Source organism: Brevibacillus sp. FIR094 (assembly GCF_050477165.1).
Classification (GTDB): domain Bacteria; phylum Bacillota; class Bacilli; order Brevibacillales; family Brevibacillaceae; genus Brevibacillus.
In genome coordinates, this window is record NZ_JBEAES010000039.1 from 1 (window position 1) to 47,318 (window position 47,318).

Sequence of the window (47,318 nt, forward strand, 5' to 3'; positions counted from 1 at the left end):
CCTCCGCCTTGGCCTGCTCCTCCGCCCATACCTCCGCCTTGGCCTGCTCCTCCGCCCATGCCTCCGCCTTGGCCTGCTCCTCCGCCCATGCCGCCACCTTGGCCTGCTCCGCCACCGTGACCTTTGCCGCCACCTTGGCCTGCTCCACCACCGTGACCTTTACCGCCACCGTGACCTTTGCCGCCTCCATGGCCCGCGCCGCCACCTTGGCCGCGTTTGCCAGATTTGATGCCATCATAGGAATAAACAATGCTTTGGAACGTACGATTATCTACATTTCCTGTAACCGGCAACCCGTGTTTTTTCTGATAATGCTTTACACCTCGTACGGTAACATCATCGTAATAACCATTGATTTGACCCGAGTAACTACCTAATGATTTCAACATCCCCTGAATCACATAAATATCTGGCCCATGAGCACCTTTGCCCACAGCCTGTCCCGTATAAGGAAGAGAAAACATGAGTGTGGCAGACAAAAAAGCTGCACCGATGATTTTCTTAACCTTCCCTGTTTTCATAAGAGAGCCCAGGCTCCCCGTTCCTTTTTTCATATACAAGCACCTACCTTTACTTTTTTTGTAACCTCCCTTACTATTCCCTACTTTTCTTTCCTATTGCATGTGGCCATTCTCTCTTCCTCTTATTTTTTGCTGATCTATCAACGTTATTACGTCTTGCAAAAATAAGGAAGAACTCATATACTTTGGTTTAAATGATTAAGTTTATTAACGGAGTGTATAATGACGAATCCAACCTGCAATGAAAAAGCGATTCAATTATTTATGGAGTTAAGTCCATACTTCCAAGGCTTGGGTGATCCGATTCGGCAGCAAATCGTAGCTCTTCTCATCGACAAGGAAAGCATGAACGTAACACAAATCGCCGAGCATATTCCCATGTCTAGACCTACGGTGTCTCATCACTTGAAAATATTAAAACAAGCAGGCCTAGTAAACGTTCAAAAGAAAGGAACGGAGATGTTTTATCGGCTTGAAATTACAGAAGCGATCAGGCTTTTTAAGCAATTGGTGACTTTCGTCGAAGAAGAGTGCAACTGAATTTGAACCGTCACGAAAAGGGACAGTGTGTCCCTGTTTTTCACACCTATCCGTTAATAAACTTAAACGAATAAACATTTAATCAAAGGGGAAATCTTCATGAATCTCACCAAAGTTTTAATTGTCGGCGGCTACGGAACGGTTGGGAGCCAAATTGCCAAGATCCTGCACGATCGTCACCCTACTCTCGAATTATTTCTGGGAGGAAGGTCTGCGGGAAAATCTTTGCCTTTTGCGTCCACTAGGCTAAAGCCTTTCCTCCTGGACATCACCAAATCCGATCCTCTCGCCCATGCTCCAGATGATTTGACTTTGATTATTAGTGCAGTAAATGATCCTGATGACACTTTGCTACTTGCTGCAGTTCGCAGACAGATCCCGCTGATTGACGTCACGCGTTGGACAGAACGATTTACACGATCGATCGAACGCTTGAAGAATGAGCATATTGGTTCTCCAGTCATTCTCGCCTCTGGTTGGATGGGGGGAACTGTAGCCCTTCTCGCAAGCATACATACAGCTTCCCTGCTAGATGTCCAGATACATCTTCACGCCCTTTATTCCCTTCAAGACAAAGCAGGTCCAGATTCCACCGACTATATGGATCGAATGACGATCCCGTTTACTGTCACCACACCCACTGGCGTAAAAGAAGTGACACCCTTGTCAGATCCGTTACCCGTCACCTTTCCGAATGGATACCATACGAAATGCTATCGTCTTGACACACCGGATCACATGACGCTCGTGAAAGCCGAAAACGTAACCGCCGCTGATTTTCGCATCGCCTTCGACAATAAACTGTCTACTTTTGCCCTCGTTTCATTGGTTAAAAGCCGGATATGGAACCTGCTCAGCAAAAGCACACGTCAAAAGATACTGTACAATCCAGGCGCAGGGTCATCTCACCATGTTGTCATCCAAATAAATGGGCGCAATCAGCATGGCATAAACGTGAACCGCCAAGTCGAGATCACTGATCCGACAGGGCAGACTCACTTGACCGCTTTGGGAGCTGCCATTTTTGCACAACCAATCATTCGGCAAAGCGAAAACTCAACAGTTACGACCGGTATTCTTTTTCCAGAGGATTTCGGCCATTTCGAAATGACTGCCGAGGATATACTCCAGTTCTATCGATCCGAAGGGGTCCAGATTGTGATCCACGACGAAACAAAAAAGAGTAGGACGGTTTGACCGCCGCCTACTCTTCCTGATCCCTTCTTATTCAAAAAATGTACGCGGGGATTTCCGCCATTCTCCCAGTACCTTTTCCTGTTCACTTGTAATAACCCCTTGCTCTGAAGCTACTTCCAAAAGTGCTGTGTAATTCGATATGGTGGAGCACGGAACGCCTGCTTCCTCAAACAAGGCTTGGGCATCCGGAAATTGGTAGCTGAAAATGGCTACGACTCCCAGAACATCTCCACGCTCAGCCTGTACAGCTTGCGCTGCTTTCAAGGAGCTGCCTCCTGTGGAAATCAGGTCTTCAATCACGACGACCTTTTGACCAGCCGCCAATGCGCCTTCAATCTGATTTTGGCGACCGTGGCCTTTTGCCTTGTCCCGTACGTAGATCATAGGCAGATCAAGCAGCTCTGCTACCCATGCAGCATGTGGAATACCCGCAGTCGCTGTTCCAGCAACGACTTGCGCATCTGGGTACTGCTCCTTGATCAAATCGGCAAATGCTCTCGCAATGGCACGGCGCACATGTGGATAGGACATCGTGATCCGGTTGTCGCAGTAGATCGGGGACTTGATCCCGGACGTCCATGTAAAAGGTTGTTCCGGTCGCAAATGGACTGCTCCGATTTCGAGAAGATTCGCTGCAATATGTTTAGCGGTTGTCATTGTCGTCATTTCACTTATTCCCTCCAGCTGGCTACTTTACGAACGATCTTTTTCCACTGCTGCGACGATACTTTGCCAAACACCTACCGAATCTTTCGCACCTGTAATCGCGCGTCCGATCACGAGGTAATCACTGCCCAAGCGGAATGCCTGTTCCGGCGTCGTGATGCGTGTCTGATCGCCTTGATCTGCTCCCAGTGGACGAATTCCTGGTGTTACGGTTACAAATGCGTCTCCAGCAGCTTTTTTGATCATCGGCACTTCTAGTGGAGAAGCAACAACCCCATCCAAACCAGCTTGCTTGGTCATCCGTGCATAGTGCACCACGACATCTTCTACCGCACCTGGAATCGCCAGTTCTTGATTCATCGTTTGCAACCAGTGGATGTCAGCATCGTCACACCGATCAGGAGGGGACGAGCAGCACCTGCCGCTGTCCCTTGCTCCAAACCTTCTCTCGCTGCCGCCATCATGGCTACGCCGCCTGCTGCATGAACGTTTACCATGTCTGCTCCCAGACGCGCCAGGCTTCTCATAGCACCTTTAGCTGTATTGGGAATATCGTGAACCTTCAAGTCGAGGAACACTTTGAGTCCTTTTTCCTTCAAGAAGGAGACGATCGCTGGTCCTTCTGCGTAAGCGAGCTCCATCCCCACTTTTACATAGCGGATATGCCCCTCTAAGGGCTCGATGCACTTCTTGACTTCATCCAGAGTGGAAAAGTCGAGCGCAACAATCATGCGTTCGCGAATATCAGTAAGTTGTTGTTGCACGCTGCTCTCCCCTTTTTATACGGTTACTGCCACTTTGGCACCAGCACGCTGGGCTGGCATTGCTTCTGTAGAGAATGTGATCGTCTCCAGTACGTGCAGGAGAGCGGAAGCTGTATCCAGTGAAGTCAAGCAAACCGCGCCGTTTTCTACTGCTTCCCGACGAATGCGGAAGCCGTCGCGTTGTGGCGTTTTGCCTTTTGTCAGTGTATTGAGTACGATGTTCGCTTCGCCTGTATGGATGACATCCAACAGGTTTGGCGTGCCCTCGGACAATTTGCTTACGCGTGTTACTTGCAGTCCCGCTTGCTCCAAATAATCGGCTGTGCCTGCAGTCGCCATCAGCTTGAAGCCGAGGTGGCGGAAGCGTTTCACGATGTCTAGCGCTTCTTCCTTGTCTTTATCAGCAACTGTCACAAGCAAGGTGCCTCGTGTCGGGATATTCATGCCAGCTGCGACCAAGCCTTTGTACAATGCTTTTGCCAGTGTACTCTCGCGTCCCATGACTTCTCCGGTCGATTTCATTTCAGGGCCGAGCGTAATATCGACGCGACGCAGCTTTGCGAAGGAGAAGACTGGTACTTTGACAGAAACCATCGACTCCTCTGGATGGTATCCCGGTGTAAAGCCTTGTTCGATGATAGAGTGACCTAGGATCGCTTTCGTTGCGATGTTTGCCATTGGAATCCCCGTTACTTTGGAGAGGAATGGCACCGTACGGGACGAACGCGGATTGACCTCGATTACGTATGGGCGGTCTTTATAGATGACGAACTGGATGTTGAGCAAGCCTTTGATTTGCAGGGCACGCGCCAGCTTTGTCGTCATGTCGATCAGCTCATCCTTGATCGCTTGGGACAAGGATTGTGGAGGATATACAGCGATAGAGTCACCGGAGTGCACCCCTGCGCGTTCAATATGCTCCATAATGCCTGGGATCAAAACGTTTTCGCCATCGCAGATCGCATCGACTTCCGCTTCTACCCCAACCATGTAACGGTCTACCAGTACAGGGTGATCAGGATTTACCTTCACCGCTTTTTCCATGTACTCCAACAGTTCGGACTGGTTGTAGACGATTTCCATCGCACGTCCGCCAAGTACGTAGGAGGGGCGAACCAAGACTGGGAAGCCAAGACCGTCTGCTGCCACTACTGCCTGATCGACTGACGTAACCGTTTTGCCTGGTGGTTGGGCGATTTCCAGTTCGCGCAGTAGTGCTTCGAACTTCTCACGGTTTTCCGCTGCGTCGATGTTTTCCAGACTCGTACCCAAGATTTTGATGCCGCGTGCAGCCAGCTTGTCAGCCAGATTGATCGCGGTTTGTCCGCCGAATTGTACGATGACACCCTCCGGTTTTTCTACATCGAGAATGTTCATGACGTCTTCGATGTACAGCGGCTCGAAGTACAGGCGATCAGAAGTGTTGAAGTCTGTAGAAACGGTCTCTGGGTTGTTATTGATGATGACTGCCTCATAACCCGCTTCTCTCAGCGCCCATACAGCGTGGACAGTCGCATAGTCAAACTCGATTCCTTGACCGATGCGGATTGGTCCAGAACCCAGCACAACCACGCGCTTCTTGCCAGTCTCGATGCGCTCGTCTTCTACTTCATACGCGGAGTAATAGTACGGTGTTTGCGCTTCGAATTCTGCCGCGCAAGTATCTACCATTTTATATACAGGTACAAAGCCTTTTTCTTTGCGCATGGCGTGTACCGCTTCTTCCGTCTCACCGCACAGCTCGGCAATTTTGCGGTCCGTGAAGCCCATACGTTTTGCTTCGTATAGCTTCTCGCTCGTCAAGCCTTTTGCCAGTTCCGCTTCAAAAGCAATCATTTTATGGAACTTGTGCAGGAAGAACAAATCGATCTTGGTGAGGTTGTGCAGTTCTTCGATCGTCCAGCCACGGCGCAGGGCTTCTGCCAGCAGGAAGAGGCGTTCGTCATCCGCGTGCACCAGTCGAGCTTTCAACTCTTCCTGGCTGATTTCACCTGCTCCCTCGATCTCAATGTGATAACTGCCGATTTCCAAGGAACGGATGGCTTTCATGATCGATTCTTCAAAAGTCCGACCGATCGCCATGACTTCTCCAGTCGCTTTCATTTGCGTACCGAGCTTGCGGTTGGCGGATTGGAACTTATCAAACGGCCAGCGTGGGATTTTGCTGACGATGTAGTCCAGTGTTGGCTCAAAGCATGCGTACGTTTGACCTGTGACCGGGTTTTTCAGTTCATCCAACGTGTAGCCGATAGCGATTTTGGCTGCCATCTTTGCGATTGGGTAGCCTGTTGCCTTGGAAGCCAGTGCAGAAGAGCGGCTCACACGCGGGTTCACTTCGATCACGTAGTATTGGAAGCTGTGCGGGTCGAGTGCGTATTGTACGTTGCAACCACCCTCGATACCAAGTGCCCGGATGATGTTCAGTGCGGATGTACGCAGCATTTGATATTCGCGATCAGCCAGTGTTTGGCTAGGCGCTACTACGATGGAGTCACCTGTATGCACGCCGACTGGGTCGATGTTTTCCATGTTGCAGACTACGATGCAGTTGTCGTTGGCATCGCGCATCACTTCGTACTCGATTTCTTTCATGCCGGCAATGCTTTTCTCGATCAAGCATTGCGTGATCGGAGAGTATTTCAATCCGCTTGCAACGATCTCGCGGAGAGTTTCTTCATCATCACATATTCCGCCACCTGTACCACCCAAGGTGTAGGCAGGACGAACGATGATGGGATAACCGATTTCGTTTGCGAAATCGACAGCTTCTTCTACCGTGCTCACGATGACGGATTCAGGTACCGGCTCACCCAGTTCGTTCATGAGGGAACGGAACAGGTCGCGGTCTTCTGCTTGCTTGATCGACTCCAGCTTGGTTCCGAGCAGCTTTACATTTTCTTGCTCGAGAACGCCTGCTTCTGAGAGGGCAACAGCCATGTTCAAGCCTGTTTGTCCCCCAAGTGTAGGCAGTAGTCCATCCGGCTTTTCTTGACGAATGACGCGCGCTACGAATTCAAGTGTGATTGGCTCGATATATACTTTGTCAGCCATGTTTGTATCGGTCATGATGGTCGCCGGGTTGGAGTTGATCAGAACTACCTCCATGCCCTCTTCTTTTAACGCTTCGCATGCTTGCGTCCCTGCATAGTCAAATTCAGCAGCCTGCCCGATAACGATAGGTCCAGAGCCGATTACGAGGATTTTTTTCAGATTATCTTGTTTTGGCATGAGTTTTTTCCTCCTTAGCGGTTTCCATCATCGCAAGAAACTGGTCGAACAGGTAGCCGGAATCATACGGACCTGGAGCTGCTTCTGGATGGTACTGTACTGAGAATGCATTCTTCGCTGCATGACGTACGCCTTCGACGGTGCCATCATTGAGTGCGATATGTGTAACTTCCAGTTCCGTTCCTGCCAGTGAGTCTTCTTTGACTGCATAGCTATGGTTCTGGGATGTGATATATGTGCGTCCGGTTGGCAGCTCTTTTACTGGATGGTTTCCGCCACGGTGTCCGAATTTCATTTTCGTCGTGTCAGCGCCAGATGCTAGTGCGAACAGCTGGTGACCGAGGCAAATTCCGAACAGAGGATATTCACCCAAGATTTCACGAATCATCTCTACGGCTTGCGGTACGTCCTTCGGGTCCCCAGGGCCATTGGACAAGAGTATCCCGTCCGGCTGAATGCGGCGAATCTCTTCTGCTGTCACATTGTAAGGTACGACAACTACGTCGCAGTTACGCTTGGTCAGCTCGCGTAAAATCCCGTGCTTGGCTCCGAAGTCTACCAGTGCTACCCGATGACCTGTACCTGGGCAACTGAAGACGCTTTTCGTAGAAACGCGTGATACTTGGTCTGTCATCAATGTCGTGCCGTTCAGGGCAGCAACCAACTCAGCCAACGGGGCTTCACTGGTTGTAATCATGCCCTTCATCGTGCCGTGGTAACGAATTTTTCTCGTCAGCATCCGGGTGTCGACTCCAGCAATACCTGGGATGTCGTATGTTTTCAACAGTTCATCGAGTGTGTTCGTATTGCGCCAGTTGCTTGGTGCCTCGCAATGCTCGCGAACAACGAAGCCGTGAATGTATGGACGAACAGCTTCAAAGTCGTCTCGATTGATCCCATAATTTCCGATTAGCGGGTAGGTCATGGTGACGATCTGTCCGCAGTAGGATGGGTCGGACAAAACCTCCTGATAGCCAGTCAGCCCTGTATTGAAAACCACTTCCCCGTAGGACTCCTTTGTCGCTCCAAATGCCGTCCCGATAAATTCTGTTCCGTCTTCCAAGATCAATCTTGCGCGCATCTATGCTCCTCCTCCATTGTCGTGTAAAAACTTGTGTCTCGTCTGTAAGTCGTTTTTACACGTTTTGATATACGATCTTCCCATCAACCAGCGTTATGGTCGGCCAGCCTTTGCATGCCCAACCAGCAAATGGTGTGTTGGTTCCTTTACTTGCGAATGTACTTGGGTCAATTGTTTTTTCCGTTTCCAGATCAATCACAGTCAGGTCTGCTGGTGCGCCCACTTCCAGACGTCCGTATGGCAGTTTGAATGCTTCTGCTGGCTTCACAGTCAACAGCTCAACCAGCTTCTTCAAGGTTAGCTCTCCGGTTTGCACGAGATTTGTGTACAGGAGCGGGAATGCTGTCTCCAGTCCGACGATTCCGAATGGGGCACGGTTAATCCCGTTTGCTTTTTCCTCTTGCGTGTGTGGTGCATGGTCTGTGGCGATCATATCAATAGTGCCGTCTTTCAATCCCGCAATCAGTGCAGCGCGATCCTCACGAGAGCGCAGCGGCGGGTTCATTTTCCAATTGGTATCCAGATTGTCCGGGATATCCTCGTCGCACAGCAAGAGGTGATGCGGACTGACTTCACACGTTACATTTACGCCAGCGCGTTTCCCGTCGCGTACCAGACGCACCGACTCTTTCGCGCTGATGTGGCATACGTGGTAGTGCACACCTGTCTGTTCTGCCAGCAAAATATCGCGACCAACGTGGATAGACTCTGACTCAGAAGGAATTCCTGGGAGTCCGTGTCGAGCTGCTACTACCCCGTCATGCAAAGCTGCTCCCGGGATTAACAGGTCTTCGTCCTCGCAGTGAGCGACGATTGCGATACCGAGCTCTGCTGCTTTTTGCATGGCCTTTTTCATCATAGATGTTGATTGCACACCCACACCGTCATCTGTCAGCGCGAAGATTCCCGCTTCTTTTAACCCGGCGAAATCCGTCAGCTCTTTTCCCAATTGGCGAACGGTAATCGCACCATACGGGATCACGCGTGCCATTCCAGCCTCGCTCGCTTTGTCCAAAATGTAGGTCACGGTCTCGACACTGTCGATGGATGGTCGTGTGTTCGGCATGCATGCTACTGTTGTAAATCCGCCTTGTACCGCTGCTTTTGCCCCTGTTTCGATCGTTTCTTTATGTTCAAAGCCTGGCTCACGCAGATGTACGTGGGCATCGATGAGACCCGCGCTAATCATGCCGCCGTGGCAATCAATCCATTCATGCCCCTCGCGATCGAGTGTCTCCCCCTTCGCTGTGATTCTTCCCTTTTCCACCAATATTTCCATCGGGGTGAGTTCCCCCGCCTGATTTAGTACGTTGCCGTTGCCAAGGATGATTCCCATGTCATTTCGCTCCCTTTCAAAAGAGTTTCTAGAACTGCCATTCTTGCTGCGACTCCGTTGGTCACTTGGGTTTGAATCAAGGACGTTTCGCATTCTACCAAGTCGGTATGAATCTCAACCCCGCGATTGACGGGTGCCGGATGCATGATAACTGCGCCGGACTTCATCATTTTGGCTCTTTCCAGAGTGAGCCCATGTGCTTGTGGTACTCTTCCTTCGATAGATAGAGGGATTCCGCATGTCGCTCCAGCTGAACGCGCAGCATCATGACCACATCTGCGGTTTGAACCGCTTCTTCCATTTCCACGATTTGAACACCTTGCGGGATATGCGCCGGCATCATCGTAGCGGGACCTGAGAGCAGCAGATTCACGCCGAGCTTCGGCAGCGCATGCAGGTGAGAACCGAGCACGCGGCTGTGGCGCAGGTCTCCCATGATCGCTACCGTGAGACCAGAGAGCTTGCCAAACTGCCTTTTCATGGTCAAAAGATCGAGCAGGCATTGGGTCGGGTGCTCATTCGTTCCATCTCCCGCGTTGATCAGCTTCAGGTCTACGCTTTCTGCCAACTCTTGCAGCAGGCCTTCTTTCTTCGTGCGGATAACGGCTGCTTCCACGCCCATTGCTTCCAAGGTGCGGATCGTGTCATAGACCGTCTCGCCTTTTACGGTAGAGGAGGTTTCCGGAATGAAGTTCAAAACATGTGCGCCCAGTCGCTTTTGTGCTACTTCAAAAGAGAAGCGGGTTCTGGTACTGGCCTCGAAGAACAGATTCGCGACAAACCGTCCTCGCAGGATATCCGCTTGCTCAGTTGGTCTAGCAGCCCAATACTCTGCTCGCTCGAGGAGCTGGATGATCTGTTCTTTCGATAAATCTTTGAGGCCAATCAGGTGCGCTACATTTTTCATCATGAATCCCTCCGGTTCATTTTGGTCAAAAGAAAAGCTTCTTGGCATCGCTTTGCATCTGGAGGCAAGCGAGACAAGAAGCTGGTTGGGTGCCTTTTTCGGGCAGCCTTAACAGCGTTCGATGCCTTGCCAGCCTCTCTGGACTGGATTTAAAGGATTGGGAACGTTTAGGCTATTTGTTTTTGTTCTTCACGGTGCGCTTCTCCCATCGCGGACTCTTTTCCCGGAAGGATCAGGTGCAGAATGATTCCCAGGAAGGTAGAGAGTGCGATATTATCGATGGTCAGATCGTTCAGGAAAGCGATACCTGTACCTGCAAAACTGATTTTGTATCCGCCGATTCCCGTGACGAGGATGACCGCTGCAAGAATCATGTTGCGCTTGTCTGCAAAATTCACTTTGTGCTCGACGTACATCCGCAAGCCTTGTGCGGCGATGATACCGAACAGGATGATGGAGACACCGCCAAGTACCGGCGTTGGAATCGTCATTAAAATGGCGCTAATCTTACCGGCGAAGGCGAACATGATTGCCAGTACAGCAGCCAGACCGATGACCACTCGGCTGTATACCTTAGTCATTGCAAGGACACCAATATTTTCTCCATACGTCGTTGCTGGCGGACCTCCCATGATGGCTGCCAGTGAGGTTGCCACCCCGTCTCCGAGCAAGCTGCGGTGCAGACCCGGATTTTTCATCAGATCGCGATCCATGACCTTGCTCGTTACCAGCAAGTGACCCAAATGCTCTGCCAGCGTGACGAAAGCGACTGGCGCGATGACCAGTGCTGCGATCCATGCAGAGCCGTCACCGATCACACTCATGACTTCGGTAAATTTGAAGTGCTCCGTAAACATTTTTTGTGGGGTGATGAACCAGTCTGCTTCTACTACTTTTTGAAAGTTAATTAGATCAGGGTGACGCAGCAGCGTGTATACATAACCAGAAACCATTCCGATCAAGATTGGGATAAGACCAAGGAAACCGCGTAGCATGACCGCTGCAAGCACTGTTATGACCACGGTAACGAGCGAGATTTCAATCGAAGTCAGTGACATTTGCGATTGACCGTCTACAGTGACTTTCGTTGCCATGTCTACTGCTACCCCAGCCAGGCTCAGACCGATCACGACGATGACGGATGCGATGACAACTGGTGGCAGTACCCGATCGAGCCATTTGACTCCTGCCTTCTTCACAACTCCAGCGACGATGATGTACACAATTCCGGAGAGGAAGCAGCCTAAAAGTGCCGTCCCTACACCATGTGATTGACTCACGACGATAATTGGACCGATGAAGGCGAAGGAAGAACCGAGATAGTTCGGAAGCTTTCCTTTGGTGATCCACAGAAACAGAAGTGTCCCGATCCCGCTCGCCAAGAGGGCCGTTGCAACATCCAGACCCGTCAAGATCGGTACGAGTACAGTCGAGCCAAACATCGCGAACAAGTGTTGAATACTAAGTGGCAGCAATCGCGAAATATGTGGTGTTTCGTCTACATCGATGTAATTTTTTTGGCTCATGCCTGTATGCCCCCTGTTTTGTTTCTTTCATTGAAATAGCTTTTTTTATACAAAAAGCCTCTTTGTGCGGACACAAAGAGGCTAGCTTCACCATGCTCATGGGAAGTTTCTTGCCTCTTGCCGACCTCACGGGATCGTTTTTAAAGAGGAGTTCTTTTATTTTTACAGTAGCTGTCGAATGGACACAATGTCCATAACGTCCACTTCTGCCAATTGTACATCGACAATTTCCGTTCGAGCAGTTGGGAGGTTTTTTCCGACGAAATCAGGGCGGATTGGCAGTTCGCGATGACCGCGATCAACCAGAACAGCCAGTTGAATCATCCGAGGGCGACCGTTGTCAATCAGTGCATCCAATGCGGCACGCACCGTTCTTCCCGTATAGAGAACATCATCCACCAGAATCACAGTCTTGCCTGTGATTTGATCCGGGAGCTTGGAGCCTTGCAAAACGGCATCTTCAGACTTGTGTTGCAGATCGTCACGATAGAACGTAATGTCCAGCTCACCGACTGGGACTTTCACATTTTCAATCATTTCGATTCTTTCCACAAGGCGTTGCGCGAGGTAGATCCCTCTGGTTTTGATGCCCACGATAATGAGATCCTCGACGCCTTTGTTTCGCTCGATAATTTCATGTGCGATTCGAGTGAGAGCGCGGCGGATTGCGGCTTCATCCATAATGACGCTTTTGTTGATCATCTCAATATCCCCCTTCTCGACGGGAACAGTGGACCTTACGAAAAAAGGCTCCTTGTCAGGAGACAAGAAGCCCTCGGACAAACCGACCGGACTGTAAGAGTCCCGCCTGCTTGTCATTCCGTGCCCTTGCCAGCCTCACTGGACTGGATTAAAAGGTTCCATTCGTCATGTAGAATTATGTCACGATTCAGGACGGGTGTCAATGCAGACCGAAAAAGTCTAACTATTCCCAATAGACGCTGGCCCACGGTGGCAAATAGTTCGCATAATAACCAATGCCCCCTGTAATGTCTTTGATCAGTTCGACTTGTTTGTCTGCATCCTCACCTATTCCTTGGATAAATAGGGAGCCATGCTCCGCTCGATCCAAACGCAAGAAAAGGAGCTGTTTCCCATCTGGAGATGGCGCAGGATAGTAGTCGGCTGTATTCACTTCCCCTTTTGTCACCTGCCGCTCAGCTCCATCTGCAGACCGCCGCCAGATGCCTTGTTCCGGTACCATGACTTTCTTTGGGTCGTATGAATACGCTGTAGCCAAGCCTCTCGTGAAAAGCAGCGTGTACGGAGCTTTTGGAATCCATACTGGATAGGTGTCTACCACTACTGGACCAGGGCTGACTGTTTTGACCCTGCCTGCTCGATCCGCCAGCTTCAACTGCTTGTTAGTCGTGGCGATCCGGTCAGTGCCATCGACAAAAGCAAGCTCGTCGCTATTTGGAGTCCAAGCAAGCCAATCAGGATAAGCCAATCCTGTACCAAGGTGTATTGGCTTTTTGGCAGGCTGCGTCAAATCAAACCATTGTATAGGTACGCCATCTGCAGACAAGGAGCCGGAGTTATACCTGACAAAGTAGGCCACAGCCTTCCCATCCGGAGATACTTTTAAGCCTGTCGCTGCCCATGGGTAGATACCTTCCTCCACTTTTGGTGGCTCTGCAATCGGGTAGGCAGCCAACGTTTTACCTGCAAGCGTGCGTAGGGCCAGCGTCATCGGCTTATTGTTTTCGGCAGGTAGCGAGACAAGCATGTTTTCCCCATCCGGCATCCAGGCAAAATCTGCGAAATCAGCCTTCGTTGAACTTTTCAAGGCTACTTCTCCTTGATCATGGATTTCTTTTACAATCAGCAATGGGCTTGGTGCTTCATTGCTGCCCATATTCACGGTGTATGCTAGCTTGTTCGCTTTTGGGGACCATTTTGGCATTTCAAAGACTGCTCGTTCGTCTACTTGCACTGTTTTGCTGCCATCCGCCCTGACGATCCACACGTAGCCTGGTGTCGAGTAATTGTCGTTGCCTTTGTATTTCACGAACAGGAGCCACTTGCCATCTGGCGACCAGCCTACAATCTGTGCATAGCCGTCCTTGGTGATTTGCTTTATTGTTCCTGATGCATCCCGTCCATCTACCAAAAACAAATGCTGGCTGCTCGTAAATGCAATTTTTGCCGGAACGCTCATTTCCTTGTTCACACGCTCTGGCTGATGGCTTTGGGCTGCCACCTTTGTTTCACCGTTTGCAGTGACAAGAACAGCTAAAAGGACAAAAAGGCTGATCAGCTTCCCCCATTTTCCGATCACAGGTATTCACTCCTTACACGCTCTATTGAATGATGAAAAAAACGCCAGAAGAAAGTAATAAGCTCTCTACTAGCGTTTTCTAATTCAACTACCATTATGTAAGTGTCATAGGAAGACTGGCTGCAACAACAAAAAACGATTGCCATACAGATCCTCGAAAATAGCCTCAATGCCATACATGACTTCGTTTGGTTCACTCACAAACTTCACGCCGCGTTGACGCAGTGCTTCGTATGTAGACCCAAAATCATCCGTCTCCCAAACCCACATTGGATTTTTGCCGACCTGACGAAGCATTTCCTGCGCAACTTCTTCCCGATGCCAATGGGTAGGGTCATGCAATACGATCTCAATCTCCTGCCCAGGAAGACCGACGGTGAGCCAACGAGAACCATCATCCATCCGAGAATCCATGCGTTTTTCGAAACCGAGTTTTTCCGTGTAAAACCGCAATGCATCTTCACAATCGTGAACGTACAGCGTCACATGCGCTAATCTTTTTAGCACGGCTATTCCTCCTGTTCGCTTACGCTTGTCTGAGAAACTCGATGACGTCAAGCATTTCCTTCGGCATTGGCGCTTTGAATTCGAGCTGCTCTCCTGTACGGGGATGGATAAAGCCCAGTGTTTTCGCATGCAGAGCTTGTCCATCGAGCTCCAATGTATTTTTCGGACCGTATTTCGGATCGCCCGCCAGTGGATAGCCAATATACTTCATGTGTACGCGAATTTGATGGGTACGTCCTGTTTCGAGTTTCAATTCCACCAACGTGTACTCTTTGAAGCGCTCCAGAACGATAAAATGCGTCACAGCCGGCTTGCTGTTTTCAAAAACGACCGCCATTTGCTGGCGATTTTTCGGATCGCGCCCGATTGGTGCTTCAATCGTTCCCATTTCATGCGGGATGACACCATGAACAATCGCGACATACTTCCGATTGACCGTATGTGCTTTCAATTGCTCAGCCAAACCCATGTGTGCCTTGTCGTTTTTCGCTACCATCAACAGGCCGGATGTATCCTTGTCAATGCGATGGACAATTCCCGGACGCAAAACGCCATTGATTCCGGACAAATCCTTGCAATGTGCCAAAAGCCCATTGACGAGTGTCCCACTGTAATGACCAGGAGCAGGATGCACGACGAGGCCACGTGGTTTAGTCACGACCACGACATCGCTATCCTCGTATACAATATCCAAGGACATTTCCTCTGGCTGGATCGCCATTTCCTTTGGCGGCGGAACACGGAGGGTCACCTCGTCCTCTGCCTGCAGCTTGTAGTTGTTTTTGATTGGTTCACCATTTACAGTGACACGGCCTTCCTTCACCCAAGCCTGTACCTGAGAACGGGACCAATCTTCATTTTGCAGCGTGATAAACTTGTCGATGCGTTCGTGCTTATCCGCTGGCTCTACCGTCCAATCGTAACGTTCAAACAATTGCGTGTCATTCATGTATTTTCTCCACCTATCCGAGCTTTCCCACTATTATTCTCATGACTATCTGTTTTTCTTCCCATCCAGAAAAACATCAAGAAGCAAAATCCCTACACCAATCGTGATGGCCATATCAGCCACGTTAAAGATCGGGAAGTTAATCAACGTAAAATCGAGAAAATCTACAACTTGACCGGTCATCGCACGATCAATGAAATTCCCAACGGCTCCACCCAAGACCAATGACAGCGCCAACGATGCACGAGGTTGGTTTTTTCTCAAGCGAATCAAGGAAATGACAATCCCAATCACAACGGCAACGGTAATGACTATAAAAAACCAACGTCGATTTTGGAGGATGCCAAACGCCGCTCCCATGTTCCGATGGGAAGTGAGATGAAATACGTCCGCGATCAAAGGAATGGATTGTCCCAGTTCCATATACTTCACGACTAAATACTTTGTAAACTGATCAAGCGCAATAATTACTGCCGCAATGAGATAGTACAACAATGGAATGTCCTCCTTATTCTGCTTCGACCAGCAACTGTACAAACACAATGTCAAATGATTATTTTACCAGAGACAGTCTACGTGAACAAGCGCTTTCCTTTTTTGTACAGACGATAGCCCTTGCGTACGACTTCCAGCATCCACAATGGGATTTTCCATCCACGATCCTTGATAAATGGCAGATATACTTTGTAATACGCCTTGCGTAAATCACGCCATTTCGTGTCTGTATCATTGACATAGTAATCCGATACGTCAATCAAATAACCTCGTCCCTGATCCATTAGTACGTTTTTCCCATGGACATCATGCGGAAACAAACCCTTCCTGCGCGCCTCTTCTAGCGCTTCCTCCACGTCTTCAATCACCTGGGGAGGAATCGGAATACCAAAGCGAATACAGTCAAACAGGGGGATGCCGTTCATCCTCGTTATGACCAAGTATCCTTCCCCATAATCATAACAGATAGGGAAGGAACGAGTCTCCCCAAGCTTGCGATAGACTTCGATTTCTTGTTCGGCTCCTGGTCTTCCAGGTGCGTACAGCTTAATCACTACCTTTGGATAGTCCGGGTGGGCAAATACGGCGGCATAATTGCCGGTACCGACCAACTCCCACGGGTACGGCGTGTGGTGTACGACGACTGGATCATCCGGTGACAGACTCTCCACTTGAACTTCCTGTAAAAATGCTTGCAATATATGCTGATCGATCCGCATCGTTTCTCATCATCTCTCATCAGTTACCGACTTCGAACTACGTTAAAACAAAATTAATGAAGGTTCATCTACTACGATCATTCAGACACTTCCTATTTAAGGGGCAAAAAATCCTTTACACTGGTGAGGCCAGGAAGTCCTGTCCGATTCCAATGAAAGGATTGCATATGGACAAGAATACCTCATTTTTTCGATTTGGTAAATGGGTAGTAATTGTCCAGCAATAGCACCTGTTTTTAAGTAGTGTTTAACGATTTGTTTTATCTGATTCACGTTGCTGTCGTGGTGGGGAGGAAACAGGAGAAAACGCTCAGATTCTAGGGCCACCCCCTGCGGGATTGACTGCACGACTCCATGCAAAAAGCGAAACCGCGTCCAAAGTGGTTCTTTCAGGATGTGTTTCAGAGGTGGACGCTTAAAGGCGTGTTTCGCTTTTTGCATTCCGTCTCGGGCAGTGTCCCTAAGATCTTCGCTTATTTCTCCTGTTTCCTCTACGAGCTTTCCATGTTAACCGGGTCTTACATGCCCTAAAAGAATGAAGAATGCTGTGCATTACGATAGAGAAGAATATTTCCAGACGTAGCGACTTGTGGAGTCCTACCGAGCGGAGAAGGGATTCGCGGGCAAAAGAAACGCAACGTGCACGTGCTACGTAGCGGCTACCACTTTTGCGTTTCCCCGCGAATCCCTTCGGAGCGGACAGTCTCAGCCCCAGCAGGACGGAGCCTGGAGCCTAGACTGGAAATATTCTTCTCTCCCCCGCAGCCACATAGCAGGAACAGGAACCTACGAAAAAAAGAAGAACCTCGCACATCCATGCAGGCTCTCCTCTCAGAATTTACACATTAATCTCCAAAAACCATTCGCGAATCGCATCTTGCAGCTTCTGCAAAGCCGTCGCATCCGTTGCTTCACAATAGATTCGTACCAACGGTTCTGTGCCAGACGGACGAATCAAGACCCAATGTCCTTCCTCGAGCAACAGCTTGATCCCATCCACTCGTTGAATCTCTAAAACCTGATAAGGACCAATTAGTGCAGGTGGCTTGGCGATCATTTGCTGTATCCATTGATCTTTTTCCGGTAATTTCATATCAAGCCGCGTATGGAACAGCTCGCCGAACTGCTCGTATACGTCTCGCAATATTTGATCGATTCCTTTATTTTCATACGCGCACATCTCGGCGAGCAACAAATTGATGAGTACGCCGTCTTTCTCCGGGATGTGACCGAGAATACTGGCCCCACCACTTTCTTCTCCACCAATGAGCACGTCACCTTTGCGCATTTCCTCACCTACGTACTTGAAGCCGACTGGCGTCTCCACCAGCTCAAGACCGTAATGCTCAGCCATCCGATCCAATAGATGCGTAGTCGCTACTGTCCTGACAATCCGTCCGGTCAAGCCACGATTTTTTTGCAAATGATAGGTCAGCAGGACGAGTGCTTCATTTGGCGTAATGTACTGTCCGAAGCGGTCCACGACTCCGAAGCGATCCGCATCGCCGTCATTGGCAAGACCAAGAGATGCTTGGCGCTCTACCACTTCTTTTTTTAGCAAGTGCAAATGCTTATCATTTGGCTCAGGCAAATCTCCTCCAAAAGCCGCATCGGGGACTTCTCGGATTCCGACGTTTTTCACCCCCGCCTCAGATAAAAAACCGCTCACGTAGCCCATACCTGCACCATGCATGGCATCGACGACAACGGACAAGGAAGAGTTTTTCAAAACATCCATATTTACCATCCGCCTAAGATGCGCCTCGTAATGAGGACGCAGCACAATGACCTGCAACAGCTTGCGGGCCTTTGCTTCCGCGAGGGAAATCGTACGCACCGATTTCGCTTGGCAGGTTTCGCTGATCCACTCTTCTAATCTTTGCGTGATCGCAGGCATTGCAGGTCCAGCGTACTCCGGAATGTATTTGATGCCATTATATTCGGGTGGATTGTGACTGGCCGTGATCATGATTGCGCCACTCGCTGCAAAATGCTTCACTCCAAAGGCTACAGCAGGCGTTGGTGCTGCTTCGTTCACCAAATAGGTACGAATGTCATTCGCGGTCAGGACAGCTGCAACCTCCTCCGCGAAGCGTCTCCCCAAGAACCGTGTGTCGTGCCCAACCAAAACAGGCTGTTCCTGTTGCCCGATTTCTTTGGTATAGCTGGCGATGGCTTGTGCGACAATGCGGACATTCTCGACAGTAAAGCCATCTGCGATTATGTCGCGCCAACCGTCCGTACCAAAACGGATCGTTGTCATCCCCTCATCTCTCCTCTCATTACCGCAGCTCATTCACCTTCTCCAAATAACGCAAAACAGTGGCAACATAAGTAGCATGCGACCACGTCAGCGGTGCAACGGATACGGGAGCACCTGTATACGGATCGAGCTGTTCGGATAGCACGCCGCTTTGTAGAGCATGGCGTACGACCCAGGCCAGTCTGTTCTTTGGCTCTTGGAGTTCATCGAGCGATTTCGCCTTGGCAATTTCCCAATCAGCGACCCATAAGGTGCAAATGATCCATGGATTGCCGGGTACCTTCGCTGTGTCATGTGATTTTTTGAAATAGTAATCTCCTTGATAGCGGGCAATTCCACCGATCGCCGTGTCTACCCGTAAACTCTTTTTGACAGCTTCCATCGTTCGCTCAACTCTCGGATCGTCTACGGAAAACACATCAAGCGCAAACAAGGCGAACAAGCTGCTCTCCACCGTGAAATCTTTTTCGACACTCCCATCTGCTCTTACATAAATCCCACGCAAAAAACGCCCGATTTCAGGGTCGTACAGATATTTTTCCATTGCCCCACGAATGCGCTCTGCCCCTTCTGCGTAGCGTTTGTAGCGCCGATCATCCCCGAACAGCTGAGCAAAACGAGCCGCAGCCATTAAGCCTGCGAAAACCGTAGCACTGGTAAACGTAAAAATTCCCCGTCGCTCCTCCCATAAGTCGTAGCTTTGTTTTGGAAGTTGCAGCTCTGGATGGACATACTCCAGCAAAAACCGGGCCGCCGGCCGAACCAGCGTGGGATAGAGCGCCTGGCAGTCTTCAATTTGCTTGCCGCTTTTGTATTGCTCCCAGAGCGCGTACAGCACGAGCGCCGTCTCATCCTCCTGAATGGGGAGCTGAATTTCTCCGTCAACAATAAACGGATGCCAACTGGAGCCGACAGACCCATCTGGATTGTACTTGTGAAGCAAATATCCGTCCTTATTCAATGCGTCCGCGCAAAATCGAAAAAATGGGGCGACCACTCCCGTATAGCCCGCTTTCGCCATCGCGCTCGCAATCAACGCTCCGTCTCTTGGCCACATGTAGCTGTAATGGTCGCGATTGAATTGGAGAATATCCGAGTCATTCGCGGCGAGAATCGCTCCGTTCTGATCAATTTGGGTGCGCACGAGTAGCAAGCTGGTCTTGTACAGATTGACAACCTCTGCCGGAAGATCAGCAAAGTCCCGCTCTTCCTTATTGACCCAACGCTGCCAATACACCGCGACCCGACTGAGCAAACGTTCCGGATCACTTTCGAGTACATACTGGTTCAATACTTTGACATCCTCATACGATTCACCGATGCACATCCAGTAAAAGAGCGCCTTCTCTTCTTGTGGTTGCAGCATGAGCGAAAAGGAGATCGTACTATCTACGGAGCCTTGTGCAATCGGATTTCCGGACAAAAGACCATCCTCCGCATCCCTCCAGGTCCCCTCCGCATAGTTGAACCGCTTGATCCCGACACTATATTGATCGATCCCACCCGTATCCGTTTTTCCATTCGCCATGATGTACACATTGCGCTTGTAATGGTAAATGGTACGCAAGATAGGATCAAAAACAGCAGTATCGCCTACCTCCGTCTCATTCAAGCTGAAATCGTGATTGAAAAACAGCCTGACCTCTCGCGCCTCACTTGACAAATTCCGAACGCATACCTTTTTCAAATAAATCGGATCACGCTGATGCACCCCATCTGCAATTTGCAGGGAGATGCCCAGATGTTCATGATGCGCTTGAACTTCTGTCACCAAAGACTCCTGTCCGTATCCGAGCTTCCGCGTCCAGCCGTCTTCATCCAGCCAGGAAAAGTGACCTTGCACCCAAATCCCCAACTTGCTAAAGTGTCCCCCGACATGATTCAGTTGGCCGACATACGGAAAATAGAGATCTCGCATATGCAGCTTGTCATCAAAATTAATCAGCAGTTTTCCGTTCCCGACGACGAGCGGTCTCGGCATGCCTTCACGTCCTTTTCGTTATAGGCTGTCGATCTCTCTCTTTTCGTGAAACTGATATTCGGCAATTCGTCTTGCGTAGGAAGAAGCAAGCGTAGCCGCGGTCTCTGCCGTCGCCCCTTGCGAAATCACTTTTACGTGCGAATCCTCTGAGTCGGGTAAAATCAGCACCCAGCCGTTCGAATCGTATACCTTGATTCCATCGACGAGTTCCAGCAGCTTGCCTTTGTTTTCTTCCATCACTCTGCGCATGACCTTGCCTTTTGCTGTCCATGGGCAAAAGACAGTCTTTTTCTCCATATGGCACGCTGGCAACAGATCCAGCAGAACGCTGAGCGGTTTTTCTTCAGAAGCGAGATACGAAAGAATTCTCATGAGGCTGTACACGGCGTCAAACATCGGATGAAAGCGCTGTTCGCTCGATACCTCCATCATGGAGCGCGGTGAGACCTTGGTGCGTACAACCTCCATTTGCAACAGCTGGGCCATATGCTCCAATTCAATTGGTGCACTCACAGGAAGGCCGATACGTCGGTGCTGACCACTGCAAGCCAGCAGTTGCAGAGCCGTGATCTGTTCGTTCGAGAGCTTCTCTCCATGCTCGGTAAACAAGGTAAATTGCTCGCCATTTTTATCGAGACGAACCCCTAAATCCGCTCCCTTTTTACGAATACCTTCTTGTATGGAGCTGTAATGTGCAGTGACTCCCAGTGCATGCAAGAGTGGCGCAAGAAAAGTCGGGAAAAAACGCTGTTCACAATCGATCAGTAGGTGGAAGCGCTGACGCTGGATGGACGATACATTCAACTGTTGGACCAAAGCGTGAAGATAAGCTTCTTGTACTTGATGCTCGACTTGCAGTGCTCCCAACCGATGCAGATTGCGAACATACGTCTCTTGCCAGTAGGCACTCTCAATTTTGCGCTCCATATCACGCGAAATCGGCAAGCCCGCATGATCGATAAATTGGATGATAATGTCTTTATCATCGACTGGCTCTGCCATATAAACATGAATGCCGCCTTTGCAGGCCAGGGAGCGCACGCCGTATCGGATCAGAGGTGAATTGCCAATCCCGAGATCGACCGTATCAATTCCGGAAGAGCACAAGCTCGTCATGATGCTATGCTTCAATAGCTGAGCAAATGGGTGTGAGCATGCGGAGAGCGCAATTTTATCCCCCGCTTGTAGTAAGTACGCGTAGGCAGCAGCAAGTCTTGTAACGAATTCAGGCGTGATGTCAACATTGCCAATGCCCTTGATTCCATGCGTCCCAAACAAATTTTTAGTTTGCTTGGCACCGTAGATGAGCGAGGTAGTGACAGTCGCATTTTCCCCGACTTCCTTGTCCGGCCAAATTTTGACCCCTGCCTTTACCACCGACTTCGCCCCAATGAGGGACTGGTCTCCAATGACAACCCCTTCCCCGAGTTGTACGCAATCGGAAATTCGGGTGTTGCGGCAGAGCGTCGTTCCTGTGATCTCTGTTTTTTTCCCTATGACACTATTTTCCCAAACGATCGTTCTGGACAGCTTCGTACCAGAAGAAATCATGGTATTATTCCCCAGAATGGAATAAGCACCAACGGCAACTCCAGCCTGCAAGTGTACATTTTCACCGATATAGACAGGGCCTTCCAAACGGACCGATGAATCGATGCGAACATCATTTTCCAAGAAAATGCGCGGCGCGATTTCCTGTGCTTTTATTTCGAGATGCACGCGTCCATCCAGCAAATCGAACTGGGCCTGCTGATAAACCTCCAAAGAGCCAATATCAGACCAATAGCCGCTTGCCTCATATCCGTATAGAGGCTTTGCTGCTTGTAAAAAGGACGGAAAAATTTCCTTGCTGAAATCCACTTCCCGCTCTTCTTCTATATAAGACAAGACCTCTGGTTCGCAGACGTATATCCCGGTATTCACCGTATCGCTAAAAACCTCCGACCAGCTCGGCTTTTCTAAAAAGCGGGTAATGCGTCCGCCCTCGTCTGTCATGACAACTCCGAATTCCAGCGGTGTTTCTACACGAGTCAAAATCAACGTAGCCAGAGCGTTATTTTGTTCATGGAAACGTATGGCTGCCGACAAATCAATGTCTGTCAACGTATCTCCACTGATCACGACAAAGCGCTCATCGAGAAAATCGGCGCAGTTTTTCACGCTACCTGCCGTGCCCAAAGGAATCGCTTCTTCAAAATAGACGAGCGAAACACCGTAGCGAGATCCATCACCAAACGTATCGCGGATGACATCAGGCAGATACTGGAGTGTCACTGCTATCTCTGTAATCCCATGCTTTTTCAATAGATCAATCGTGTACTCCATGCAAGGCCGGTTTAAGAGTGGCACCATTGGTTTTGGCGTGTGGCATGTTAACGGACGTAGTCGTGTACCTTTTCCCCCAGCCATGATTACTGCCTTCATCTTCTTTTCTTCCTCCTTCATCGTTGCAATCTATGTTGTCAAGCCGCTTTCCGCGGGTACGCCAAGTGAACGGTATAGATCGATGGTTTGACTAGCCAGAATGGTCCAGTTATAAAACTGTTTCACATCTTGCATGGCCGTCTGGGCTAGTTGATGCCGTTGATCAGGGTCGCGCAGTAGCCAGCGGAGTTGATTCGTCAAGGATTCGGGGTCGCCTGTGAACATCATGGCGCCGTTTTCGCCATGGCGAACGATCTCTCGTAGCCCTCCCGTATCCGCAACAAGAACTGGCGTACCCAGAGCCATCGCTTCCAGTGCAACAATTCCAAAAGGCTCATATAAGCTCGGGAATACCGCCACATCAGCCAAGGCGAACAATTCATTTCGCCTACCATCTTCTACGAAGCCCAAGAAGCGGACTTGCTCAGAAAGTCCCATCTGATGAACCAACTGCTTCCACTCGTCTTGCATCGGTCCTCTGCCAGCTATAAGCAACTTCGCATGCGGAAACTCAGCGCGCAGCCTTGCCATGGCTTCCAACAATAGGTGAACACCTTTTTCCTGAACCAAGCGCCCTACAAAAAAGAGGACAGGGCCATCCCCTATCGCCAACTCCTGCCGAAGCTGTTCACGATTTACATCCGGTAGAGGAATGAGATCGACGCCATTGTGAATGACACGTATTTGGGATGAAGGTGTTCCGAAAAGGCGCATGACTTCCGACTCCATATACTTACTGCAAACGATCATCGATTCAGAGCTTTGTGTTAGTGTACGTTCACACTCATGAATTCTTTGCTGCAACGGTGTATGAATGCCTTGTTGTCGTCCATGTTCCAAAGCATGAATCGTGCTGACGAGGGGCAGAGAGTACCTCTCCTTCAGTTCGATCGCTGCCCAATTGACAAGCCAATCATGAGCATGGATGACATCTGGTCGCATCCCGAGTGACCAGAGCTTGTAGGTAGCATCGACCATCGCCAAATTCAGTTGAAACACCCATGCCAGAAAGTCAGCTTGTTCAGAAGGAATGTACGTAGCCAAACGATGTACGTGAACCCCTTCCATCGTCTCATCTATGGAGCATGAATCTGTCGAACGTGTCAGCACATGTACCACGATTCCTTGCTGGACAAGATGCCTAGCGAGATCGTAGACAGCCCGACCAAGCCCCCCTACCACATGAGGGGGAAATTCCCATGCAAGCATCAAAATTGTTTTTGTCGAAGACTGATCTTGCGTAGCCGCTACCAATTGACGCGATACGTTCACTCTATGCGTTTGTTTAGGCAAATAGAACGTGATATCCAAGTCAGGAAAGATCGGAAAGTCAGCTTCTGCTTGTGTAATTGCCTCTTCATCCAGTTGATCCTCTCGATACATCGCCAAGAGAGCCCGCATGCGAACCAAATGGTCATGAACGCGTTGCACCGCATACCGGGTGACCGTTTGACCGTCTAAAATAAACGCCCAATCACTGCTTTGCGCCAGCATTAATTCACGTGCGGCCTGCGTGAGGCATCGTAAGGCAAGCTGATCTCCTTTCTTTTCAGAAAAGGTCGTAATCGCTCCAATCAGTTCCCGCTCGGCTTGATGCAGATGCCTGTATATCCAGCCATTGTTCTCGTTCAACCAGACTTCTCCGTAGCCGTTTCTCCCCCACGTAGACATAGGCAAGTGACCACGATCCTGTTCTGGATACTCCTCCAAATATTCAGATGGAGTAATTAATTTCACGTATTTTGAATCACAAACCGTTTTTCGCATGAGGTCATCCAAAAACTGCGGACCCTCGAACCACCAATGACCAAACAACTCTGCATCATAAGTGGCGACGACCAACGGCTTGCGATCCATCCAGTGACTGGCTTCCTCCACTTGACGCTCTCGCTGATACAGGAAGTGCCCCGCATGTGACGCTGCTTTTTCGCGCGCCCAGCTTGGCTCATACCAGTCTTTATCCCCTTCTTTTCCTGTGATCCGATAGTATTTCAAACCGGTATGCACACGAATACCGTCAGGATGGATGTACGGCTCGATGTAGCTCATCTCTCTGTCAAATCCGATATCCCGGTAGTATTCACGATAGTCATAATCCCCTGGATAGCCATCGATCGAGCTCCATACCTGGCGGGAAGCCACTTCATCACGGGCAAAGGCAGCCACTTCATGCGGCGTGAACAAGGGAGCCAACACCCCTCTGCGAGGTAAAGGCGTTGCATGCTCTATCGTGTGACTGTCTACAAAGAAATAACGCAGCCCTGCCTCTTTTAGCAAACGATCCAATCCAGGTGTATACCCGCACTCTGGCAGCCATATTCCCTTCGGACGTCTCCCCAGAATCCGCTCATGTGTATCGATGCCCACCTGAAGCTGTGCCCGAATCGCCTCTTCTGTTTCCACATAGGGCAAAAAGGAGTGCGTGGCTGCGCAAGTGATGAGTTCGAGGCATCCGCTGTCCTCGATGTGTCTAAAGGCCTTGACCAGTTGAAAATCCCACTTGCGGCAATAGGCGATGATGCTTCGAAAACGCTCCATGTACATTTTGGCGATACGGTGTTCTTGGGGTTGACCTGTGGTTCGTTTGACTTCCTTCCCAGCCAATTCAACGGTCTTTGCTAGATGTGTACGAAAGCGTGTCACGATCAGATCATCATCTAGCATGGAAAGTAATGTCGGAGAAATAGCAAGGGTCATGCGAAAAGCGATGCCGTCTGAGAGGAGCTTGTCGAAAACCATGAGCAAGGGAAGATAGCATTCCAGCATGGCTTCATACACCCAGCGCTCTTCCAGGCGATCGTCCCGATCCCCGTGTCGGACATAAGGCAGATGGGCATGCAACACGAGGGAGAGATAACCTTTGTGCACAAGTGACACCTCACTTATTTGATGTTTTGGTATACAACGAATAGGAGGAAAAATTCTCAAACCAGGAAGGTGTAGCTAAATCGTGGGCGGTCTCAACTAACGGTTCCCCCCAGTTAGCTTTTGATTGGCGCGGGGTAACCACCGTTTCCGAGCGTAAAATCGGACAAAACCGATTGTGTTCATATAAACCAAAATCAACCATGTATGTACGTCCTGGCTCTACATCTTTCACGTACCAGGTATGAGCCTCTTCATGTACGAGCACATCACGGACGGAATGCGCATTTTTTCCATCAAATAAGCGTTCCGTAACATCATACAGACGCAAGCCCTTTTGGATGTGACGATAATCGGCTTGCAGGTACGATGCGACCATTCTCATGCGCGGCCAAGTGATTTCCCAATAGACGAATAGCACAGTCGGTCCTTGTGCCATGACTTTAACAATGTCCCGACCATAAAACGCAGGCAATTGCCATTCCGATTCCGTTCTAGCGGGAGGTGGTGTCACTGGCTTTGCACGGTCTTTTTGCAGGCGATACTTAACTTGACCGATCGTTAAGCCGCACTCTGTGGCAATTTGTGCAATGGACATCGATCGTGAACGCAGTTCGAGAATTTTTTCCAGCATCTTCTAGCACTCCCCTCCGCCAATTTCACCTATCTGTGCTTTCCCAATGTCAATCATAGCCAATGCTGCTAACAAAGACTGTCGAATGCTGGATGCACATCCCTTCTTCTTTTGTCGATCAACAATCATGTTTTCGTCATAGGCAAACAAAAGTCGCTCTCCTTCCATTCTTACAAAGCTACTTCTCTAGACATTCTTTTCTTTTTGCCGAATAGGAAGAAAGAGCTATATTCCGTCATCTTTTGTTTTATTTGTAAGTATTTTCATGTTGGATACCGATACTATAAAATATTCACTTCTACTTCCAAAAAGAATGAAAAAGGAGTCAATGAAAGAAATGAATCGTTCATGGATTAGCATGGTAACAGCAGGATCAATTGCAATTTCAACGGTAGCGACAGGCTTGCCACTAGCAGCTCAAGCCAAAAGCACGCTGCCAAGCCCATCCCAAGAGCCCATTGATTCACAGATTGGTCATACACCAGTTCAGGAAAACATGTCGAAGAGTCAGTTACGCCAAGCAGCCAAACAGGAGAAGTACAGCATCTCGCACCTGAATACATTGGACAATTCAGAGCTTGTTGAATTGTTGAAGGAAATCAGTTGGACGCAAATCCCTGAGCTGTTTACTTACAACGACGACACCCAGGAATTTTATGGAGATCGGGAGCGGGTTCAGGCCATCATCGATGCCTTGCAAGTGAGTGGCAAGAACTTCACCAAGGATGACGAGCAAGGCATACATACATTTGTAGAAGTTTTGCGTTCGGGGTATTACTTGGGGTATTACCATAAAGAATTAAAGTATTTGATGGAGCCAAAGTATAAGCAAAAGATTATTCCAGCACTTCAAGCAATTACTTCCAATCAAAATTTCTCCTTAGGTACAAAGACCCAAAATGAAATCATCGGTTCTACAGGAAAATTAATTAGCAACACGACTGTTGATTCTGAGACAATCGGTCTTCTGTCAAAAGTAATGGAGGACTTTAACGACAATCGGGATAAATGGTCAGATGATCGCGAAGCAAGCGAGGCCTTTTACAGCGTACTTCAAGGTGTTGGCTATGTTCTGATTTGGGGAGTCGATGATTCAGAAAGAGATGAGCTAAAAGGTAGCATCGATGCATTTCTAGACCCCATTCTTGACATGGCGGAAAACGGTGACACTTCCGCTGATCACGTATGGTTGACGAACAATGCCTTGTATTACACTGGGAAATTGGGAAGCTACTACAGTGATCCTGACAAAGCCAATGAAGTATTGACGAAAGCAATGAAAACCTATAAAAAGTGGAGCGAGCCATACTTCACAGCCGCTCAACAAATCGAGGAAGCATATGGTGAGGATGCCAATGGGAAAAAAATTGACCTCGAGGAAATGAAAAAAGAAGGGAAAAAGCATTATCTTCCGCAACAATTTACTTTCGATGACGGAGCAGTTGTGTTCAAAACGGGAGATAAACTAACAGAAGAACAGGTTGAGCGTTTGTATTGGGCATCCAAGGAAGTGAAGGCACAATTTCATCGTGTCATCGGCAATGACAAGGAGCTTGAGAGCGGTAATCCGGATGATGTACTGACCATTGTCATCTACAATACGCCTGATGAATATAAAATGAATCGCTTCTTGTACGGATACGACACAGATAACGGTGGTATCTACATTGAGGGTACCGGTACTTTCTTCACCTACGATCGGACAAAAGAACAAAGCATCTACAGTCTGGAAGAGCTGTTCCGTCATGAATTCGTCCACTTTTTGCAAGGCAGATATGAAGTACCGGGCATGTGGGGACAGGGAGAGATTTATGAAAACAGCCGCTTGCCTTGGTATGAAGAAGGCGGAGCCGAGTTTTTCGCAGGTGCTACCCGGACGGAAGGAATCAAGCCTCGCCAATCCGTTGTAGGCAATATCCGAAATGCAGCGCCTTATCTCGATTACACTGCGGCAGATATGATGCGTGCCAAATACGGAACTATGGCCTTCTACGACTACTCATTCGCGCTTCAGTACCATATGTTTAAGAATGATTTTGCTCGTCTGAATAAAATCAATGATACGATTCGTTCCAATGATGTATCTGCTTATGATCACTTGATCGAAGAATTCAGCCGTGATCGCGCACTTGAACGTGGCTATCAAGAAACATTAGAAGAATTGATCGATCAGTATGAAGAGTTGGATGTCCCTCTCGTTTCAGATGATTACTTACAAAAAGTGGACGTGACGAGCAAAGAAGAGGTTTATCGTCAAATCGCAGAGGTTGCCTCTCTGACCGATGTAAAAACAGATGAAAAAGACTCTGCAGATTTCCGCAGCTTCGAGTTGCGTGGGGTCTATACGGGTGGAGCTACTCAAGGGGAATATCAGGATTGGCAAGAAATGAACCGCCTCACAGATGGATTCCTCAAGGAGTTATCGGATCTTTCCTGGAATGGCTATGACACAGTTACGAGCTACTTCACCAATTATCGTACGACAAAAGATGGACGCTTTTCCTATGATGTCGTGTTCCACGGGAAGCTGGCTCATGAAGATGGACAAGAGACAGAGAATCCAACGCCTACCCCTGACGAATTATCTATTTCATTGGGTAAGCAGATTACAGGTAACGTCAATCTTCAAAAACCGAGTCAGGAGTTCCGTCTCGATGTGAAATCAGCACAACAGCTGCAAGTAGAGATGGAAACAAAGCAAGGAGATGGAGTGGCGTGGCTAGTATTCCACGAATCGGATAAGCAGAACTACATCGCCTATCCCAACAAGCGTGAAGGCAACATGCTGATCGGATCATTCGATGCGAAACCAGGGACTTACTATGTGACTGCTTATACGTATGGTACAGGCCAAGAGGATCAACCGTTTACCTTATTGGTTACGGGTGAAGATAGCCCGCAAGAGCAATTCTATCAAGAAAGCGAGAGCAATGATTCTACGGAGCAAGCGAATGGTCCATTGCCGATAGGCACGACTGTTTCAGGGGACATGAAAGGAAACGACTGGCAAGATATTTTTGCCTTCCAAGTAGATAAACCAGAAGAAATACGTATTTCTCTGAACCCCGAGCAGGGACAAGGTGTGACTTGGATGCTATTCCACGAAGGAAATCCAGATCAGCCTGTATCGTACCCGCAAGAGATAGAGGGAAATCTGCAAAGTGCCCATTATCAAGTAAAGCCAGGCCGTTACTACTTGTATGTGTACAAATATCAAAATGAAGACGTTGTGTATACGGTAGAGACCAAGCAACGCTAATCTGCATAACAAAAACACCCCCAAACGAGCTACAAAATCGTTCGGGGGTGTTCGTTTCTGTCCTATCTTTTACAGTTATCGGCGCTTTGTAATTCGCCCAGAGCCCCCTACCTTCGTTCGTGGGGGCGATTTACTTTTCGGCGGAGAAAAACTCGAGCGTTTGGAAGAGACAGATCCACTCGACTTCGACGATTCCCCGCTGGAAGAACGAATAATTTTACCTGAACTGCCGCTAGACGACTCCCCCTGCTTCTTGAAAAGGCTGCCGTCAGAACCTACCGTACCATCCGCGTTCTTCGCATTACCCCGTTTGAAAATACTTCCCGTACCTTCTTTGGTAATCGGCGGCGCTACTTTTTTGTCCTCGGTTGTAGGCACGCGATATGTTCCGGAAGTCTTGTATACGTCCTTGCTAGAGTAGCCACGATAGCTGCCCTTTGTACTTTTCTTAAGCCCGTCGAACAAATCATCCAGTACGCTGGCTACAATGTATCCCTGCAAAAACGAAGAATCGTAGTTTTGCCGGACGTACTCTTTGCTGTCGACCTCGATCAATGTATCTGTCGGCTTGGCAGCGTCTTGCTGCAAATGGTATACCTCATCCGGATAAATGAGGAACATATGCTGCGGATCTTCTTTGGATATTTCATCTGGCGTATTCTGCTCCGCCAGCTCCAAGGCCACTTCCGGTACAGTCTTGTCTTCCGCACGATAGATGCGTGACGACTGTCCATTGTCTTTGGTAGAGACAGATTCAAGCGGATATGTCTCGCCAACCGCAGGACTGCCACAACCCGCTAGCGTAAGGAGGAACAAGGCCGGAATCAGCAGGAGCTTGATTGATTTCATCCATGGATTTGGCATGTACTTGTCCCTCCTCTCTATGCTCCGCGCAGTACCTGTACGTCCGCTGGCAGAACACTTTCTCCCTCATAGAGCATGAAACGGCCATCCTGCCACTCGATTCGCAGCAACTGGCGTTGATCCGATTGGAATTGCCAGATGTACTGCTCCCCTGACGTATGAAAAGGGGCTTTCCCCGAAACCTGAACGGAGCCATTATATTGCTCCTCCAAGTGATAGGTAACATCGTCCATCTCGATTGTGGTTGGCACTTCGTCTATTGAATCCATTCGTCCATCAATCACGCTATACAGATGATAGACAATCTTCTCCCGTTCCTCGATATACAAGTAGCGAATGGTCGTTCCATCCTGTAACGTAAGCATCGTAGCTTTGCGACTCGCATTGCTCGCCTTCCCTATTACTTGATAGGTAACGAGCGATACATCGACCACATCTCCCGGTCCAACCGTCAGGATGCTCTTCTCTGGTGCAGGAGGCTCATGCTTGGCAAAAATATTTTGGATTCGCTTCATCAAACTCATGCTGTACTCCCTTCCCTTTCACGTCTTACAAACATGCAGCTATAATCAATGCACCCACGAGATGGAATGAACCAGCCATCATGGCATATGCCACTTTTCCTTCCTGCGTCCCTTTTTCCAGGTCCAGTCCAGCTACTTGCTTTAACAGCCATTCCACGATTCTCTCCAAAAGGAACAGAATGATAAATGAGAGCACAGAAACGAGCAGTGCTGTCCACAATAAGTTGGAGGTAATGATGGATTGCGATAAGATATATCCTTGCGCAAACAGCTTCAGAACAAAACGCGTCGTGACCGCGATGTTTCCGTTTTTAATTTCCGTGATGTCCTTGTATTTCGTAAACAACGAATCGATCCACATCAAAACAAAAAGTAAAATGCCACCGGCTCCTGTCCAAACCAGCATCCCTAGTATTTCTGTCCACGTCAAAGCGAATCACTCCACTTTCGTCAAGGTGTTTAAGGTCTGAAAAAAAGGGAAACCGCCTGAAGCGGTTTACCCCTCATATTTTTTCATCAAAGCAGCCAGTTCGTCCTCAACGGCTTGATCCTTATTCAGCTTCGCAATTTCATCATCTAAAGAGCTCTGTTTTTTGTAAATCTCGCCGCTGGCTTCTGCTTCTGCTTCCATTTGCAGTGCTTTTTCTTCCATGCGTTTCAAGCCAGACATAGCCGAGTTCGAGTCGAAGCCACCCATCGCCTGGTTGATCGTCTTTTGCGCTTTGGCTGCATTGACGCGGGCAACTAATGTTTCGCGCTTGTTTTTCAGCTCGGTAATCTGTTTTTTCATTTCAGCCAGCTTCTCGCGCAATCCGTCGGCTGCCAGCTTGTTTTTCTCGTAGCTGTCCTTGTATTCGTTCATTTTTTGCTCAGCGGCTTTCTTTTCTTCCAGAGCTCGTCGAGCCAGATCAATGTTCTGCGCTTGTGCTGCGATGTGAGCTTGTTCTTCACGTTTTTTCACCAAGGCTTCCTGTTCTTCATACAGCACCTTGAATTTCTTTTCCAAAGCAATTTGGGCGGCAACCGCTTTCTCTGCTTCGTTCAAGTCTTCTTGCATATCACGCAAATACTGATCTGTCATTTTGATTGGATCTTCTGCTTTCTCAATCAAAGCGTACAAATTGGACATGGTCAAATCACGAAGTCTTTTAAAAATGGACATGGATTTATTCCTCCTTAAGTACGTACCAGGTTGTTCGGCCTAGATTGCCGTCCCCGTTATACATGTATTTACGATAATTACGCAAGTAAGTTTCAACATTTTATTTTTTATTTGGCTCACCTTTGCTTTTCGCAGAGCACGACCTGTATTTCGTTTCAAAAACGCATCTAAAATAATACCTATTCGAAAGAAAGTTCGCCCGATTCTACACTTTTCCAAAAAAGTTTTGCTTGAAATTGTGTTCCATCCTGACGCTCAAGCTTCATTTTACCCGTTTTGCCTTTTTCAATGGACTCGTCCGATAGTATGATCTGTTGCTATATTGATCTACATACCCTTGACTACCACTAATTGTAAATGCTACTTTTCAATAATACCGATTTTATGGGTCACATTATAAGGAGTGCTTCGCATGAAGTTACCTTTACACGATCGATTCATTGAGCAAGCGATTGAGTATGTAAGCCAAGATCAACGACTTATAGGTCTCCTCGCAGGCGGATCTATGATGTATGGAGAAATGGATGAGTATAGTGATCTGGATTTAATAATCGTCTACAATTATGCGTTTCGAAACGAGATCATGGAACAACGCTTCCAAATTGCCGAAAGACTCGGTCATTTACTTTCTGCATTCACAGGCGAGCATGTCGGGGAACCGAGATTGCTTATTTGTTTATATGGCCCAGCCCCTCTTCATGTCGACCTTAAATTTGTACAACTGGAAGAGCTCGAATCCCGAGTCGAGAACCCACTGATTCTTTGGGAGAGAGGTTCTGGTATTGCAACGATACTCAGTAAAACAAGTCCATCTCAGATGTAGAAGAAAATGGCTATCCATGCTAGCTCAGTTTTTTTACCAGCCGCGGCATCGGATAGCCATTTTTTGTGGGGCTCTTCACAGGCATGCTTAGATCATAGCGTAGCCGTATCCTTTTCTTTGCGTAAGAAAACCAAAGGTAGAACGATTAGAACGACAGAGATCAGTGTACATAGAATAGGGTAGCCAACATCTTCTGCGAGCTTTCCGAAAAAAGGAACCAGAACCGCCAAGATGATCGTCTTAATCATGGATGAATAAGAAAGTAGCGTACTGCGTGAATTCCCCGAGATTCGCTGATTCGTCATATTGATTAAGACAGGCTCGATGATGGAGTAAAAGAAGCTGATGAGAATCATACAGATGATCCCGGATAGTTCAGGCAACAACGGAAGCATGAAAATACTCAAAGCCATCATGACAGTGAACAAGATAACCGTTGCTGTCTCTCCCAATCGTTTCTCCATGTGATAGGAGACGAAGGAACCAAGAATACTTGTGCTTTGTATGAAAATAAATACAATGCCAAGCCATTCGATAGTCATTCCTTTCTCATGTAGGAAAGGTGAAACAAATAAAAACGTAAAGCAAAAAGCGGGAACAGCCAGAATAGCAGAATAGAGCAGTACATTGCGCAAGCTCTTTCTCTTCCATACCTTTCTTGAGGTACTGAAAACGAAGTGGATGAGAGGTTCGTGTTCTTTGTTTGTTCCCACCCCCGATTGTTTCGGTTCTTTGATGAAAGAGGCAACACACCCGGCAAAAAAGGTGAGAATCCCACAAATAATAAACGGTAAACCAAGCGAGTAGGTAGCTAACCACCCGCCAATGATTCCGGCAAACGCAGTGGCAATACGCATCATTGCCAATTGATAGCTCACCGCTTTGGAAAATAGATTTTCTTTACCTTTCTCGTGTAGATAATCGTAGAGGAGTGCCTGGTCAGCTCCAGAAATAAAGCTCCCTCCCACGCTCCATACGATTTGCAGCAAGCAAAGAATCGGGAACCAGCCTGTGTATGCGTAGAGGATCATGGCAGGAGCCATTAATAAGACTCCTATCACAAGAGAACGGGTGCGACCGAAACGATCTGCAAGGATTCCAGCCGGTACCTCAGCCAAAGCGGCAGCTACCCAACCAAATCCCTCTACAATTCCGATTGTGGCCAGACTTAGGCCTCGTACCTGCTGTAAATACAGCACATAGATGGGAAGCCACAAATGAAATTTCGTAAAAAAGGAATAGATGAAAATCATAAGCATATTGGAATCTAGCAAAGCATGATTTTTCATTCAATCAAGCCTCACCCGACATAATAGTCGTATACTGAGACGACTTCAAATCCTGTAGATTGATAGAGTGACAAGGCGTTTTGATTATCGACAGCCACTTCTAGGCTAATTCCTCCTATGTGTTCTCTTTGATTCAAGATTTCCACTGTCTGAGAGAGGATTTTTCTACCCAGCCCTTTTCCTTGGAGCCCTTTTTTTACGCAAAATCCTGAGATGAAAAACTCGTTATCCTCTTCGCTTACGGTAATCATCCCGACTGGTTCAGACTCGTACTGAGCCAGATACGTTCGGAAGGATGGCTCTGACAAATTGCGTGTAACTAGCGCAGTCATGAACTCAGCTGTATCCTCAAAACCGCTTACGCCAATCTCTACCAGTGTCTGAAAATCATTCGTGGTGGCTGGGCAAAGCTGTAGACGGTTATCCGATTCCACAGCAGTTACGTGCGCTGTAGCGGAGTAATCCAGCTTGTACTCAGAGAATTGATAAGTGGCCGCTACGCCTTCTGCAAAAGAACTGGCTTCCTTGGACTTGCGATTGCTGATGAGTAAAATTTGCGTTACCTCACGCTTTTCACATTCAGCTTTTGCTTGTTCATACAGAGCGCGGAAGATTCCTTTGCGTCGATAGTCTGGATGAACCATTCCGCTGATCTCCACTTCTTTCGGACTGACGATCGCATACATACCGAGGAATCCAACCAGTTGCCCATCTTGGACGTACAGAAAATCATTCGTTTGATCAGGTTGGCGGTTTTGGAGCATCGATACGTTCAGGTTGACGGATAAATCAAATTCATCGTACGCCTCGCATATTTTGGCCAAATGGACAATCTGTTTCAACCACTCTTTCGAAAGCCCGTTTGCTACTACAAGTCCTGCACCGTTGTTAATTGTACTCATCGTCTCAACCTCCCATTAGTATGTGAGTAGAAAAAAGCCGTGGAGCTTTCAATCCCCACGGCAGTAGATAGCAAAAAACGTGGGGATATTCGATCCCCACGGCGTCAAACATAAACAAACTTGGCTACACCAAGCCTTTGACGCGTACATCGTTGCCATACAAAAAAACACGGGTAATCCCCGTGTTTTAGGCACAGCTAAGAGAACCTGCTAGATAAACTAGGAGGATTTCACGTACGCCAGATGGGGAAATGGAATATGATTGCATACTGAAATAGAACTCATGTATGTCATTGTCATGTTCCCCACCTCCATTATTGTTGCAAAATCAATAACTACCTTCAACTATACGTGAAGTACCGAAGTCTTACAATTGTTTTTTTCAACGTGTAAGAAAGTTTAAGTCCTTCACCATGTTAAGGCAATCTTGCTTGAACTTTTTGGATCGCACAAACCTTCTGCTAAAACGCAGTCGTTCCTCGTTGAAAAGTCCTCGATAAAGTTTTTTACCCTTGCTTTCAAGATCCCTAGTTCCCGCATTCTTCGCCGTTAGCCATTGATCTGCCCACAGACCTGATCAATTGTGTTTCTATTAATGGATATCCAGTCGGTGAAGGCCATCACTCCAAAGAATTATTGCCGGCACCCCCTAATGACTGCTTGCAGTTCCACAGCATCGCTAGTGATGCGAGATCTTCTTTTGTCCCAACCAGCCTAAACATGGTTTCCACAAGTAGGGGGTGAACAGTTTTAGCGACGGGATGAGATCTCCCACGGGTTCGACCGTTCTACCCCGGCTACCGTAATGGTAAACCCCCTTAAATGAAAGGGGTCAACCAGTAAAAACTGGCTGACCTCATAATACAACGGGTTCGTTAATTTTAAAAAACAGCGGCCAGTCTAGAACATTATTTTGAATGAACAAATTGGTGATTTACGTGTCACAAAAAAAATTTACTGTTCGAAAGTAAGCTCGCCCGATTCTACACTTTTCAAAATAAGTTTTGCTTGAAATTGTGTTCCATCCTGACGCTCAAGCTTCATTTTACCCGTTTTGCCTTTTTCAATGAGTGCTTTAATCTGTGTATCCGTCAGCATACGCCCGTAATTCTCTTTCCATATGACGAATTTACAGCCCACGTTGTAATTCGAACATCCGTAACCTTTGCGTCCCATGAAAATGGAGCCTCCGCAACCCGGTCTTGGACATTTGGTGATGATACTTGAAGTTGTAGTAGCGGTCTTTGCTGCGGTTCGAGTTGTTGTGGCATTCCTGCCACCTCGCCCCCCAGCTCGTCCTCTTGTTTTCGAAGATCCTTTCTGAGTCGTACCCTCACTCTCAAACAAGGTCTTCTCAGCACGAGATTGTACGCGAACCTTTTCTACGATCATCGTAGCGAATTTCTTCACATTCTCCATGAACTGCTTGTCAGAGGCGGTCCCTCGAGAGATCTCATTCAAGCGGCGCTCCCAATGCCCTGTCATTTCAGGTGAGGTTAATAGTTCGATCCCTGCTCCCCTAATCAATTCGATAACGGTACGACCTTTTAGCGTAAGCTGAACCCTTTTCCCCTGCATTTCAACGTATCCGACCTTTTTCAGTCGTTCGATGGTAGCGGCACGAGTTGCCGGGGTTCCCAGACCAGATTCTTTCATCGCATCACGCAGTTCCTCGTCCTCGATTTGCTTGCCTGCGCTTTCCATCGCCTTTAGAAGCGTTCCTTCCGTAAAATGCTTGGGCGGCTGTGTTTCTTTCTCCTTTACCATAGCATCCGAGCATACTACGCTGGCATCAGGTTGAATGATAAAAGGCTCATTAACTTCAATCTCTTCTTTATCCTCTTCTTCTTTTGCCGCACCTTTCCCATTCTTGGGCTTTTCCTTCTGCTGATCGGCATAAATAATCTTCCAACCGAGACTTTTCCGTTCTTTCACCGACGTTTTGAACAATTCTTTTTCCACCTCGGTTATGACCGTATGCATCTTATATTCAGCTGGTGGATAGAACTGTGACAGAAAGCGGCGAACGATCAAATCGTATAACTTTTGCTCATCTGGCGTAAGCCCTGAAGCCTTTCGATTTGTCGGCAGGATCGCATGGTGGTCGTCTACTTTTGCTGGATTACATATAAATTTGTTGCCTTTATGAACCAAACTACGGTTTGCACCCTTTACCAAATTGTCATATGCAGTGCCTTGCAAGGACGACAAGGTGTTGTGCATTTCGGGAATATTTTGCTCTGTCACATAGTTGGAATTCGTCCGCGGATAAGAAATCACCTTGTGTTTTTCATAGAGTGCCTGTGCTATATCCAAGGTTTTCTTGGCGGAAAAACCATACTTGCCATTGGCCTCACGTTGCAGCAATGTCAGATCATACAACTTGAATGGATACTCCTTGGTATCCTTCACTTCGTAGGATGCGATCCGCCCTTGTTTTCCTTTCACCTTACGAGCCAACATTTCTGCTTTAGATGGATCGGTTAAGCGATCACCTTGCCAAATACCCTTGTACGTCCTTTGATCCTGCGAAAAATGCCCTTCCACTTGAAAAAACGTAACGGATGAGAAAGCCTCAATCTGTTTCTGTCGATCATAAATAAGAGCAAGGACAGGTGTCTGTACTCGTCCAACAGAAAGGAGCGCGTTATGTTTGGTCGTAAATGCACGTGAGCCATTCATCCCGATGAGCCAATCTGCTTCACTACGAGCTTTTGCTGCCCTCGTTAAGTTTTCATAGGCTGCGGCATCTTTCATCTCCGCAAATCCTTTCCTGATCGTTTCAGGGGTCAAGTCCGAGATCCAAAGTCTTTTAACGGGTTGACTCAATTTTAGATGTCGCTGAATGAGTGAAAATATGTGTTGACCTTCCCGCCCGGCATCGCATGCATTAATCAGCAGATTGCTTCGTTTGGCCAACTGCCCGATCATTTTTAGCTGATCGATTGTTTTCCGATTGGGCACTAGCTTAAATGAATCGGGTATGATAGGGAGATCATTGATGTTCCACTTTTTATATTTTTGGTCGTACGCCTCCGGTTCCGCTAGTTCAATTAAGTGCCCGATTGCCCACGTAATGATGTATTTTTCACCCTCTAAATAGGTGCGGTTATTTTTTGCTTTAGGATCTATTGCGGCAGCAATATTTCGTCCCATGTCAGGTTTCTCCGCAATAATTAGTGTCTTCAAATGATAATCGCTCCTTCTAAAACTCTCTAAGCAACGCGTCGAGGATCGGTCTAACGTTCTGAATTCCTCTCTATTTTACTACAAGTTAGCCAAGTATTCTCGTTCTGGCTGCGACAGCCCACTCAATTTTCGCCAACGCTTGGCAATACGCCTCACTCATCTCTGCTGCATTTGCTGTCTCCTCCGTTCGAGTCAGCACACGCCATACGTCGCTCTTGTCTTTGTACCAATCTAACTCCTTTGGCGGCTCATGATGGATAGGTCTCCAAACTTGACGCAGCACTGGGGAAAACAGACGCTTTGCCCCTGATCGTAGCTGACAGTTTATTAGTTTTACCTGATAAGGCTTGCCAGGAGCTAAATCATTCACATCGTGAAAAAGATGGGGCCAATAATCTTTTCGTGAACCTGTGTGTGGTTGTTCCAATGCCCAAGCGTACGCTGCCTCCTGCCTATTCGTATCTCCGAACAGCAGACTGTACAGCCTTTTTCCCAAACTGATTCTCTCTGGTAAGGAGGCAAAATGAAACACTCGCTCACCAGCGAGCTGCAAGGAATCCCGCTCATCAGCCACTTTCCGATGGGGAAGCAAGATCATATTCAGCTGTAGAAGCTCCTGCAGGGCAAACGGGATTGTACGGACAACTGAATTTTGATAACCTGGCTCTTTCATGACCTGTTCTTCCAAGTAGTTTTGTTCATTGATAATCAAGCCAATGGTGAGTAGCTCTTTGTCAGATGTCTTCCAGAAATGATTCCAGATCACCTGCATGAAAGTAGAGACGCCCAGATGAGGCAGTATATAAAAAAGGTTGGTCTGTCGCCTGACACTCTCTTCATACAGTAACAATTGAGGGTACGCATCGTGAAAAATCAGCCAGTTTCCCCGCTCCAAAAACAAAAAATAATCCTGCTGCTCTTTTGATCGAAGCAAGCGAGGCAATAATTCTCCCCGCAAATCGGTCATACTCCATCCCGCATTGCGCGATACGAGATGTGCCAATAGCGCCCAATGAATTTCTGGATGCTTTTGATAAAACGACAAATAGGCACGCGTTCTGTCTATGTTGTCACGGTTGTGGGCGAGCGTCTCCTGTCTAATCCGCTCTACCGTCTTTTGATCTTGCGCTGGCAATGGCGCTGTCGCCGTACGGACTCTCCCCAAATTCATGGCAAGCGGCAGACGCGATGCGTATTGGTACCACGACAAACCCATCGATGCTCTTCCCCCTCTCTTCCTTAGGCAATGTATTTAATCGGGAGGTGAATGAGTTGCGCGAAGTCCAGGAAGAAATTAACCGCATCCAAGCCTTTTTGTTACAGCACCAACAAGAGGATGGCACTTGGCGCTTTTGTTTAGAAAGCTCACCGATGACAGATTCTCACATGATCATCCTATTGCGCACGCTGGGTATTCATGATGAGCGTTTGATGGCGAAGCTCACTGCTCACATCACGTCTCTCCAACACGATAATGGGGCATGGAAGCTGTACCCTGACGAGCATGAAGGCCATCTGTCTACCACCATTGATTCGTATTACGCCCTTCTACTATCTGGCAAATACAACAAGGACGAACCGAGAATGGCTCTGGCTCGCTCGTTTATTTTGAAAAAGGGTGGGCTGACACAAGCGAACATGCTGACCAAATTCTCTACAGCAATGACAGGCCAATACCAGTGGCCCTCGCACTTTCTCGTTCCCGTCGAGATTGCTCTATTTCCCCCGAGCTTCCCTGTCAGCTTTTACGATTTTGTCGGGTACGCACGTGTCCATCTTGCCCCCATGATGATTGTGGCTGATCGTAAATATGTAAAAAAGCCTGACAATGCGCCAGACTTGTCCGATCTATACGTAGATACACCTATCTCTCGCGGTCTCTATCCGCATCGATTTGTAGAGAATTTCCTCAAAGAGGGGCAATCGTTCCTCGCCACTATCCATGATTCCTTGCAGCGTCTCCCCTTTTTACCCGGACAACTACACAAGCTCGCCCTACGACGTCTGGAACAATACATCCTGGCACGAATCGAGCCGGACGGTACTCTGTACAATTATTCGACCTCTACCTTTTTCATGATTTTTGCGCTGCTTGCTCGAGGGTTTTCTTCGAAAGACCCACTCATCCAAAAAGCGATGCAGGGGCTTACGAATAGTGTCTACGATTATGAAAACGGCGCACACTTGCAGCTTGCTACTTCAGCAGTTTGGGACACGGCGCTCTTGACTTCTTCTCTGCAAAAAAGCGGACTTTCTATCACCCATCCCGCCATTCAAAAAGCAAATCGTTACCTTCTCCAAAAGCAGCAGCATACGTACGGTGACTGGAAAATTCGCAATCCAACAGGAACGCCTGGCGGTTGGGGCTTTTCTGACTACAACACCATGAACCCGGATATCGATGATACGACGGCAGCTCTGCGCTCTCTGCGCCTGCTCGCCCGTAGGGATATAAAAACAGCAGCCGCTTGGAAGCACGGTCTCGAATGGCTATTATCCATGCAAAACAACGATGGGGGCTGGCCTGCTTTTGAACGAAATACAGATGCTGATTTCATTCGCCACCTGCCGATCGAAGGAGCCAATACCGTCAGTACAGATCCCTCCTCTGCCGATTTGACAGGTAGAACCTTAGAATTCCTCGGAAACTATGCCGGGCGAACATTGACTGACCCCCATGTAGAAAAAGGAGTCCGCTGGCTTCTCAAACATCAAGAGGCAGACGGCTCCTGGTATGGACGTTGGGGAATTGCTTACCTATACGGTACATGGGCTGCAATTACCGGGCTGATGGCGGTTGGCTTTTCCCCTACTGATCCCGCCATCCAAAAATCGGTTGCGTGGCTGGTTGCCAACCAAAATGCCGACGGCGGCTGGGGTGAATCTTGCCAAAGCGATCTGAAAAAAACGTACGTCCCCCTCGGAGCAAGTACTCCCTCGCAGACGGCATGGGCAATCGATGCACTGATAGCCGTGTCACCAAAGCCGACAGCAGAGCTACAACGAGGGATTCACTATTTGCTCACTCACAATCAAGCAAATGACTGGACGACTCGCTACCCGACTGGCGGGGGACGTCCTGGTGGCACTTACTTTGCTTATCACAGCTATCGTTGGATTTGGCCGTTGCTGGCACTCAGCCACTATCAGACGAAATACGCGAACATGTAAAAATCACTTCTACCCTCTTCTCAAACCAATGTCTAACGGCTGGAGAGGAACCTGGGGTGTATAAATCACGGCGTGTGGAGGCGTATCAAAAATGGAGTAGCACGAAAGGACATCGGTGTCCCCAATCAGCACAATCGACGACTTAGTTACTCCACCAAAACTGAAATCACCGACGTCTATTTTTTTATTTGTCACCTTCATATTCATGGAACTTTTTCTCCTTTTCCTAAACTTGCGCCTATCCGTACATCGTATGCTGCTCGCACTGGTTCGGTCGCAAAAACAGGTATGAACACCCAATGGCCTACGACATACAATACAGAGAGGATCTCTCCCAAAAGGATGTGCCGAACATGCCAGCATTCGTTGGAGTCATTAATGTAAACAACGTGGGCGGCGTTTTCAATGTCGGAGACGTCCGTAAAATTGCACCTACCACTTATGCCAAAACCTTCGCGGGTGGAGGATCATTCAATTCTGGTACCAATCTGTCCTTTAAAATTCCACGTAGCGTCGTCTACGTCAATGAACAATCCGATAATGATATCCCGCTTTTTGTAGAAGAAACGAACGATTTCAGGGCAAAGGGACGCGATTTCGCATGAATTTTTTTGTGACGCAACATATCGTAATCAATTCGCTTAAAATTGAAGGCATAAGCAACTCTTCGGTGTGCCAAATAGGAAGCGCCGGGATTATTAAGCCCGTATCCAAGCTGTACAACACCGGTGGATACACAGAGCCAGCTCCACAGGTGGGACCGCTGCCCGCAACCGGCGCGGAAGAATTCGTTCCCCTCATTCCATTGGTTCAGCCTTCGCTCATACGCCCTGGTATTCTTTCACGGCTTGGCTAATTCGTTGTATGCTAGATGAAGAAGGATGGTCGTCATGTACATGGATCCCGAAATGATGCAGTATTTTCAACAGTTACATGACTATATACAATTGCAAAACAATAAGATCGAGAAATTGCAGCAAATGATTGAACAGCTGCAGCAAGATGTAAATGATCTCAAGGAAAAACAGATTCCTTCCGTCATCAAAAACGAGTACAAATTCGATCTGCTTAAGGTTGAGCGACTGGAAGGGACTCTCAATATCGGCTTAAACCCGAAAGGAAATGATGCAGGAATCGGTGATTTTTCCATCAATCAATCGATGGATGTTCCTAATCCGCACCAAAGCAATGCCCCACTTTTTGACCGAGTCCAGAAAGAAATTTATTTATACTTGGAGACAGATGCCTACCTCGTTCTTGAAAGAATCGAGACAGAGTGCAACTATCCACTGGATAACAATTATCGAGCGTTTATCTTGGATGACATTAAAAAGCAGATCGATCAACGGATTAAGTATTACATGAGCGAGCTCCCTACCGCTGAACTAGAACCAGAACAGCTCGATGTTTTCGTGCAAAACACCGTCCAAAAAGTGAAACGGGATATCGACAAGACCTGCGAAACATTCTTGAAAAATTTGCCTCATGAGGTGAACGAACCATGATGAAGTATCAAGTGATAAACGAAGCCATTTGTGTAAAGAGGGTTTCCGTCAGTGCTCTCACGTCTGCCGCTTCCTTGTTTATTGGGGACACACAGACAGTAGACCTCAGAGCGATTTATGAAACGCCACCCGAAAAAATGATTGTCGGGGCCACGATCCCGATTGATACTGCGCTGCCTGCTTCATAAGGAGGTTTGTCACCATGTACCGAAGGACCAGTCATGTCCGTAAGCTCGATGTTCTCTCGGTCGATACCTCATCTGTTCTGCAAATCGGTGATTCCCGGCAGATTGATGCTGTCGCAAACATATTAGCCGTCCAACGTGAACAGGCCATCTTCTATGAAAATGAATTTATGTTCGAGAATTACTCAGCCTTTTCCGTTCCCTTAACTCCCCCTATTCTCTCAGATCCCATTTGCATCGATACGTTCCACGACTGTCCGTACATTTTCATTCGAAAAGTGGAAGTCCCTTTCGTAGCAGGATCGTCCGTCGTCCATATTGGTTCGAACGAATCCATAAAACTCGAAACGCGCGTCGTAAATATTCGTCACATTTTCCAAGAAGAGCCGACAACTAGAGGGAGGGGGTAGGCTGTGCCTTCTGTCATTGGAGCTGTCAATATCAATAGTAATTCCGGTACCGTTAACTTCGGAGATACGCTCAACATATCGCCAAAAACAGCCGCCAAGACATTCTCCGGTTCAGGAGGCGGCAACACAGGTAACGTCGTCAACACGCTCAATGGTGTCAACGCAACGAATACACTGGACCCTAATGTCGTCGATCAACCGATGTTTGGCAATATCTAATTCCTGCAGTGTTAATGTCTTTTCATTGACACTGTTTTTATTTTTGGCCGAAAAACGAAACAAAAAAAAGAGGCACGAGGCCCCCTTTCCTACAATATTTCAATATACCCTTCTGTTCCATGCACACGAATTCGTTGCCCGTCTTTTATCAGAGTGGTGGCATTTTCCACGCCAACAACTGCTGGCAAGCCATATTCACGTGCGATAACTGCCCCATGGGTCATCAGTCCACCAACTTCGGTGACAAGACCTTTTATGGATACAAACAACGGTGTCCAGCCTGGGTCAGTAAAGGAGGTGACTAATATATCTCCATCTTCAAGGTCAGCATCTTCTATGTTTAAGATGACTCGTGCTCGCCCCTCTATCCTCCCGGAAGAAACAGGAAGACCTACAATCGCATTGGCGGGCAGATTCTCTCGTTTGTACTTACCTGCAAAAATTTCACCATCAGACGTGATGACGCGTGGGGGAGTTAGTTTTTCAAAAAACTTGTAATCGTCTTTTCGTTTGCTGATGATCTCATCATCCAATTTGTTTGTACGTACGACCTCGTGAAGTTCTTCAAAAGTGAGATAGTATATATCTTCTTTTTCATGAATAACGCGAGCATGTATAAGTTGTTCGGCTTCTTTTAGTAAAGCCTGCTTATAAACGAAGTAGCGATTAATCATACCGTATTTTGGATATTCCCTAAACCCACTGAAATTCCGGATAAGGTCGATCATTTGTTTGGTTTCTTTGGCTTTTTGTTCACCATCCGGTAATTGCTTCAATCGATCTAATAACTCTTGCTCTTTTTCCAAAGCTTCCTGTCGCCCTTGTTCGAATTTCCGATTACCAGCATTCGGCTCAAAGTTTTTGATGTGACCTAGGATCACGGGGACAAGCGTCATTGGTTTTTCACTCCAACGAGTTTTCGTTATATCGATTTCTCCGGCACATCTCATTCCGTATTTCGTGAGATAAGCATAGATGGCATCTCGCGTTTCCTGTCCACCTTCAAACTGAACCAGTTCATCCAAAAAGTTACCCTCTTTTACATGCTGTAAAAAGTCAATTACTTCTGGATAAGGACGAATCACATCTGCAACATCCATTAGCGCCAGTCCCATTTCCGAAGTAATATTGTTTGGCACAGACTGAGAAAGCGTGTCTGCTACGTTTTTTTCCCCCAACCACTTGTTCATTTTTTCATTGATCCATTTTGAAGCATTCATAGCAGCCATAATCACACCTATGTTTTGTGGATCAAATAAAATCTTCTTTAATTGCTGGATGTCTTCTCGAATAAAGTCAAATAATTCCGGTCCTGATTTCATTTGGATGCTATGCTTTAACTCTTCGATCGATGTTTGACTACGCTTCATCAAATCAGAAACAATAGTTGGATCGTTTTCGAATTGTTCTTGAAAACCTAAAGACGCCATACCTTTATTGCTATTACCGGGACTCTGCTCTTTTTTATCGATTGGTAACAATTGAATAAAATCTCCTCGCTCCATTACGGACATAAGCGCATCTTTTATAAGCGGATCGGATTGTCCCAGGGTATCTAATATGATTTGTCTGCTATCAGGTGAAGCTAGCATATTTGTCACATCAACAAACAACCTTCCACCCGCTTTACGCATCGGTGCAGGAGTCGTTAGCAGGAAAAAAGACAGTCCCAATGGTTTCATGGGGTCGGTCATCATTTGTTGATGACCAACAGATACATAGACATGATTTTCTTGATCATCCGCTTCAGGAATGGGATATAAAGTCGTGATTGGACGACTCTGGACAATAGAAAAAGTATCATCAACCAAACACCATTCGATATCTTGTGGACAACCAAAATAAGCTTCAATCTGTCTTCCAATGCGTGCCAGTTGTAAAATTTGTTGTTCCGTAAGTGTTTGGGTCTTTTGCTGATCAGGATCGATCTGCTGTGTCTCTGTTCCGCCTTCTTTTCGTCCATAGATAGCCAATTTTTTGGTCGCTATCCTCTTATCGACGATTTCCCCTTCCTGCACTTTATAACAATCAGCAGATACCAGGCCAGATACCAGTGCCTCTCCGAGTCCATAACTGGCATCGATAGATAGCAACTTCCGGTTGGATGTAATTGGATCAGCGGTAAATAAAATTCCGGAAGCCTGTGGGAAAACCATTTTTTGAACGATAACGGATAAATAAACGTGACTGTGGTCAAATCCATTTTGCATGCGGTAGATTACCGCGCGATCCGTAAATAGCGAGGCCCAACATTTGCTGATATGCTGCAAGATTGCTTCTTTGCCGATGATATTTAAATAGGTGTCTTGTTGACCAGCAAAAGAGGCATGTGGTAAATCTTCAGCAGTTGCACTAGAACGCACTGCATAAGCATGCTCCTCTCCGAGTTCGGAGAGATAGTGAGCAACGACTTTCACAACATCGGAAGGAATTTCTACTTCCATAATGATTTGGCGAATCTTCCTGCTTATTTCACCAATTTGATCTCGATCTTGCACTTTTAGCATAGTTAGTCGAGCCAACAAAGCATGGTACGTTTCGTTTTGTTCGATGGCCTTTTGATACCCTACTGTTGTAACGCAAAATCCTTCTGGTACTAGTATTCCTGGAATTTTTGACAATTCCCCTAAATGTAACCCTTTTCCGCCAACGAGCAAAAGCTGCGTTTTGTCCATTTCCTGAAAACCGAGAACCAAAGAACTCATTCAACATCTCTCCTAACCATTAAATTGAGAAAAAACATTTGACAGGAGTTCATCAGCATGGTACGATTAGATTGTAAGATGGAATAACTATGACTACATTATATATAACAGTCGTGAACTGATTATATCATCGCGTCTGTTTCTGTGCAATAAAAAAGAACCCGGAAGAGATTGAAGTGCACCCCTTAAAGTAGACATTGGAAAAACCCCTACGGTTTACCGATGAA

Annotated in this window: 39 protein-coding genes and 2 pseudogenes; 11 read left to right on the forward strand and 30 right to left on the reverse strand. The window is 47.8% G+C overall.

What is annotated here, in order from left to right:
* The coding region (locus ACQ5DJ_RS25225; RefSeq protein WP_429844831.1) for a peptidoglycan-binding domain-containing protein at positions 1–521 on the reverse strand (521 nt) is incomplete at its 3' end.
* A gap of 222 nt (positions 522–743) precedes the next feature.
* On the opposite strand from ACQ5DJ_RS25225, the gene ACQ5DJ_RS25230 reads away from it, so the two are divergent.
* Together ACQ5DJ_RS25230 and ACQ5DJ_RS25235 are read left to right on the forward strand one after the other, a co-directional pair.
* Entirely contained in the window at positions 744–1,061 is a 318-nt protein-coding gene (locus tag ACQ5DJ_RS25230; protein WP_173628829.1) for an ArsR/SmtB family transcription factor, read from the forward strand.
* Between the two features lie 99 nt (positions 1,062–1,160).
* Complete coding sequence (locus tag ACQ5DJ_RS25235) at positions 1,161–2,258, forward strand: saccharopine dehydrogenase (protein WP_429844832.1); 1,098 nt, start codon at positions 1,161–1,163, stop codon at positions 2,256–2,258.
* Between the two features lie 27 nt (positions 2,259–2,285).
* On the opposite strand, the gene pyrE is transcribed toward ACQ5DJ_RS25235, so the two are convergent.
* The 19 genes and pseudogenes from pyrE to ACQ5DJ_RS25330 all read right to left on the reverse strand — a co-directional run bounded on the left by pyrE (position 2,286) and on the right by ACQ5DJ_RS25330 (position 27,034).
* On the reverse strand, positions 2,286–2,924 hold the full coding sequence (gene pyrE, locus ACQ5DJ_RS25240) for an orotate phosphoribosyltransferase (RefSeq protein ID WP_429844833.1): 639 nt from the start codon (positions 2,922–2,924) through the stop codon (positions 2,286–2,288).
* 5 nt (positions 2,925–2,929) lie between these two features.
* Positions 2,930–3,667: pseudogene (gene pyrF, locus ACQ5DJ_RS25245) on the reverse strand (orotidine-5'-phosphate decarboxylase).
* A 36-nt stretch (positions 3,668–3,703) separates the two neighbouring features.
* Positions 3,704–6,916, reverse strand: a complete 3,213-nt coding sequence (gene carB / locus ACQ5DJ_RS25250) for a carbamoyl-phosphate synthase large subunit (RefSeq protein WP_429844834.1) — start codon at positions 6,914–6,916, stop codon at positions 3,704–3,706.
* The gene (locus tag ACQ5DJ_RS25255; RefSeq protein ID WP_017249508.1) at positions 6,900–7,997 is read right to left on the reverse strand and encodes a carbamoyl phosphate synthase small subunit; all 1,098 of its coding nucleotides are present in this window, start codon (positions 7,995–7,997) and stop codon (positions 6,900–6,902) included. Before ACQ5DJ_RS25255 ends, carB begins: the two co-directional genes overlap by 17 nt.
* A gap of 55 nt (positions 7,998–8,052) precedes the next feature.
* On the reverse strand, positions 8,053–9,333 hold the full coding sequence (locus ACQ5DJ_RS25260) for a dihydroorotase (RefSeq protein ID WP_429844835.1): 1,281 nt from the start codon (positions 9,331–9,333) through the stop codon (positions 8,053–8,055).
* A pseudogene (locus tag ACQ5DJ_RS25265) lies at positions 9,300–10,240 on the reverse strand (aspartate carbamoyltransferase catalytic subunit). The gene ACQ5DJ_RS25260 and the pseudogene ACQ5DJ_RS25265 overlap by 34 nt, the downstream one beginning before the upstream one ends.
* Positions 10,241–10,407: 167 nt before the next feature.
* A complete protein-coding gene (locus ACQ5DJ_RS25270) occupies positions 10,408–11,766 on the reverse strand; it encodes a solute carrier family 23 protein (RefSeq protein ID WP_429844836.1) in 1,359 nt (452 codons plus the stop codon).
* A 162-nt stretch (positions 11,767–11,928) separates the two neighbouring features.
* Positions 11,929–12,468, reverse strand: coding sequence for a bifunctional pyr operon transcriptional regulator/uracil phosphoribosyltransferase PyrR (gene pyrR / locus ACQ5DJ_RS25275; protein ID WP_429844837.1), 540 nt, complete (start codon positions 12,466–12,468; stop codon positions 11,929–11,931).
* Positions 12,469–12,691: 223 nt separating this feature from the next.
* Complete coding sequence (locus tag ACQ5DJ_RS25280) at positions 12,692–14,047, reverse strand: hypothetical protein (RefSeq protein WP_429844838.1); 1,356 nt, start codon at positions 14,045–14,047, stop codon at positions 12,692–12,694.
* Between the two features lie 105 nt (positions 14,048–14,152).
* Positions 14,153–14,554, reverse strand: coding sequence for a VOC family protein (locus tag ACQ5DJ_RS25285; protein WP_429844839.1), 402 nt, complete (start codon positions 14,552–14,554; stop codon positions 14,153–14,155).
* A gap of 19 nt (positions 14,555–14,573) precedes the next feature.
* Positions 14,574–15,503, reverse strand: a complete 930-nt coding sequence (locus ACQ5DJ_RS25290) for an RluA family pseudouridine synthase (protein ID WP_429844840.1) — start codon at positions 15,501–15,503, stop codon at positions 14,574–14,576.
* A gap of 45 nt (positions 15,504–15,548) precedes the next feature.
* Entirely contained in the window at positions 15,549–15,998 is a 450-nt protein-coding gene (lspA, locus tag ACQ5DJ_RS25295) for a signal peptidase II (RefSeq protein ID WP_429844841.1), read from the reverse strand.
* Between the two features lie 77 nt (positions 15,999–16,075).
* Entirely contained in the window at positions 16,076–16,717 is a 642-nt protein-coding gene (locus tag ACQ5DJ_RS25300) for a serine/threonine protein kinase (RefSeq protein WP_429844842.1), read from the reverse strand.
* An 838-nt stretch (positions 16,718–17,555) separates the two neighbouring features.
* Positions 17,556–18,980 (reverse strand): phosphoglucomutase/phosphomannomutase family protein, encoded by a 1,425-nt coding sequence (locus ACQ5DJ_RS25305; protein ID WP_429844843.1) that lies wholly within the window; start codon positions 18,978–18,980, stop codon positions 17,556–17,558.
* Positions 18,981–18,999: 19 nt separating this feature from the next.
* Complete coding sequence (locus ACQ5DJ_RS25310) at positions 19,000–20,961, reverse strand: glycoside hydrolase family 15 protein (RefSeq protein ID WP_429844844.1); 1,962 nt, start codon at positions 20,959–20,961, stop codon at positions 19,000–19,002.
* A gap of 18 nt (positions 20,962–20,979) precedes the next feature.
* Positions 20,980–23,385 (reverse strand): sugar phosphate nucleotidyltransferase, encoded by a 2,406-nt coding sequence (locus ACQ5DJ_RS25315; RefSeq protein ID WP_429844845.1) that lies wholly within the window; start codon positions 23,383–23,385, stop codon positions 20,980–20,982.
* A gap of 30 nt (positions 23,386–23,415) precedes the next feature.
* A complete protein-coding gene (locus ACQ5DJ_RS25320; protein WP_429844847.1) occupies positions 23,416–26,253 on the reverse strand; it encodes a 1,4-alpha-glucan branching protein domain-containing protein in 2,838 nt (945 codons plus the stop codon).
* Positions 26,254–26,263: 10 nt separating this feature from the next.
* A complete protein-coding gene (locus ACQ5DJ_RS25325; RefSeq protein WP_429844848.1) occupies positions 26,264–26,884 on the reverse strand; it encodes a DUF4912 domain-containing protein in 621 nt (206 codons plus the stop codon).
* A gap of 3 nt (positions 26,885–26,887) precedes the next feature.
* Entirely contained in the window at positions 26,888–27,034 is a 147-nt protein-coding gene (locus tag ACQ5DJ_RS25330; protein ID WP_429844849.1) for a hypothetical protein, read from the reverse strand.
* A 187-nt stretch (positions 27,035–27,221) separates the two neighbouring features.
* On the opposite strand from ACQ5DJ_RS25330, the gene ACQ5DJ_RS25335 reads away from it, so the two are divergent.
* A complete protein-coding gene (locus tag ACQ5DJ_RS25335) occupies positions 27,222–30,143 on the forward strand; it encodes a collagenase (protein WP_429844850.1) in 2,922 nt (973 codons plus the stop codon).
* Between the two features lie 75 nt (positions 30,144–30,218).
* Here the strand turns inward: ACQ5DJ_RS25335 and ACQ5DJ_RS25340 are convergent, their stop codons facing one another.
* From ACQ5DJ_RS25340 to ACQ5DJ_RS25355, 4 genes are all read right to left on the reverse strand, one after another.
* Positions 30,219–31,007 carry a DUF4247 domain-containing protein gene (locus tag ACQ5DJ_RS25340; RefSeq protein WP_429844851.1) on the reverse strand — a complete coding sequence of 263 codons (789 nt, stop codon included), beginning with the start codon at positions 31,005–31,007 and terminating at the stop codon, positions 30,219–30,221.
* 17 nt (positions 31,008–31,024) lie between these two features.
* A complete protein-coding gene (locus tag ACQ5DJ_RS25345; protein WP_429844852.1) occupies positions 31,025–31,531 on the reverse strand; it encodes a DUF4178 domain-containing protein in 507 nt (168 codons plus the stop codon).
* Positions 31,532–31,556: 25 nt separating this feature from the next.
* Complete coding sequence (locus ACQ5DJ_RS25350; RefSeq protein ID WP_429844853.1) at positions 31,557–31,961, reverse strand: DUF350 domain-containing protein; 405 nt, start codon at positions 31,959–31,961, stop codon at positions 31,557–31,559.
* Positions 31,962–32,027: 66 nt separating this feature from the next.
* Positions 32,028–32,693 (reverse strand): PspA/IM30 family protein, encoded by a 666-nt coding sequence (locus ACQ5DJ_RS25355; RefSeq protein WP_429844854.1) that lies wholly within the window; start codon positions 32,691–32,693, stop codon positions 32,028–32,030.
* Positions 32,694–33,105: 412 nt separating this feature from the next.
* Here ACQ5DJ_RS25355 and ACQ5DJ_RS25360 point away from each other — a divergent pair, with 412 nt between their 5' ends.
* Positions 33,106–33,516, forward strand: coding sequence for a nucleotidyltransferase domain-containing protein (locus tag ACQ5DJ_RS25360; protein WP_429844855.1), 411 nt, complete (start codon positions 33,106–33,108; stop codon positions 33,514–33,516).
* Between the two features lie 92 nt (positions 33,517–33,608).
* Here the strand turns inward: ACQ5DJ_RS25360 and ACQ5DJ_RS25365 are convergent, their stop codons facing one another.
* From ACQ5DJ_RS25365 to ACQ5DJ_RS25380, 4 genes are all read right to left on the reverse strand, one after another.
* Complete coding sequence (locus ACQ5DJ_RS25365; protein ID WP_429844856.1) at positions 33,609–34,805, reverse strand: MFS transporter; 1,197 nt, start codon at positions 34,803–34,805, stop codon at positions 33,609–33,611.
* Between the two features lie 11 nt (positions 34,806–34,816).
* Complete coding sequence (locus ACQ5DJ_RS25370) at positions 34,817–35,707, reverse strand: GNAT family N-acetyltransferase (protein WP_429844857.1); 891 nt, start codon at positions 35,705–35,707, stop codon at positions 34,817–34,819.
* A 954-nt stretch (positions 35,708–36,661) separates the two neighbouring features.
* Positions 36,662–38,896, reverse strand: coding sequence for a DNA topoisomerase 3 (locus tag ACQ5DJ_RS25375; RefSeq protein WP_429844858.1), 2,235 nt, complete (start codon positions 38,894–38,896; stop codon positions 36,662–36,664).
* An 85-nt stretch (positions 38,897–38,981) separates the two neighbouring features.
* The gene (locus ACQ5DJ_RS25380; RefSeq protein ID WP_429844859.1) at positions 38,982–40,112 is read right to left on the reverse strand and encodes a DUF2515 domain-containing protein; all 1,131 of its coding nucleotides are present in this window, start codon (positions 40,110–40,112) and stop codon (positions 38,982–38,984) included.
* Here ACQ5DJ_RS25380 and shc point away from each other — a divergent pair.
* Positions 40,085–42,067: a squalene--hopene cyclase gene (shc, locus tag ACQ5DJ_RS25385; protein WP_429844860.1), complete on the forward strand. Its 1,983-nt coding sequence runs from the start codon at positions 40,085–40,087 to the stop codon at positions 42,065–42,067. The genes ACQ5DJ_RS25380 and shc overlap by 28 nt on opposite strands.
* Positions 42,068–42,076: 9 nt before the next feature.
* Here shc and ACQ5DJ_RS25390 read toward each other — a convergent pair whose 3' ends face one another.
* Complete coding sequence (locus ACQ5DJ_RS25390) at positions 42,077–42,274, reverse strand: hypothetical protein (protein WP_429844861.1); 198 nt, start codon at positions 42,272–42,274, stop codon at positions 42,077–42,079.
* 146 nt (positions 42,275–42,420) lie between these two features.
* On the opposite strand from ACQ5DJ_RS25390, the gene ACQ5DJ_RS25395 reads away from it, so the two are divergent.
* The 6 genes from ACQ5DJ_RS25395 to ACQ5DJ_RS25420 are packed head-to-tail and all read left to right on the forward strand — an operon-like array spanning position 42,421 to position 44,386.
* Complete coding sequence (locus tag ACQ5DJ_RS25395) at positions 42,421–42,672, forward strand: spore germination protein (protein ID WP_016740748.1); 252 nt, start codon at positions 42,421–42,423, stop codon at positions 42,670–42,672.
* Complete coding sequence (locus ACQ5DJ_RS25400) at positions 42,669–42,923, forward strand: spore germination protein GerPB (protein ID WP_429844862.1); 255 nt, start codon at positions 42,669–42,671, stop codon at positions 42,921–42,923. The genes ACQ5DJ_RS25395 and ACQ5DJ_RS25400 overlap by 4 nt, the downstream gene beginning before the upstream one ends.
* A 34-nt stretch (positions 42,924–42,957) precedes the next feature.
* Positions 42,958–43,572 carry a spore germination protein GerPC gene (locus ACQ5DJ_RS25405; RefSeq protein WP_429844863.1) on the forward strand — a complete coding sequence of 205 codons (615 nt, stop codon included), beginning with the start codon at positions 42,958–42,960 and terminating at the stop codon, positions 43,570–43,572.
* Positions 43,569–43,760, forward strand: a complete 192-nt coding sequence (locus ACQ5DJ_RS25410; protein ID WP_429844864.1) for a spore gernimation protein — start codon at positions 43,569–43,571, stop codon at positions 43,758–43,760. Before ACQ5DJ_RS25405 ends, ACQ5DJ_RS25410 begins: the two co-directional genes overlap by 4 nt.
* A 14-nt stretch (positions 43,761–43,774) precedes the next feature.
* A complete protein-coding gene (locus tag ACQ5DJ_RS25415; protein ID WP_429844866.1) occupies positions 43,775–44,167 on the forward strand; it encodes a spore germination protein GerPE in 393 nt (130 codons plus the stop codon).
* A gap of 3 nt (positions 44,168–44,170) precedes the next feature.
* Complete coding sequence (locus ACQ5DJ_RS25420; RefSeq protein ID WP_017249535.1) at positions 44,171–44,386, forward strand: spore germination protein; 216 nt, start codon at positions 44,171–44,173, stop codon at positions 44,384–44,386.
* Positions 44,387–44,475: 89 nt separating this feature from the next.
* On the opposite strand, the gene ppsA is transcribed toward ACQ5DJ_RS25420, so the two are convergent.
* Entirely contained in the window at positions 44,476–47,091 is a 2,616-nt protein-coding gene (gene ppsA / locus ACQ5DJ_RS25425) for a phosphoenolpyruvate synthase (RefSeq protein ID WP_429844867.1), read from the reverse strand.
* Positions 47,092–47,318: the final 227 nt, after the last annotated feature.

Excerpts from the sequence above, each read along its gene's own strand:
- ACQ5DJ_RS25230 (WP_173628829.1), top strand. The coding sequence starts at position 744 with ATGACGAATCCAACCTGCAATGAAAAAGCGATTCAATTATTTATGGAG.
- ACQ5DJ_RS25235 (WP_429844832.1), top strand. The coding sequence starts at position 1,161 with ATGAATCTCACCAAAGTTTTAATTGTCGGCGGCTACGGAACGGTTGGG.
- pyrE (WP_429844833.1), bottom strand. The coding sequence starts at position 2,924 with ATGACGACAATGACAACCGCTAAACATATTGCAGCGAATCTTCTCGAA.
- carB (WP_429844834.1), bottom strand. The coding sequence starts at position 6,916 with ATGCCAAAACAAGATAATCTGAAAAAAATCCTCGTAATCGGCTCTGGA.
- ACQ5DJ_RS25255 (WP_017249508.1), bottom strand. The coding sequence starts at position 7,997 with ATGCGCGCAAGATTGATCTTGGAAGACGGAACAGAATTTATCGGGACG.
- ACQ5DJ_RS25260 (WP_429844835.1), bottom strand. The coding sequence starts at position 9,333 with ATGGGAATCATCCTTGGCAACGGCAACGTACTAAATCAGGCGGGGGAA.
- ACQ5DJ_RS25270 (WP_429844836.1), bottom strand. The coding sequence starts at position 11,766 with ATGAGCCAAAAAAATTACATCGATGTAGACGAAACACCACATATTTCG.
- pyrR (WP_429844837.1), bottom strand. The coding sequence starts at position 12,468 with ATGATCAACAAAAGCGTCATTATGGATGAAGCCGCAATCCGCCGCGCT.
- ACQ5DJ_RS25290 (WP_429844840.1), bottom strand. The coding sequence starts at position 15,503 with ATGAATGACACGCAATTGTTTGAACGTTACGATTGGACGGTAGAGCCA.
- ACQ5DJ_RS25300 (WP_429844842.1), bottom strand. The coding sequence starts at position 16,717 with ATGCGGATCGATCAGCATATATTGCAAGCATTTTTACAGGAAGTTCAA.
- ACQ5DJ_RS25305 (WP_429844843.1), bottom strand. The coding sequence starts at position 18,980 with ATGACAACGATCCGTTTTGGTACGGACGGTTGGCGCGACATAATCGCA.
- ACQ5DJ_RS25310 (WP_429844844.1), bottom strand. The coding sequence starts at position 20,961 with ATGCCGAGACCGCTCGTCGTCGGGAACGGAAAACTGCTGATTAATTTT.
- ACQ5DJ_RS25315 (WP_429844845.1), bottom strand. The coding sequence starts at position 23,385 with ATGAAGGCAGTAATCATGGCTGGGGGAAAAGGTACACGACTACGTCCG.
- ACQ5DJ_RS25325 (WP_429844848.1), bottom strand. The coding sequence starts at position 26,884 with ATGCTGGAAAAAATTCTCGAACTGCGTTCACGATCGATGTCCATTGCA.
- ACQ5DJ_RS25335 (WP_429844850.1), top strand. The coding sequence starts at position 27,222 with ATGAATCGTTCATGGATTAGCATGGTAACAGCAGGATCAATTGCAATT.
- ACQ5DJ_RS25340 (WP_429844851.1), bottom strand. The coding sequence starts at position 31,007 with ATGCCAAATCCATGGATGAAATCAATCAAGCTCCTGCTGATTCCGGCC.
- ACQ5DJ_RS25345 (WP_429844852.1), bottom strand. The coding sequence starts at position 31,531 with ATGAGTTTGATGAAGCGAATCCAAAATATTTTTGCCAAGCATGAGCCT.
- ACQ5DJ_RS25355 (WP_429844854.1), bottom strand. The coding sequence starts at position 32,693 with ATGTCCATTTTTAAAAGACTTCGTGATTTGACCATGTCCAATTTGTAC.
- ACQ5DJ_RS25360 (WP_429844855.1), top strand. The coding sequence starts at position 33,106 with ATGAAGTTACCTTTACACGATCGATTCATTGAGCAAGCGATTGAGTAT.
- ACQ5DJ_RS25365 (WP_429844856.1), bottom strand. The coding sequence starts at position 34,805 with ATGAAAAATCATGCTTTGCTAGATTCCAATATGCTTATGATTTTCATC.
- ACQ5DJ_RS25370 (WP_429844857.1), bottom strand. The coding sequence starts at position 35,707 with ATGAGTACAATTAACAACGGTGCAGGACTTGTAGTAGCAAACGGGCTT.
- shc (WP_429844860.1), top strand. The coding sequence starts at position 40,085 with ATGCGTATTGGTACCACGACAAACCCATCGATGCTCTTCCCCCTCTCT.
- ACQ5DJ_RS25380 (WP_429844859.1), bottom strand. The coding sequence starts at position 40,112 with ATGGGTTTGTCGTGGTACCAATACGCATCGCGTCTGCCGCTTGCCATG.
- ACQ5DJ_RS25390 (WP_429844861.1), bottom strand. The coding sequence starts at position 42,274 with ATGAATATGAAGGTGACAAATAAAAAAATAGACGTCGGTGATTTCAGT.
- ACQ5DJ_RS25395 (WP_016740748.1), top strand. The coding sequence starts at position 42,421 with ATGCCAGCATTCGTTGGAGTCATTAATGTAAACAACGTGGGCGGCGTT.
- ACQ5DJ_RS25400 (WP_429844862.1), top strand. The coding sequence starts at position 42,669 with ATGAATTTTTTTGTGACGCAACATATCGTAATCAATTCGCTTAAAATT.
- ACQ5DJ_RS25405 (WP_429844863.1), top strand. The coding sequence starts at position 42,958 with ATGTACATGGATCCCGAAATGATGCAGTATTTTCAACAGTTACATGAC.
- ACQ5DJ_RS25410 (WP_429844864.1), top strand. The coding sequence starts at position 43,569 with ATGATGAAGTATCAAGTGATAAACGAAGCCATTTGTGTAAAGAGGGTT.
- ACQ5DJ_RS25415 (WP_429844866.1), top strand. The coding sequence starts at position 43,775 with ATGTACCGAAGGACCAGTCATGTCCGTAAGCTCGATGTTCTCTCGGTC.
- ppsA (WP_429844867.1), bottom strand. The coding sequence starts at position 47,091 with ATGAGTTCTTTGGTTCTCGGTTTTCAGGAAATGGACAAAACGCAGCTT.